We start from the raw sequence: 57371 nt of genomic DNA, 5'->3' as shown, positions 1-57371 counted from the left end.
GGCTGGCGTACGTGATCCCCGACTTCCACAACCCGACGGGCGCGCTGATGCCGCCGCAGCAGCGGCTGCGGTTGCTCGCGGCGACCCGTGCCACCGGGACCTGGCTGGTCGTCGACGAGACGATCGCCGACATCGCGCTGGACGTGCCCGCCCCCGCGCCGCTGGCCTCCCTCGCCCCGCGCGGGGGCGCCGACCACGTGATCACCATCGGCTCGCTGAGCAAGACGCACTGGGGCGGGCTGCGGGTGGGGTGGATCCGGGCCACCGCGAAGATGATCACGGAGCTGACGGCCGTACGGGTCTCCGTCGACATGACCGGCTCGGTGCTCGACCAGCTGGTCGCGCTCCCGCTGCTGCACGCCATGGAACGAGAACTGCCCGCACGCCTCGCGCAGCTGAGGAACCAGCGCGAGGCCCTGGTGGCCTCGCTCCAGCGCCACACCCCGGAATGGTCCTGGCAGGTCCCGCCGGGCGGCCTCTCCCTCTGGGTCGACCTGGGCGAGCCGGTCAGCTCCGCCCTGGCCGAGCGGGCCGCCGCGGCCGGCGTGCACATCGGCCGCGGCGCGCGCTTCGGGGTGGACCCGGGCACCTTCGAGCACCGGCTCCGGATCCCGTACACGCTGCCCGCGGACCGCCTGGACGAGGGCGTCCGCCGCCTCGCGAGCGCCTTCCACGACGGGGTGCCGCTCCCGCCGGCGGTGGAGCGGCCGCACTGGGTGGCGTAGGGGCGTCCCGCGCGGTCTTCACCGACCACGCACCCCCGCCCCCGCCAGGACCGGGCAGGCCCGGATGACCAGCCCTGATCCTGTCAAGGAGCGAGTTCGACCTGGCGAAGGCTGCGGAACACCGCCGGGGTCGCCCACCCGCGCAACGTGGCGTGAATCGCCGAGCGGAATGCGGCCTCGGCCGTGGCGGCGTCGAGAGCCCCGGCCAGTTCAAGAGTCACCAGCCCGTGCAGGGTGGCCCAGATCGACAAGGCGATCGACGTTGCCTCGCCGACGAGGACGGACGCCGCCAACGCGCGATCGATCGCCGCGAGGAGCGGACGGATCGGGTCCCTGGCACCGACCTCCCCCGACGGGTCGAAGGACTGCACGCCACCGAACAGCACCGTGTACAGGTGGCTGTGACCGCGCCCCCAACGACGGTAGGCGACGGCCAGCGCGTAGAGGTCGGCGAGGGGGTCCGCGGAGGTCTGCGCAGCCGACAGGTCCTGGAACAGGCCGGCTATGGCCCTGTCGCGCACCGCACTGATCAGCCCGTCCTTGCCACCGAACAACGAATACACCGCCGTCGTCGACGCCTCGGCAGCAGCAGCCACGGCGCGGACCGTGAGCGACTCCCGCGGACGGGTGGCGAGCATCTCGGTCGCGCACTCCACGAGCCGCTCTTTGACGGCCTCGTCGTTCGTTCTCGGTCTACCCACGGCCAGCAGCCTACCCCTCTTTGATAACGTCGTTTCAAAACAGCGTTCTGAAACTGTTGGAGGTCCGCCATGCCCACATCCGCCATACGTCTTGTCCGCTTCACCGGACGCTTACTGCTGGCCCTGGCCGCCGTCGCGATGCTGGTCGTCGTCCTTCTCGCGCTGATCTCCCTCACGGACGGGGCAGGCTCGGGGCTCGCCGCATGGTTGCCGACCCTTGCGGTCGGGGCCGTCCTCGCGATGTGGCGGGGCCGACGCCGCACTGCATCCCGACCGTGCCGACGGCCCGGCAGTACCCGCCCGCGCTCCCCTTCGTGACCACGCAGCACTGGAGCCTGACCACGGGCAGCCGGGTCGCGGTGTACCACTACCCGCCCGCGCACCCCGGCCCCCGGCATCCCATCCCGCTCGTGTACCTCAACGGCGGACCGGTCCGTGGCATCTCGGTACTCGACCACCGGTTCCTGCAACTCCTGGCCCGCCAGGGCTACGACGTCTACGCCTACGAACAGGCCGGTGGCGGACGCAGCGACCTGCTCCCCATGGGCCAGTACACGATCTCCAGGTCGGTCAGCGACCTCGCCGCCTTCATCGACCGCCTGAACAAGGGCAAGGTCGACGTCCTCGGCTTCTCCTCAGGCGGGGTCGTGCTCACCCGAGCCCTGGCCGATCCGAGCGTCGCCGCACGCCTGCACCGGGCGATCATCGCCGAGCCCGGCCCCATGGACGGCCCCACCGCACACATCACCGGGCACAAGGGCCGAAAATCCGCACGCGGCCTCGCGCCGGCCCCGACCGGACCGCGATCGACCTACGTCCCCCGGTACGCCGTGGCATTCGGCCTCATGCGACTCGGACTCCTCAGCCCCGATACCGGACTGATCGGACAGGCCGAAGGCGACAACGCCTTCACCGCCGCAGACCTCGGCAGCGACACCGCATCCGCGTACTGCGCGCGCGACGCGCACCGCATCCCCGCCGAAGACACCGCACAGAACTTCTCCTTCAGCCCCGCCGCCAGCCTCCGGATCCAGCAGACGGTCAAGGACTCACCCTCCATCGCCTCGCAACTGAGGCACTCCCGGACCCCCACGATGCTGATGATCGCCGAGTGCTCCTCCCAGATCCGTCAATGGGAGACCGCCGTCCTTGCCCATGACCCCGCCATCCAGCGCACGCAGTACATGCCCGGAGTCGGACACCACATGTGGAACGGCCTGGACGACAACAACGACCGGGCCGCCGCCGTCATCACCGCGTTCCTTCAGGACGAGCCAGCACCCCTGCCGAACCACCCGACCCGCGACGAGATCCCTACGTTCCTACGCGATCACGAATGACGACGACGCAGCCGGTTCGACACCCCTGATGCTCCCGTCGAAGTGCGCGCCGCACCTGCCGGCAGCCCCGCCCGTCCGCCCTGGGGCCAGCCCCCCTACGGGGTGCGGATCAGGCGGCGGGTGGCGGCCGCTGCCACCGCCGAGGTGCGGGAGTCGACGCCGAGCTTGGCGTAGACGTGCACCAGGTGGGACTTGACCGTGGCCTGGCTGAGGAAGAGCTTCTTGGAGATCTGCTGGTTCGACAGGCCGTCCGCGACCAGTTGCAGTACCTCCAGCTCCCGCTTCGTCAGCGCCTCCGCCGGGGTCCGCATCCGGTCCATCAGGCGCAGCGCCACCGCCGGGGCCAGCGCCGACTGGCCCGCCGCGGCCGTCCGCACGGCCGCCGCGAGCTCCTCCGGCGGGGCGTCCTTGAGCAGGTAGCCCGAGGCGCCCGCCTCCACCGCCGCCAGGATGTCCGCGTCCGTGTCGTACGTGGTCAGCACCAGCACCCGGGGCGCACCCGGGCGGGCCGTGATCAGGGCCGTCGCCTCGGATCCGTGCATACCGGGACCGGGACCGAACTGGAGGTCCATCAGCACCACGTCCACCGGTTCACGGGCGGCCAGCTCCACCGCCTGCTCGGCGGTCGCCGCCTCGGCCACCACTGCGAAGTCCGGTTCGGTGTCCAGCACCGCGCGCAGCCCGGCCCGGACCACCGGGTGGTCGTCGGCGAGCAGGAGACGGATGCTCACAGGGCCTCCACGGCGTCCGGACGTTCCGCGCGTGCGGTGTCTTCGAGGTGTTCGAGGGGCAGCGGCAGGGTGACGGCCACGGCGGTGCCCTGACCGGGGGCGGACTCCACGGTGAACAGCCCGCCCAGGGTCTCGGCCCGCGAGCGCATGGCGGGCAGCCCGAAGCCGCCGTCGCCCGAGCCGGAGGCGGCCGACGAGGGGTCGAAGCCGTGCCCGTCGTCGACGACGTCCAGGGTGACCGAGGCGTCCATGAACGTCAGGGTGATCTCGGCGCGCCCGGCCCGCGCGTGCCGCACCACATTGGCCAGCGCCGACTGGGCGATCCGCAACAGGGCCACCTCGTACGGGGTGGGCAGCACCCGTGGGCTGCCGGTCAGCGAGAACCGCACGCGCGGCCCCGGGACCCCCGCGCACAGCCGCTCCAGTGCGGCCGCGAGCGACCCGTGCTCCAGGTCCGGCGGGGTGAGGGCCCGTACGAAGCGACGCGCCTCTGCGAGGTTCTCCTGGGCCGCCTCTCGCGCCCGGGCGATGTGCGGCCGGGCCGGGGCCCCCTCGGGCAGCGCCCGCTCGGCGGCCCGCAGCAGCAGCTGGATGGAGGACAGCCCCTGGGCGAGGGTGTCGTGGATCTCCCGGGCGAGGCGCTCCCGCTCGGCCAGGATGCCCGCGCCCCGCTCGGCCGCGGCCAGCTCGGCCCGGGTGGTGATCAGCTCCTCGATCAGCTCCCGACGGCGCTCGCTCTCGCGGTACAGCGCCTGGTAGCCCAGTACGGTCGCCACCGCCACCGCCCCGCCCAGCAACGGCCCGAGGAAGGCCCCGGGGGTCACCGCGCTGCTGTGGGCGAGGAAACCGGCGATGGCAGCGCAGGCGGTCACCGCGACGGCCGTCACCCCCCAGCGCAGCCGCAGCAGGTGCAGCTCCAGGAAATACAGCGGGAAGGCGATCCACAGCCCGTCGGGGCAGACCACGAGCAGCGCCGCCCAGGCCGAGCCGAGCCCGGCCAGCCACAGCGCCCCGGCGCGCGGTGAGCTGTGCACCGCGGGGGCCCGTACGCCGCCCGCGTAGACGGCGGCGAGCACCGCACAGGCGGCGATCACCCACCCGGCCCGGGGCGCGGAATCGGTCACGGCCCGGCCGGCGGCGAGCGCGAGCAGGCCGAACAGCAGCGCGTGCAGGCACAGCCGCAGCACCTTGGACACGGGCGTCAGGGCGCGCGTGGCGGGGAGGGCCCGCGCGGCCGGGAGAACGGAGGAAACGGGAGCAGTCATGTCCGGACCAGCGTAAGTGGGGGCGGACCGGACCCGGTCAACCGAAAGTTTGATGTCCCGGCGCACCCTTCGATACGAGGATCACTACTGTGGCGCGATGCCTTGTGTCCACGCGGAAGACCAAGGTGGGGAACATGTTCGTCGCATGGAGAGATCTACGGTTCGCCAAGGGCCGGTTCGCCCTCATGGGCTCGGTCGTACTGCTCATCACCCTGCTGGTGGGCCTGCTGTCCGGGCTCACCTCCGGACTGGCCCGGGAGAACATCTCGGCCATCACCGGTCTGCCCGCCACGCACCTGGCCTTCGCCGCGCCCACCGGTGACCAGAAGGTGTCCTTCACCAACTCCCAGGTGCCCGAGTCCGCCTGGCTGGCCTGGCGGGGGCAGCCCGGGGTGGAGGCGGCGCAGCCGCTCGGCATCCGCACCACCAACGCCGTCTCGGGTGAGCGCACCGCCGCGGTCTCGGTCTTCGGAGTGGACCCCGTCGGGGGGCTCGCACCGCGGAACGCCGGCCTCACCCAGGGCCAGGTGGTCCTGACCGAGAAGGCCGCGAAGGAGCTCGGCGGCCTGACCGCCGGGGCCAAGCTCAAGATCGGCCCGCTGGAACTGACCGTGGCGGGCGTGTCCGGGACCGCCGCCTACAGCCACACCCCGGTCGTCTGGATGGACCTGGGCGACTGGCAGCGCATCGGCAATCCCGGCACCTCCATCGACACCCTCGCGACCGTCGTCGCCGTCTCCGCGGGTGGCGGGGTGGACCTCGGTGCGGCGGACGGGGCCGCCGGGACCAAGGCGCAGACCGTGGACGAGGCCCTGGGCGCCATAGGCTCCTACCAGGCGGAGAACGGCTCGCTCCAGCTGATGCGCGGCTTCCTGTTCGCGATCTCGGCCCTGGTGATAGGCGCCTTCTTCACGGTGTGGACGATCCAGCGCAGCGGGGACATCGCCGTCCTGAAGGCACTGGGTGCCTCCACCCCGTACCTCCTGAAGGACGCCCTCGGCCAGGCCGTCGTGATGCTCGCCATCGGTACCGGGCTGGGCACCGCGCTCGCCGCCGGTTTCGGCGCGCTGATCAGCGGCGGTCCCGTGCCCTTCGTCCTCGACGCCGCCACCGTGCTCGTCCCCGCCGTGATCATGATCCTGCTCGGCGCGCTGGGCGCCGCGCTGTCCATCCGGCGGATTACCGCCGTCGACCCGCTGACCGCCCTCGGGAGCGCCCGATGACCCTCCTCGTCCATGACGTCACGCTGACCTACCCCGACGGCGAGAGCCGCCTCACGGCCCTCGACGCGGTCGGCCTGGAGGTCCCCGCCGGCACCCTGACGGCGGTCATCGGTCCCTCCGGCTCCGGCAAGTCCAGCCTGCTCGCGGTGGCCGCCACCCTCGTCACACCGGATTCGGGCCGGGTCGTCGTCGCGGGCCAGGACACCACGGGGCTCGGTCCCGCCGAGAAGTCGGCCCTGCGCCGGGAGAAGATCGGCATCGTCTTCCAGCAACCGAACCTGCTGGCCTCGCTGACCGCCGCCGAACAGCTCCAGGTCATGACCCACCTCTCCGGCCGACCCGCGCGGGCGCTGCGCCGGCGGGCGCTGGAGCTGCTGGACGCGGTGGGCCTGGCCGACAAGGCCGACAAGCGCCCCCACCAGCTCTCCGGCGGTCAGCGGCAGCGGATCAACATCGCCCGCGCCCTGATGAACGAGCCCGCCGTACTGCTGGTCGACGAGCCGACTAGCGCGCTCGACCACGAGCGCGGCGCGGCCGTGCTCGACCTACTGGTCACCCTGACCCGGGAGCGCTCCACGGCCACGGTGCTGGTCACGCACGACCACGCCCACCTGGAGCGGATGGACCGTACGGCGACGATGACCGACGGCGGCCTGACGCTGAGCCCGGCCCCGGCCGCCGTGCCGGCGCCCTGAGCGGCGTACGCACGGCGCACCGGCATGCGCGAAGGCCCCGGCCGCCCCCGCTACGAAGCGGAGGCAGCCGGGGCCTTCGTACGACGGCGTGACCCTACGCGGGGCTCTGGTTGGCCAGGGCCACCGAGAGCTCGGCGGCCACGCCCTGGAGGATCGGCACGAAGGACTCGGCCACGGCCTCCGTGACCCGGCCCGCCGGACCGGAGATGGAGATCGCGGCGGCGGTCGGCGAGTTCGGCACCGACACGGCGAGGCAGCGGACTCCTATTTCCTGCTCGTTGTCGTCGACCGCGTAACCCACCTTGCGCACCTGCTCCAGCGCGTCGAGGAAGCCCTCGGGCGTGGTGATGGTCTTCTCGGTCGCCGCCGGCATCCCGGTGCGGGCCAGCAGGGCCCGTACCTCGTCGGCCGGGGTGTGGGCGAGGAGCGCCTTGCCCACGCCGGTGGAGTGCGGCAGCACCCGGCGGCCGACCTCGGTGAACATGCGCATGGAGTGCTTGGACGGCACCTGGGCGACGTAGACGATCTCGTCACCGTCGAGGAGGGCCATGTTCGCCGTCTCCCCGGTTTCCTCGACCAGGCGGGCGAGGTAGGGGCGGGCCCAGGTACCCAGCAGGCGCGACGCGGACTCGCCGAGGCGGATCAGGCGGGGGCCGAGGGAGTAACGTCGGTTGGGCTGCTGGCGCACGTAGCCGCACGCCACCAGCGTGCGCATCAGGCGGTGGATCGTGGGCAGGGGCAGACCGCTGGCGGCGGAGAGCTCACTGAGGCCGACCTCGCCCCCGGCATCGGCCATGCGTTCGAGCAGGTCGAAGGCGCGCTCGAGGGACTGGACGCCACCGCTGGCGGCGGGGGTCTTCGAGGAAGCGTCGGTGGTGCTGGCGCTGGACGTCGGCACGGCGCGGTCCTTTCGGTGCTGGCAGGCAAGGGAGCAGCCTACCCGGCGGTCGGCGTCAGCCCCAGTCTTGGGGTCGAGGTCGTCGCCGCCGGTCAGAGAGGGTTTGTCCGGGTGGTGGACGTCCTCGGGAAGTTATCCGCCCGGTTGCCGGTGGTGGTAGCTACATTCTGTATAGCGAAATCTTAATTCCATCTTGTGGAAACATCCAATTGCGGTCCTGGTGTGTCAGTGGTCCGTCCGGACGCTCTTGACGGGGTACGGATCGCCGGGAAGACTCCGTCAACAGAACGTTGAATTTCGCTCTGTGGAAGTAGATGGGGAGGTTCCGGTGGCTGACGTGGCCGACGTGGCTGTGGAACTGGTACTGCGCTCGACGCGCGTCATCACCCCCGAGGGGACGCGTGCCGCCTCGGTGGCCGTCGCCGGTGGGAAGATCACGGCCGTGCTGGCGTACGGGGCCGAGGTACCGGCCGGAGCCCGGCTGCAGGACTTCGGTGACGACGTCCTGCTCCCCGGCCTGGTCGACACCCACGTCCACGTGAACGACCCGGGCCGCACCGAGTGGGAAGGCTTCTGGACGGCCACCCGCGCCGCCGCGGCCGGCGGCATCACCACGATCCTCGACATGCCGCTGAACTCCCTGCCGCCCACCACGACCACCGACAACCTGCGCGTCAAGCAGGAGGTCGCCCGCGCCAAGGCGCACGTGGACGTCGGCTTCTGGGGCGGCGCCCTGCCGGACAACGTCAAGGACCTGGCCCCGCTGCACGACGCCGGCGTCTACGGCTTCAAGTGCTTCCTGTCGCCCTCGGGCGTGGACGAGTTCCCCGAACTCGACCAGGACCAGCTGGCCACCTCCCTCGCCGAGATCACCGGCTTCGGCGGCCTGCTCATCGTGCACGCCGAGGACCCGCACCACCTGGACGCGGCCCCCGTCGTCCCGGGCCCCAAGTACGCCGACTTCCTCGCCTCGCGGCCGCGCGACGCCGAGAACACCGCGATCGGCAACCTGATCGCCCAGGCCAAGCGGCTGAACGCGCGGGTGCACGTGCTGCACCTGTCGTCCTCCGACGCGCTGCCGCTGATCGCCGCCGCCAAGGCCGAGGGCGTCCGCATCACCGTCGAGTCCTGCCCGCACTACCTCACCCTCACGGCCGAGGAAGTGCCGGACGGCGCGAGCGAGTTCAAGTGCTGCCCGCCCATCCGCGAGGCCGCCAACCAGGACCTCCTGTGGGACGCGCTCGCCGACGGCACGATCGACTGCATCGTCTCCGACCACTCGCCCTCCACCGCGGACCTGAAGACCAGCGACTTCTCCACCGCGTGGGGCGGGATCTCCTCCCTCCAGCTGGGCCTGGCCGCCATCTGGACCGAGGCGCGCCGCCGCGGCCGGACCCTGGAGGACGTCGTCCGCTGGATGTCCGCCGCCCCGGCGAACCTCGCGGGCCTCACCCAGAAGGGGGCCATCGAGGTCGGCCGCGACGCCGACTTCGCCGTCCTGGCCCCTGAAGAAACGTTCACTGTGGACCCGGCCGAGCTCCACCACCGCAACCAGGTCACGGCGTACGCGGGCAAGACCCTGCACGGCGTCGTGAAGTCCACGTGGCTGCGCGGCACGCAGATCGCCGACCACGGCACCCCGACCGAGCCCACGGGCCTCCTCCTCGAAAGGCAGAACTGACCAGTGGCGATTGAATCCTTCACCGGTAACGCGAACCCGTACGGAGGCGGCGACCCGTACGCGGACTACCGCACCGCGGACTTCCCCTTCACCCAGTACGCGAACCTCGCCGCCCGTGAGCTGGGCGCCGGTGTCATCGCCGCCAACGACGAGTTCTTCGCCCAGCGCGAGAACCTGCTGATCTCCGAGGCCGCGCACTTCGACCCCGAGGACTTCGGCCACAAGGGCAAGGTCATGGACGGCTGGGAGACCCGCCGCCGCCGCGGTGTCTCGGCCACCCAGCCCTGGCCGACCCCCGAGGACCACGACTGGGCGCTCGTACGCCTCGGCGCCCCCGGCGTGATCCGCGGCATCGTCGTCGACACCGCCCACTTCCGCGGCAACATGCCGCAGGCCGTCTCCATCGAGGCGACCAACTGGGCGGGCGCCCTCGCGCCGACCCCGGAGGAGCTCCAGGGCGACGACGTGAAGTGGACGACGATCGTCGCCCGCACCCCGGTCGGCGGCCACGCGGCCAACGGCTTCGAGGTGGACGCCCCGCAGCGCTTCACCCACCTGCGCGTCAACCAGCACCCCGACGGCGGCATCGCCCGCCTGCGCGTCTACGGCGAGGTCCTGCCCGACCCGAAGTGGCTCGACGCGCTCGGCTCGTTCGACGTGGTGGCCCTGGAGAACGGCGGCTCCGTCCAGGACGCCTCCAACCGCTTCTACTCCCCGCCGACCAACACCATCAACCCGGGCCGCTCCCGCAAGATGGACGACGGCTGGGAGACCGCGCGCCGCCGCGACAACGGCAACGACTGGATCCGCTACCAGCTCGTCACCGAGTCCGAGATCCGCGCCGTCGAGATCGACACCGCGTACCTCAAGGGCAACTCGGCCGGCTGGGCCTCCCTGTCGGTCAAGACGGGCGAGGAGGGCGAGTGGACGGAGTTCCTGCCGCGCACCCGCCTGCAGCCCGACACCAACCACCGCTTCGTGCTGGACGCCCCGGCGGTCGGCACGCACGTCCGGATCGACATCTTCCCGGACGGAGGCTTCTCCCGCCTGCGCTTGTACGGCTCCCTGACGGAAGCCGGCGCGGCGGCTCTGACCGCCCGCCACCAGGAACTGGGCGGCTGACGCCACCCGTTCGACCGCCCCGGGAGCCGACACTCCCGGGGCCACGCCCCATCGGGCCGGGCGCGGCCCGGCCCGGCGACGGCGGGAGCCGTGTGCCTCCGGCGGACACCAATGCGGCTCCGGCGGCGACGCCGGTGAACTGCTCGAGTACGGTGCGACGCGAGCACTCGATGCTCATGGGTTCCCGACGGGCACGTGTCGTGCCCGTCGGTTCAGGAACACGGCGGCGCAGGCCAGGACGACGGCAAGACCGGCCGACACGTAGACGAACAGGTTGATCGACCTGGAGACGTGCTCCACCGTCGAGCCGTCGGAGTAGATGCAGGCGTTGCGAAGGGGCCAGTATTCCTGCTTCAGGCCCGCCAACTGGGCGCCGGGGCCGTTCCCGTCCTCGCACAGCTCCGGGAACGGCCCTCCCAGGGCGACGGAGAACCAGCCGTAGCAGTACACGGCCGCAGCCGAGAAGACGAAGATCAGGGCGAGAACGGCACAGATCCCGGGCAGCGAACGGGGTGGTTTCCTCAGCATGAGGACGACCACCAGGATGCACGCCGGAACGGCCGCCGCACTGACGAGCAGGAACAGGCCCATCAAAGGCAGCGTCATCGAGTCCGCTCCTTCTGATCTGCTGTCGCGGACGCGCGGAACCGCGCCGTGCTTCCCGTTCGCTGCGCCGAGCGTCTTCTCATGGCTCGGCAACATACCCGGCGTGCCGCTTCCGGTGGGCAGGGGCGTCCGGGGCTGCCGTCATCCCGGGTGTGAGGGAAGGCCCGGACCGAGGCCTACGCGGCGTGCCCGCCGTCCACCGCGAACTCCGCCCCCGTCACGTACGCGGCCTCCTCGCCCGCGAGGAAGGACACGACGGACGCCACCTCCCGCGGCATGCCGAACCGCCCGAGGGCCGTCAGCGCCGCCTGCGTCCCCGCGTACGGTCCGTCCGCCGGGTTCATGTCCGTGTCCACCGGCCCCGGGTGCACGACGTTCGCGGTGATCCCGAGCCCGCCCAACTCCCGGGCCAGGGCCTTGTTGAACCCGGTCAGAGCCGACTTGCTCATCGCGTAGAGCGTCCCGCCCGGCCCCGGCACCCGCTGGGTCATGCAACTGCCGATGGTGATGACCCGCCCGCCCGGTCCCAGGTGCCCGGCCGCAGCCTGCGTCGTGAGGAACACCCCGCGCACGTTGACCGCGAGCACGCGCTCCACGTCGGCCGGGGCCAGCTCCGCCAGCGGCCCGAGCACCCCCACCCCCGCGTTGTTCACCAGTACGTCCAGCCGCCCGAACTCCGTGACGACCCGCTCCACCGCGGCTGCGGCGGCCTCCGGATCCCCGATGTCGGCCCGTACGGCCAGGGCCCGCCGCCCGAGCGCCTCCACCTTCCCGACCACCTCGGCCGCGGCCTCGGCGTCGTGGACGTAGCTGATCGCGACGTCGGCCCCGTCCTCGGCGAGCCGCAGTGCGACGGCCGCCCCGATCCCCCGGCTCCCACCGGTCACCAGGGCCACGCTGTTGTTGCTGTCCATGCCGTTCCTCCCGCGTCGATTGGTTGCGGGTTCAATCAAATCTCCCTGGGGCTCGCCCCGCTGGCAGGAATCCGACCTCGCGTTCCGCGCGGGGGAGCAGGAACGACAGGGCGCCCTGCCAGGAGTGTTCTCCCGGCAGGGCGCTCGCGGCTACGGCTGCTCCGTCCTGACTACCCGATCGTCAGGAAGGTGTTCCAGCCGTCCTCGTCGCGACCGTTGGGTGCGCCGAGGGTGCTGGTTCCGCCGAGGAAGAGCCATTGGTATCCGTTGTCCCCGACGGCCCAGATGTCGGGGATGCCGTCACCGTTGGCATCGGGGGTGCCGAGGAGCTTGGGGTAGGCGGCCCGGCCCCAGCCGGTGGTGGCGTAGGTGTAGTCCTCGCCGCCTTCGGCGTTCGCCTTGGACTCCAGGGACCTGAGGTCGACTCCGCCGTTGACGCCGGGCTTGCCCTTGCGCAGGGCCAGGCCGCGGTTGGCGTTGGTGTTGTCCCGGAAGATCAGATCCGGGACCTTGTCCCCCGAGACGTCCCGAACGCCGACGATGTCACGGCCGGCCCAGCCGGTGGCCATCTTCTTGTACGAGGCGAAGCTGGATCCGGTATAGCCGGAGAACGCCCAGAAGCCGTCGGCGTCCAGGGCGAACATATCGCCCAGGCCGTCGCCGTCGATGTCCTCGGTGACGACGAGCTGCCGGAAGGTCGACGGGTCGGGGGCGCTGAGGGGCAGCTGCATCTGCATGCGGCGGCCGACGTCGAACTGGCCGGTGCCGGTGCCGGGGTAGACGTAGAGCTTGCCGTCGGGCATCCGCGCGATCAGGTCCGTGAGGCCGTCACCGGGGTACCAGTCGGTGGCGTGACCGATGAGCGCGGACTGGCCGGTGACCGGATCCTTCCAGTACCCGGGGGCCACGGGCTTGCCGTTCTCGACCGCGCCGGGGATGTAGGCGTCGGTGTCACCGGCGCTGTCTCCCGCGTAGGTGCGCAGGTTGCCGTCCTTGTCGATGGCCAGGAGGTCGGGGTGGCCGTCACCGGTGACATCACCGGGCGTGTCCTGGCCGGGCCTCGGCCTGACGAGGAAGCCGTAGGTGCTCTGGGCGGATATGTTGCCGGACTTGCTGACGGTGCGGACGTAGAGGACGTTCGGACCGGAGGTGTCCACCTGGAGCGGGACGGAGACCTCGTCGCCACCAGGGGCGGGCACGGCCTTCTGGTCGAACACGGGGCGGTTCAGGCTCCACTGGTACTCGCGGATGTCCTCCGCCTTGGCACCGTTGCCCTTGATGGTGAAGTTCTGGCCCGGCGTGCTGGCGGGCTCCGTGCTCCACTCGTTGAAGTCGTCGCCCTGCGGCGGGAAGGCGGCGGAGGAGACGGCCGGGTTGGGCGGGACGGTGTGGCTGACGGTGAACCTGCACCAGCCCCCGCTACCGGATTCGTGCGGCCCGCTGCCCGACCCCGCGCCGTCCTTGTCGATGGCGCGGGAGAGCCAGTAGTAGGTCTGGCCGTCGCTGAAGGCGTTCCAGGGCACCTCGGCGGTGACCACGCCATCGCTGTTGGGCCACAGCCACTGGTCGAAGACCGTCCCACTGTCGCCCCACACCTGGATCTCGACCCTGTCGAGGTTGCCGTCGCGGTCGGTGCCCTTCACCTGGAAGGTGACGTTGGTCTTGCCGATGCCGGTCCCGGGCCAACCGATCAGGCACGGGCCGCCGGGGAAGGTCTGCATGTTCGCCGCGGTCGGGGTGTCCGGGCGCGAGTTGTAGACGACCTCGATGTAGGGAGCGGCCTCGCCGTTGGCGATGAACTTCTTCCAGAAGTACGGGTCCGACTCGTTCGGGGCGGCGAACCCCAAGGACAGCGCCCCCCAGCCGCCGTTGGCGGCCTCGGCGACCAGGCCCTTGATGTCGGGGGCGATCCAGTTGTCGGGGCACGAGCTGTTGTAGCCGTACCCCGCGTACTCCGAGGCGACCACTCTGCCCCAGTAGTCCGCGTTGTTGGTGCTTCCCCAGGTACTCGACGATGTGATGTACGGGGTCGAGAAGATGAGCATCTGCTTGCTGTCACACGACCACGAATAGGTCTGCAACGCCCGGACGCTGGCCGAGACGATTTCGGAGCCCTGGAGCTGACTTCCGAAGTCGAAGTTGAAAATGGCCACATGTCGCCGATTTCGGCGAACAATTCCAGCCTGCCCGGAAACAGAAAGTCCCGCGCCTGGCGCGCGCGCCTCGCCGGGCGCATCGGCGTCACGCTGTCCGTGACGCTGGTCGCAACTCTTCTGCCCGCCGAGGCCTGGGCGGCGTCACCGGGAAACCGCAGCGGCGTCGACCTGCCCGGCCTCCAGCAGGACATCAAGGCCAAGCTCGACAAGGTCGCGGCCGCGAAACTGCAGGGCTGGGACGGTGCCGCCGCGGCGCCGCCCCCGGGGTACGAGCCCTCCAGGGTGACTCCCCCGGCGGCCGGCTCGGAACCCGTGGCGCTGAATCCGGAGAGCGGGACGCAGCTGGTCCAGGCGGGCGGGCTGCCCATCAGCATCGGCAAGGCCTCGCCGACCGAAAGGAATCCGACGCCGCCGGCCCCGTCCGGAACCTGGGTGGTGGCCGTCGAGGCGCGGACCGTCACCGAGTCGGCCGGCGTCGACGGCGCGATCATCAAGGTCACACCTCCGGCCGGCAGCTCGACCCCGGTCGACGTGCAGCTCGACTACAAGAAGTTCGAGGACCTCTACGGCACCGAATGGGCCACTCGCCTGGAGCTCAAGCAACTCCCCGAGTGCTTCCTGACCACGCCCGAGCTTCCCGAGTGCTCCGCCGCCGTGGACGTCCCGAGCACCAACGACCCCCACTCCGGGACCGTCCGGGCAACCGTCGACCCGGTCGCCGTGCCCGGGCAGGGCCTGCGCACCATGTCCGGTGGCGGCGGTGCGATGGTCCTGGCCGCTTCCGACGGGGGCTCGGGCGCGGGCGGCACCTACAAGGCCACCCCGCTCTCCCCCTCGGGCAGTTGGTCGGCGGGAGGAAGCGGCGGCGGGTTCTCCTGGACGTATCCGCTGACCGTGCCCCCGAACCCGGCCGGACCCGAGCCGAAGATTGCCTTCTCCTACTCCTCGCAGGCCGTGGACGGCAAGACGTCCGTGGCCAACGGGCAGGGTTCGTGGATCGGTGACGGCTGGAGCTACGAGCCCGGCTACATCGAACGCCGCTACCGGGCCTGCTCGGAGGACCGCGATGCGACAGGGGGTGCACCGAACAACGACAACAGCACGGACAAGAAGAAGGGCGACCTGTGCTGGGCCGGCGACAACCTGGTGATGTCGCTCGGTGGCTCCACCACCGAGCTGGTCCGCGACGCCGCATCGGGGCAGCTGGTTCCGGCCGCCGATGACGGTTCGAAGATCGAGCGGATGTCGGGCAGCGCCAACGGCGCGAAGGACGGCGAGTACTGGGTCGTCACCACCCGCGACGGCACGCGGTACCACTTCGGACGCCACAACGTCGGCACCCACGGCGACGGAGCTTCGCCGCTGACCGTCACCGACTCGGTCTTCACCGTCCCCGTCTTCGGCAACCACCCCGGCGAACCCTGCCACCAGGCGGCGTACGCCAACTCGTCCTGCCGCCAGGCCTGGCGCTGGAACCTCGACTACGTCGAGGACGTCCACGGCAACGCCATGGTCATCGACTGGCAGCCGGAGCAGAACCGCTACGCCAAGAACGCGAAGTTCAAGGAGAAGAACGCCGCCGAAGTCGGTTACACCCGAGGCGGCTACCCCACCCGGATCCTCTACGGGCTGCGCGCGGACAACCTCGCCGGAGCTCCGGCAGGCCGCGTCGAGTTCACGCTCGCGGAGCGGTGCATCGAGGAGGGCGGCGTCAAGTGCGGCAACGCCCAGTTCGATTCGAAGAACTACGGTGACAAGCAGCCCTGGTGGGACACCCCGTCCACCCTTCACTGCAAGATGGACGCGGAGAACTGCCACGTCGCCTCGCCGACGTTCTGGTCGCGAAAGCGCCTGACCGGTGTCACCACCTACGGCCAGCGCACCGAAGGTTCCACGGCCCTCTCCAAGGTCGACCACTGGTCGCTGACCCAGTCGTTCCCGAAGCAGCGCACCGACACGCACCCCCCGCTGTGGCTGGAGTCCATCACCCGCACCGGATACGGCACCGCGAAGGACGGCGGTGACAACCTGATCGGGATCCCGCTGCCGCCGGTGTCCTTCCTGGCCAACGTCCAGGACATGCCGAACCGCGTCGCGAAGAGCGCCAACGACGCGACGCCCGACTACGACCGCCTCCGCGTGGAGACGATCCGCAACGAGACCGGTGGCGAGACGTACGTCGACTACTCGGCTCCCTGTGCGGTGGGTACGACCCACCCCAAGCCGGAGGCCAACACCACCCGTTGCTTCCCCGTCCACTGGTCCCCGGACACCGAGCTGGAGAAGCCGCCGCTGGAGTGGTTCAACAAATACGTCGTCGAGAAGGTCGTCGAGAAGGACCGCGTCGCCCGCCAGCCCGACGTCACCACCAGTTACACGTACGAAGGTGACGCGGCCTGGGGCAAGGACACCGACGAGTTCACCAAGCCCGAACTGCGCACCTACAGCCAGTGGAGGGGGTACGCATCGGTCGTGACGACCAAGGGCGTCACCGCCAACGCGGGCAAGCCCGACGCCACGGAGCAGTCCCAGACGCGCACGCGCTATTTCCGCGGCATGTCCGGAGACGGTGGTCGCGCCAAGGTCAGGGTCAAGGACTCCACCAATGCCGAGGATCTGGGGGAGGACCTTCTCCAACTGCAAGGACAAGTAGCGGAAACGATCAGCTACACGAAGGCGGGCGGCAACGTCTCCTCGCGCGTGATCAATTGGCCCTGGAGCCAGCGAACGGCGAATCGTCCGCGGCGTGGCACCACTGACCTGGAGGCCTTCCGTACCGGCACGGCCCGTTCCGATGCGTTCCAGTCGATCGAGGGCGGGACCCGCATGGTCCGTACCCAGAACACGTTCGACGAGGGGGCCTACGGTCTGCCCAAGACGGCGCAGGCCGAAGTGCTGACGTCGAACGGCACGGGGTGGACGTCCTCGGAGCAGAACTGCATCACCACCACCTACGTGCACAACACGACGAAGCACATCATCGGACTCGCCCAGAGGGTACGCAGCACGGCCGGTGACTGCAGCAAGGCGGCCACCGGGCAGGTCCTCACGGACACCCGCACCTCCTACGACGCCCTGAACGCATTCGGTACCGCCCCCGTGAAGGGGCTGCCGGTTCAGGTCGACACCCTCGACGGCGCCGGCACCGGATGGGTCACCACGGCCCGTACCGAGTACGACGCCCTGGGGCGCCCCGTCAAGGCCTACGACGCGGCCGGCAATCCGACGTCCACGACCGTCAGCCCTCCCACGGGCCCCGTCTTCTCCACCACGATCACCAACGCCCTGGGCCACACCGTGACGGCGAAGTCCGATCCCGGCCGTGGCAGCGTGCTGGAATCCACCGACGCCAACGGCCGCAAGGCGAGCATGGCCTACGACGCACTGGGCCGCACCACCGGAGTGTGGACTCCCTCCCGGAAGCAGGGTACGGACAAGGCGGCCTTCGTCTTCTCGTACGACATATCCGTCGACATGCCGCCGACCGTGGTCAGTGGCGCCCTGCGGGACAACGGCACCTACGAGAACACGGTCACCGTCTACGACGGCCTCCTGCGCACGCGACAGACCCAACCGCGACCTCACGAATGCGGCACTGGACGACACCACGACCTACGCGTACGGCGTCCAGGTGACGGGCAACGGCGGGCTACCGCCGGTCAAGACCCATCCGCACGCACTCACCGAGGCCAAGCAGACCACCAAGTCCCAGAACTCGACGGTCACGTCGCTCTCCACGTACGGATACGACAGCGCCGGCAACACGACCCGGCGGACCATCGACGGCGACACCCAGATCCTCAACTGGGACCGGCGCAACAAGCTCGCTTCCGCCAGTAGCCCGGGCATCGGCGCCGTCACCGTCACCGGTCTGGGCGGCAAGTGCCTCGACGTCGACGGCGGCAACTCCGATGACGGCACGCCCGCCCAGGTGATGTCGTGCAACGAGTCCAAGGCGCAGAAGTGGACCCTCAGCGGCGACACCGTCAAGGCCCTCGGCAAGTGCCAAGGACAGCAGGGCCCGCCTCTACACCTGCGACGGCAGCAACGAACAGAAGTTCACCTCCAGGCCCGACAAGACCCTCTACAACCAGGCCACGGGCCAGTGCGTCACCGTCCCCAACGACGATGCCGCCGACGGCAACGACCTCCACATCTACACGTGCGTCGCCGGGTCCGCCGCGCAGCAGTGGGTCTTCGGCGGCAGCGGTAGTTCGTACATCTACGACGCCTCCGGCAACCGGCTCATCCAGGAGACCGGGAGCAGTCGCACGCTGTACCTCGGTGAGGCCGAGGTAACGGTCAACCTGGCCGGCCAAGCCGTCGACGCCGTCCGTTACTACACCGGCGTCGGAGCCACTACCACCGTCCGTCAGACCAAGGGCAAGACCACCGGCCACGCCCTGACCGTCCTGTTGAGCGACCGCCAGGGGACCGCCACCACCATGGTGGAACAGGCCGCGGGCCAGAAGGTCACCCACCGCAAGGCCGACCCCTACGGCAACCCCCGGGGCGCCCAGGTCGGGAACTGGGCGGGCCAGCGCGACTTCCTGGGGACGGGCACGGACGACAGCGCCACCCGTCTCACGCACATCGGCGCCCGCGAGTACGAACCCGCGAACGGCCGGTTCATCAGCGTCGACCCGGTCATCGACATCACCAACCCGATGCAGATGAACGGGTACGTGTACGCGAACGGCGACCCGGTCAACCAGATGGACCCCACCGGGCTCGAAAGCTGCTTCCCGAACTACTGCGCAGGTACCAACGGCACCTACGGGGACTACAAGGAGGAGAACGACCCCGAGGTGGAACGGCAGCGGGTCTCGGGCGGCGGGGGCTCCAAGGGCAACGCGAAGGGCGACGCCAAGAGCGGTACCAAGAGCACCGTCAAGCTGGTCCTCGCAGGAAAGCCCCTTCCCACCGAGGAGGAACTCCTCAGGCAGGGCTTCTGGCCCACCCGGACCTACCAGGAGAACCTGAGGCGCTGGGCGAACGGGCACTGCTCATCCACCGGCGCCAGAGACAGGCAAGACTTCTGCGACGCGGCGAACAGAATCGGCCTGACGAGTCCCAGTGGCGACTGGATGGAGGCGCTGGGGATCCGAAACACCTGGGAGTGCATCAAGGACCCGGGCTGGAACAAGAACTGCGGAATGGCCGCGGTGGACGTGACGATCACGATCGCCGGAAGTTTCATCGGCAGGGCCGCGAAAGCGGCAACGGCGGGCAGGGCGGTCACCGGAGCGGTGGTGCACGACGCCGTCGATGTGGCCATCGCCTGTCTGCGCCACAACAGCTTCACCGAAGACACGCTCGTCCTGATGGCTGACGGCACCACCAAGGAGATCGACGACGTCGAAGTCGGCGAAAAGGTTCTCGCCACGGACCCGGTGACGGGAGAGACCACGCCGAAAACGGTCACCGCCGAGATCCTGACGAAGGATGACAAGGAATACGTCGACCTGACGATCGGAGCCGGAGAAGCCGAACCTGTCATCACGACAACAGCGCACCACCCGTTCTGGTCGATATCTGCAGGTGCCTGGGTCGATGCGGGTGACCTTAAGGCCGGAATGACCCTGCGGGCGGACGACGGGCGCGCGGTCACGGTTTCGCGAACGCATTCCTACCGTGCGGACCAGGCGACGTACAACCTGACGGTTTCCGACCTCCACACGTACTATGTGCTGGCGGGGGATACTCCGCTGCTGGTCCATAATTCGAATGGACTTTGCGGAGTTGGCGATTTCCGAGGTGGTGACACCTTCTACCACACGATGCCGACCGCTAAGGGTGACGTCGAAATGCTGGCAGGCGTGAAAATCGATGGAACGAAGTTGCACTTGTCTGACGTGGCCGTCTACGGGACGGGTGACATGGCGCGTGGAGCTCTCGACTCATCCGCAGTTCTTAGAGAGTTGAGACCTACGATTGCCCCGGCGGCCGCACAGCAGGGGTTCACGCATCTCCGTATCACGGCTGTAAGATTGAGTGGGAATGTTGGGCATCAGGTGGATATGACGCTTGACCTGAGTAGATACGCGAAATAGGGGGTTGGGTATGGTCGCGCCGCGGAGCCTTGGCGAAGTACTGCACCGTGAAGTGCCGCTTGTTCGAAACGGGAAGACTTTAGAGTCTGTCCTGACCGATCTCCGTAGTGAGGGATTTAGTGTCATCGACTGCATTAGGGTCGTAATGGCAGTAGGTTCCTGCGAACTTCCTGAGGCGAAGAGGATCGTGCACGAGTCTGCGGCTTGGTCGGATCTGAGGCAAGCCCATGAGGCTGCACACGAAGATCTTGCGCACCGGGTATCTGAAGAAACCGACTGATCGTCAGAAGCCCCGCCAGATTCTATTTCTGGCGGGGCTTCTACGGTGTTTGATGGAACGTCAGGCCTACGACCTGCCCGAGCTGCCGGGCCAGCGTGCGGCCCGCCCACGGGCAGGCTGGAATTTACTGACCAGGGAAAACGTGCGTGGCGGCCGCTCGGCGCGCACGCCTACTATGATCTTGCCGAGTCGACGCTGGTCTTGGTGCACAATGAAAATGGCTGGCAGGTGCCGGATGACTTCGTCATCGTTCGCGGGGGTGAGAGGCCGATGCCCGGTGCTGGCGAAGGCTTCTCCGGCGCAATGGGTACCTCGGTTTCTGAGGCGGGTGCCGGCGTTCCGCATGGCAAACTTCGCGCAACAACGGCCGAGGAAATTCGCGCAGCTGGTGGCACCGTGGACTATGCACCCGAGCCAATTAGGGGCGAAGGGTCGCCGCTCAACTACAATCACGTGAATGTGACACTTGGTTGCCTGCAAACATCTCGTGGGGGCCGTCTGATGTTACTGGAGGTCCGTTGGATGAAGTGCTTGCTGCTCTGAGGGGGATTTTCTCTGACCTTCGAGTCGAGCGGCTGTCAGTTACTTGGCCAGCCGATGACGATAACGTGTGGTTCATTTCCCGTGAAGGTGGCGCGGAAATGCAACTGGATTCGCGCGAAAATGGCCAACTGCCATTTCTGCTAGAATCCGACATCTCGATGGTTGAGGTGGACGATGCTGGCCTCGCTGTCGAAACCCTGACCGCTTGGTTGCGTGGCTGAAACATTTCTGAAGGGCCCCACTGTGAGGTGTTGCAGTGGGGCCTTCGGAGTTTTGGAGGCTTGTCCATCGATGAGGTCGGCCGCCCCGCTCTGCCGCGCACGGTCGGCCAGGGTCTCCCGGCCGGGCGTTTCCTCCAGTCAGTCGGAACGGACCGAACGGTCGTGCGTGGCGGCGCGATGAGTTCTGACGGGGGCGGGAGTCTGAACCCGTAGGGGCCATCGAGCGAGGAGCGCAGAGCCATGGGGAAGCTGACACTGACCACCTTCGTGACGCTGGACGGCGTGATGCAGGCGCCCGGGGGGCCCGACGAGGACCGCAGTGGCGGGTTCGAGTACGGGGGATGGGTCGCGCCGTTCGCCGACGAGGGGATGGGGGAGTTCGTCACCGAGGTGTTCGGGCGGGCCGGGGCGTTCCTGCTCGGGCGCAAGACGTACGAGATCTTCGCCTCGTACTGGCCGGAGCACGACGACCCCGCCGACCCGATCCCGGGCAAGCTGAACCGGCTGCACAAGTACGTGGCGTCGACCACGCTGAAGGAGCCGGCCTGGGGGCCGGTCACCGTGCTCGACGGGGAGCACCTGCAGGGCGAGATCGTCCGGGTCAAGGACGCGCTGGACGGGGAGCTCCAGGTGCACGGCAGCGGGCAGCTCGCGCAGTGGCTGCTGGCCCGGGACCTCGTGGACGAGCTGAACCTGCTGGTCTTCCCCGTGGTGCTGGGGGCCGGTCGCCGACTGTTCCCCACCGGCGGGCTGCCGACCGCCTATGAGATGACGAAGTCCGCCACGACACCCGCCGGGACCGCCGTCCACACCTACCGGCCGACGGGGCGGGCTGCCTTCGGCACGATCGGCGATTGACCTCGAGCTGCGCCGCGCACCGGGCAGAGGCCCGCGCGCGGTCCGTCGTACTGTTCGTCCCGGCTGCCGGCCATGCCGCTACCGCGGGTCCAGGGCCAGCTGGACCACGCGGCCCTCGCGCAGGACCAGCAGGTCCGGGGACTCGTGTTCGTAGAAGCGCAGGCGACCGACCGGGCCCGGCGGGCGGACGTGGGGGGCCAGGAGGAGCAGGAGGTCCTCCAGCTCCGGGAGCTGCTCCTCGTGGACCTCCTGGCGGGCGGTCAGCGCCCAGCCGCCGCGGTCCGTCGGTGCGAACTCGCCGACGAGCATGCCGCCGACCCGCCACGCCGGGCCCCGGGTCGAGAGCAGTCCGTCCCCCGTCAGCTGGCGCCGCACCTCCGCGAGCACATCGTCGGGCGTGGTGTCGAGCAGGTCGAACGCCAGATCGAGGGCGTAGAGATCAGCCATGGGCCCGATGCTACGGGTCCCGGGGCGCAGGCCAGGAAAGGGGTCGCCCGGCATGATCGGCTCCGGTACGGTGTGCCCGCACCCGTGCGAGCCGCCGACGTCTCCACCCCCGATGAGCCGTGGAGACCTCCGTTGACCGTGATCTCGCCCGCCCTCGAAGCCGCCCCGCGCCGGGCCTGGTTCGCCGATCTGCCCGTACTGGCCGTCGCCGTCGTCTGGGGCGGCAGCTACCTCGCGGCCAAGGGCATCACCACCACCCACACCGTCGTCGCCGTGCTCGTGCTCCGGTTCGCGCTCGTGCTGCCCGTGCTCGTCGTCGCCGGGTGGGCGCGGCTGCGCGCCCTGAGCTCCGCCCAGCTGCGCGGCGCCGGACTGCTGGGCCTCGTACTCGGCGGGATCTTCCTCCTGGAGACCTACGGGGTCGTCCACACCTCCGCCACCAATGCCGGGCTGATCATCAGCCTGACGATGATCTTCACCCCGCTCGCCGAAGCGGCCGTCAGGAAGCGGGCGCCCTCCGCCGGTTTCCTCGGCGCGGCCGCCCTCTCCGTCGCCGGGGTCGTGCTCCTCACCCAGGGCGCCGGCTTCACCGCGCCCAGCCTCGGGGACCTGCTCATCCTCGGCGCCGCCCTCGCCCGGACCCTGCACGTCCTGCTCATGGCCCGCATCGAGGCCGTCCAGGACGCCGACTCGCTGTCCCTGACCACCGTGCAGCTCGGCGCCGCCGTGCTCGTCTTCGCACTGCTGGCCGCCGTGCCCGGCACCGGCGCGACTCCCTGGGCCGCCGCCGCGGACTTCGGGGCCGCCGAGTGGGCCGGGCTCGCGTTCCTCTCCGTCTTCTGCACCCTCTTCGCCTTCTTCGTGCAGATGTGGGCCGTGCGCCGCACCTCGCCCTCCCGGGTCAGCCTGCTGCTGGGCACCGAACCCCTGTGGGCCGCCGTCGCCGGCATCGCCATCGGCGGTGAGGAGCCGGGGCTCCTCGGCTACGCGGGAGCCCTCCTGGTCCTCGTCGGCACCGCCTGGGGGCGGCGCGCCGTGACCCCCGCGCCCGGAACCGCCCCCGCCACCCCCTGAGCGTGTCCGGAAAGCGCCGCAGCCGACGCTGATCATCGGCCGTACTGTGGCCCCGTGCCCCCCTTACAGAGCCGGCAGGTCCGGGAGCTCCTCCAGCCGTACCGGGCGTCGCTCCCGGCGCGAGATTTCGCAGGCCGCCGCGATCCGGAACGCCGCCAGCGCCTCCCGGCCGTCGCACGGGTTCGGCCCTTCGCCCCGCACCAGCTGGACGAAGGCAGCCAGCTCCGCCTCGTAGGCCGGGGCGAAACGTTCCAGGAAGCCCGTCCACGGCTTGCTCGCCGGGGGCGGGCCATGCGGTTCGGTGGAGGCGATCGGGGTCCTGTCGTCCAGCCCGACGGAGACCTGGTCCCGCTCCCCGGCCAGCTCCATCCGCACGTCGTACCCGGCGCCGTTGCACCGGGTCCCGGTCGCCGTGACCAGGGTCCCGTCGTCCAGCGTCAGCACGGCGGCCGCCGTGTCGATGTCGCCCGTCTCCCGGAACAGCGCCGGACCCGCGTCCGACCCGGTCGCGTACACCTCGACCACCTCGCGCCCGGTCACCCAGCGGACCATGTCGAAGTCGTGCACCAGGCAGTCCCGGTACAGCCCGCCGGAGGTCGCCAGGTACGCGGCGGCCGGCGGGGCAGGATCGGCCGTCATCGTCCGGACGGTGTGCAGCCGCCCCAGGGCGCCCGAACGGACCAGCCCCCGGGCCGTGCCGTAGCCCGCGTCGAAGCGGCGCATGAAGCCCACCTGGAGCAGTCCGCCCGAGGCCGAGACCTCCCGCAGCGCGGCGAGGGTCCGGTTCAGGTCCGGGGCCAGCGGTTTCTCGCAGAACACCGGCAGCCCGCCGCGGACCGCCCGTACGACGAGGTCCGCGTGCGCCTCGGTCGCCGACGCCACCACCACCGCGTCCACGCCCCAGGTGAAGACCTGTTCCACGGAGGGCGCGGCGGTGGCCCCGAGCCGGTCGGCGAGGCGCGCCGCCCGCCCGGGGTCGGCGTCCGCCAGCAGGAGCGAGCCGGCTTCCGGATGGCGGACCAGTGCCGCTGCGTGGAAGGACCCGATCCGGCCCGTTCCGATGAGCCCGATGCGCATGCACACAACCTGACCCCGTCGGCGGAACCTGTCAATCCGCCCGCGCATGTCAACCTGCCCGCGCGTGCCCCGATGACCCTTCATGGTCGACTGTGGCGGATACTGAACGGCTGGACCGGAATGGAGCCGGAATGACCGGATTGATGACCGGCTCGACGGCCGGCCGGCCGGACGGACGGCCGGACCGACGACCGGACCGACGACCGGCTCGACGACGGACCGAATTGGTGACGAGGGAAGGGCGCGGCGACGTGGCTAGGGTTCGGACAGGGGTACGCGTCGTGGGCGCCGTGCTCGCGGCGGTACTGGGGGCCTCGCTCGCGGGCTGCAGCAGTACGGGCGGCAAGCGCGCCGAGGAGCGGGCGAAGGCCGCCGCGGCGGGCCGGCCGGCCGTCTCCACCCCGCGCTGGACCTTCGCGATGATCACGCACGCGGGCGACGGCGACACCTTCTGGGACATCGTGCAGAAGGGCGCCAAGGAGGCCGCGGCGAAGGACAACATCAACTTCGTCTACGCCCATGACGACCAGGCGCAGCAGCAGGCGCAGTTCGTGCAGAACGCCATCGACCAGAAGGTCGACGGGATCGTCGTCAGCCTGGCCAAGCCCGAGGCCCTCAAGGACGTCCTCGGCAAGGCCGTCAAGGCCGGCATCCCGGTGATCACGGTCAACTCCGGCTCCGCACAGTCCGCCGCGTACGGGGCGCTGACCCACATCGGCCAGGACGAGGAGATCGCGGGCGAGGCCGTCGGCACCGAGCTGAACAAGCGGGGTCGGAAGAAGGCCGTCTGCGTCCTGCACGAGCAGGGCAACGTCGGCCACGAGCAGCGCTGCGCCGGCGCGAAGAAGACCTTCTCCGGGACGATGGAGAACCTGTACGTCGAGGGCACCAACATGCCCTCCGTCCAGGCGGCGATCCAGGCCCAGCTGCAGGCCGACCCCTCCGTCGACGCCATCGTCACCCTCGGCGCACCCTTCGCGCCCACCGCGGTCAAGGCGAAGGAGGCGGCCGGCAGCAAGGCCGAGGTGGACACCTTCGACCTCAACGAATCGGTCGCCCGCGACCTGAAGTCCGGAGCCCTCGGCTTCGCCGTCGACCAGCAGCCCTACCTACAGGGCTACGAGGCCATCGACCTGCTCTGGCTCTACCGCTACAACGCCAACGTGCTCGGCGGCGGCCGCCCCGTGCTCACCGGACCGCAGATCGTGACCGCCGACGAGGCGGGCAAGCTGGAGGAGTACATCAAGCGGGGCAGCCGATGAGCGCGGCCGCACCCGCCGACGGGCGCGACGAACGGCTCGCCCCCACCTCCACCCTGCGCAAGCTGCTCGCCCGCCCCGAGCTGGGCTCGGTGGTCGGCGCCGTCGCCGTCTTCGTCTTCTTCTCCATCGCCGCCCCCACCTTCCTACAGGCCTCCAGCCTCAGCACGATCCTCTACTCGGCCTCCACCATCGGGATCATGGCGGCCCCGGTGGCCCTGCTGATGATCGGCGGCGAGTTCGACCTCTCCGCCGGCGTCATGGTCACGACCTCGGCGCTGGTCAGCTCGATGTTCAGCTACCAGATGACCGCCAACGTCTGGGTCGGCGTCGGCGTGTCCCTGCTGGTCACCCTGGCCATCGGCTTCTTCAACGGGTTCATGCTGACCCGTACGAAGCTGCCCAGCTTCATCATCACGCTCGGCACCTTCCTGATGCTGACCGGCCTGAACCTCGGCTTCACCAAGCTGATCACGGGCACGGTCTCCACCAAGACCATCGCCGACATGGAGGGCTTCCCCTCCGCCCGCGCCCTCTTCGCCTCGCAGTGGACCATCGGCTCGGTCACCCTCAAGGTCACCATCCTGTGGTGGCTGGCCATCGTCGCCGTCGCCACCTGGATCCTGCTGCGCACCCGCGCAGGGAACTGGATCTTCGCCGTGGGCGGCGGGGCCGACGCGGCCCGCGCCACCGGCGTGCCCGTCGTGAAGACCCGCATCGGCCTCTACATGGGCGTCGCCCTGTGCGCCTGGATCTCCGGACAGCACATCCTCTTCTCGTTCGACGTGGTCCAGTCGGGCGAGGGCGTGGGCAACGAGTTCCTCTACATCATCGCGGCCGTCATCGGCGGCTGCCTGATGACCGGCGGCTACGGCTCCGCCATCGGCTCGGCGGTCGGCGCCTTCATCTTCGGCATGACCAGCAACGGCATCGTGTACGCCCAGTGGAACCCGGACTGGTTCAAGTTCTTCCTCGGCGCGATGCTCCTGCTGGCCACGCTGCTCAACGCATGGGTCCGCAAGCGGGCGGAGGCGAGCAAGTGAGTACGACCGACAGGACCGAGCAGCCCGCGGCCGCTCCCGGAGCGGGCACCGCCCTGGTGAAGCTGACCGACGTCAGCAAGTTCTACGGGAACATCCGCGCCCTCCAGGGGGTCTCCCTGGAGGTCTCGGCGGGCGAGATCACCTGTGTCCTCGGCGACAACGGCGCCGGCAAGTCCACCCTCATCAAGATCATCGCGGGGCTGCACCGGCACGACGCCGGCACCTTCGAGATCGAGGGGGAGGAGACCGTGCTCGCCAACCCGCGGGCGGCCCTGGACCACGGCATCGCCACCGTCTACCAGGACCTCGCCGTCGTCCCGCTCATGCCCGTCTGGCGGAACTTCTTCCTCGGCTCCGAGCCCACCAAGGGCCGCGGCCCCTTCCGCCGCCTCGACGTGGAGCTCATGCGCGAGACCACCCGTACCGAGCTGCTGCGCATGGGCATCGACCTGCGCGACGTGGACCAGCCCATCGGCACCCTGTCCGGTGGCGAGCGCCAGTGCGTGGCCATCGCCCGCGCCGTGTACTTCGGGGCGAAGGTCCTCGTACTCGACGAGCCCACCGCGGCCCTCGGCGTCAAGCAGTCCGGAGTGGTCCTCAAATACGTGGCCGCCGCCCGGGACGCGGGCCTCGGAGTGGTCCTGATCACCCACAACCCGCACCACGCGTACCTGGTCGGGGACCGTTTCGTCCTCCTCAAACGGGGCACCATGGCCGGCAGCCACACCCGCGACTCGATCACGCTCGACGAGCTCACCCAGCAGATGGCGGGCGGCTCCGAGCTGGAGGAACTGAGCCACGAACTGGAGCGAGTGGCAGAATCAGGGGAAGGCGCCCCACGCGCCACGGCCGAGACGGACGGCGCAGCCGGTCGGAGCGGCCGTGCCGACGAGGCCGCCCGGACGCCCCGAACCACCGCACCCAAGAGGGACGACACGACTCGATGAGCACGTACCGGGACTTCACGCTCACCCACCGGGGGTCGGCGCGAGGCACCGTCCTGCGGACCATCGGGACCCGCGAGCGCCGGTCGCACCTGACGGCCCCGCGCGTCCCCACGGTCGGCATCGACATCGGCGGCACCAAGGTGATGGCCGGCGTCGTCGACGCCGACGGGATCATCCTGGAGAAGATCCGCACGGAGACCCCGGACAAGTCCAAGAGCCCCAAGGTCGTCGAGGACACCATCGTCGAGCTGGTGCTGGACCTCTCCGACCGGCACGACGTGCACGCGGTCGGCATCGGGGCGGCCGGTTGGGTCGACGCCGACCGTTCCCGCGTGCTGTTCGCACCACACCTGGCCTGGCGCGACGAGCCCCTGCGCGACGCGCTCCAGTCCCGGCTCGCGGTCCCGGTCATGGTCGACAACGACGCCAACACCGCCGCCTGGGCCGAGTGGCGCTTCGGTGCCGGACGCGGCGAGGACCACCTCGTCATGATCACGCTCGGCACCGGCATCGGCGGGGCCATCCTCGAAGGCGGCCAGGTCAAGCGCGGCCGGTACGGGGTCGCGGGCGAATTCGGCCACATGCAGGTCGTCCCCGGCGGTCACCGCTGCCCCTGCGGCAACCGGGGCTGCTGGGAGCAGTACAGCTCCGGGAACGCCCTGGTCCGCGAGGCCCGCGAGCTGGCCGCCGCCGACTCCCCGGTCGCGTACAACATCATCGCCAAGGTCGGCGGCAACGTCCACGAGATCACCGGACCGCTGATCACCGAGCTGGCCCGCGAGGGCGACGCCATGTGCGTCGAGCTGCTCCAGGACATCGGCCAGTGGCTGGGCGTCGGCATCGCCAACCTCGCCGCCGCCCTCGACCCGTCCTGCTTCGTCATCGGCGGCGGCGTCAGCGCCGCCGACGACCTGCTGATCGGCCCGGCCCGGGACGCCTTCCGCCGCCACCTCACCGGTCGCGGCTACCGCCCCGAGGCCCGCATCGCCAAGGCCCAGCTCGGGCCCGAGGCGGGCATGGTGGGCGCCGCCGACCTCGCCCGGCTCGTCGCCCGCCGCTTCCGCCGCGCCACCCGCCGCCGGGTGGAGCGCTACGAGCGGTACGAGCGCTATGCCCAGCAGCTGGGCCGGCGCGACCCCGCAGTCCCCGAGGACCAGGAAAAACAGTGACCCCGCCCACCCTGCCCCACCAGGCCTCCGCCCCCGACGCCGAAGGCACCCCGACGCCCGCCGTCGAGGACCGCAGGCACGTCGTCAAGCGCCGCTGGATCACCGCGATCATCATCCTGCTCCTGGTCGGCGTACCCGCGGGCTACCTGGCGATCTCCACCCAGCAGAGCCGTGAGAGCGGCCGCGACAAGGCCGCCAAGGTCGGCGCGTCCACGGTGCGTCCCGGCTGGCCCTCCAAGGTGCAGCGCAGCATCTACGAGGTCCCCGTCCCGGACAAGGCCTGGCGCGTCGGGTTCCTGGAGACGAACAACTGGCGCACCAGCCGGCTGTACGTCCAGTTCGCGGTCACCCCGCCGGAACTGGACGGCTTCCTGTCCTCCCTCGGCATCAGCCGGGAAGACCTGACCCCCGGGGTCTCGGTCTCCGCGCACGACACGTCGATCGCCGGCTGGGACTGGAAGCCGCAGACCCCGTGGCTGGGTACCACCCTCGAACAGGACGACCCGCGACCCACCCGGGACATCACCGTCGACCTCACCGACCCCAAGGTCTCCAAGGTCTACGTCGTCTCCTCCACCACCCCGTGACCCGCCCCGGCGCCCGCTAGCCTGGGATCATGAAGCTCACCAAGCGGCTGCATTCCTGCGTCCAGTTGGAGAAGGACGGGCGCACGCTCGTCATCGACCCGGGCGCCTTCAGCGAACCGGACGCGGGACGGGGGGCGGACGCCCTGCTGGTCACGCACGAACACCCCGACCACTTCGAGGAGGGTCGGCTGCGGGCCGCCCTCGACGCCGATCCGGCCGTGGAACTGTGGACCCTGCGCAGTGTCGCCGAGAAGCTCGCCCCCGCCTATCCGGGCCGGGTGCACACCGTCGGTCACGGCGACGCCTTCACCGCGGCCGGGTTCGAGGTCCAGGTCCACGGGGAGCTGCACGCCGTGATCCACCCGGACATCCCGCGCGTCACGAACGTCGGCTACCTCGTCGAAGGTTCCCTCTTCCACCCCGGGGACGCGCTGACCGTGCCCGGCGTCCCCGTCGAGACCCTGATGGTCCCGGTGCACGCCCCCTGGAACAAGGTCTCCGAGGTGATCGACTACCTCCGCGAGGTCAAGCCGCGCCGGGCCCTGGACATCCACGACGCCTACCTCTCCGACATCGCCCGGCCGATCTACGACAACGCCCTGAACGCCCTCGGAGGCACCGACCACGGGCGACTCACCGCGGGGGACTCCGCCGAACTGTGACTGTCGGTGCCGGGCGGTAGGTTGGCACGTATGCGTATCGCCACCTTCAACGTCAACTCCATCACCGCCCGGCTGCCGCGCCTGCTGGCCTGGCTGGAGAGCTCCGGCACGGATGTCCTGTGCATCCAGGAGACCAAGTGCTCGGCGGAGCAGTTCCCCCACGACGCGCTGCGCGAGCTGGGCTACGAGTCGGCGGTCAATGCCACCGGCCGCTGGAACGGCGTGGCCCTGCTCTCCAAGGTCGGCCTGGAGGACGTGGTCCTCGGACTGCCCGGCGGGCCCGACTACGAGGGAGTCCAGGAGCCCCGCGCGATCTCCGCCACCTGCGGCGGGGTCCGGGTCTGGTCGGTGTACGTGCCCAACGGGCGCGAGGTCGAGCACGACCACTACGGATACAAGCTGGACTGGTTCCGCGCCCTGACCACGGCCGTGGCCGCCGATGCGGCCGGTCCGAGGCCGTTCGCGGTGCTCGGCGACTTCAACGTGGCCCCGACCGACGAGGACGTCTACGACCCGGCCGTCTTCGCGGGCCTCACCCATGTGACCCCCGCCGAGCGGGCCGCCCTGGAGGCGCTGCGCGCCGCAGGGCTCTCGGACGTGTTCCCGCGTGCGCTGAAGTACGACCGTCCCTACACCTTCTGGGACTACCGGATGCTCGCCTTCCCCAAGAACAAGGGCATGCGCATCGACCTGGTCTACGGGAACGAGTCCTTCACCAAGGCCGTCACCGACTCCTACGTCGACCGCGAGGAGCGCAAGGGCAAGGGCGCGTCCGACCATGCTCCCGTCGTCGTGGACCTGGACCTCTTCCGGTAGGCGGGTGCCGGTAGCCGGTAGCCGGTAGCCGGTGCCATCCGGGCCGACGGATCCAGGCGCGCCCTGTGGTCAGCGGCGGATCCTGGTGCGACGCTGGGCGGTATGAACATCCCTTTCCTGGGCAACTGGCTGAACCGAAGCGAAACGGAACAGGGCACGGGACTCGGCGACGCCCTCGCGGACGACCCCGAGGGCGTCGCCGAGTTGTTCTCGGAGTGCGAGATGCTGCGCGTCCAGGCGAGGGCGGCCGGACTGGAACTCGACGAGAGCCGGGACTCGTTGGAAGCCCTGGACCAGCTGATGCCGCGCTGGCGGCGGGACCCCGAGGCGGTGCCCTGGCTCGGCAACGACGCCGGCTTCTACCTCGGGACCGTGATCATCCGGACCGTTCCGGGGGCCGCGTGGCGGGTGTGGCCCAACGGCCAGCCGGTGATCCGGCTGGCCTCGGGTCGCGAGCTGAACGTGATCGAGTCGGGCCTGTCCTGGGCGATGACCGGATCCCCCGAGCTCAGCCAGGCATTCGCCGAGGCCTCCGAGGGCTGACGCCCCGGCGTGTCGCCGCCCCTCCCGTGCGAAGTGCCCTTCCGCAGCCGGATAGTTTGCGCTGACCCCGGCGCACGGCCACCGATACCGCGACCGATACCGGGGCCCGGACCGGGGCCGAAACCGATACCGACTCCGACACGTGGGCAGGGCAGCACATGACCGTAGAACCGTTGATCGAGCTGCGGGACGTCAACAAGCACTTCGGTGCGCTGCACGTACTGCGGGACATCAACCTCACCGTCGGCCGCGGGGAGGTGGTGGTGGTCATCGGCCCCTCTGGCTCCGGGAAGTCCACCCTGTGCCGGGCGATCAACCGACTGGAGACCGTCGAGTCGGGCACGATCCGGATCGACGGGGAGGCACTGCCCGCCGAGGGCAAGGAGCTGGCCCGGCTGCGCGCCGAGGTGGGGATGGTCTTCCAGTCCTTCAACCTGTTCGCGCACAAGACCGTCCTCGCCAACGTCTCGCTCGCGCAGGTCAAGGTCCGCGGCCGCAAACGGGGCGAGGCGGACCGACGCTCCCGGGAGATCCTGGAGCGGGTGGGCCTGGCCGACCAGGCCGAGAAGTTCCCGGCCCAGCTCTCCGGCGGTCAGCAGCAGCGGGTGGCGATCGCCCGCGCCCTCGCCATGGACCCCAAGGCCCTGCTCTTCGACGAGCCCACCTCCGCCCTCGACCCGGAGATGATCAACGAGGTGCTGGAGGTCATGCGGCAGCTCGCCCGCGAGGGCATGACCATGGTCGTGGTCACCCACGAGATGGGCTTCGCCCGCTCCGCCGCGAACCGCGTGGTCTTCATGGCCGACGGGCAGATCATCGAGGACCGCACCCCGGAGCAGTTCTTCACCGCCCCGGAGAGCGACCGGGCCAAGGACTTCCTCTCCAAGATCCTCAAGCACTGACGGTCACTGCTCGCGCAGCGGCACCGACACGTAGCTGGGATCGGTGCGCGGCGAGGAGAAGGTCAGTTGTGCGCCCACGGGGTTGTGCTCGATGTAGAGCGGGTCGACGGTGTCGATGACCAGGGCGAGCCGGTGGCCGGCCGGTACGTCGTAGGCGGTGGAGAACAGCTCCAGGTCCACGCCGAAGGCCCGGCCGGGAGCCTTCCCGTGAAAGGTGTACGGGGCGTTGCTGACGAGCTTGCCGATGCCGAGCGGGCCGACGTCGTAGAGGTACGCGACGAAGGTGCCGTCGCCCTTGGTGGGGGTGACGGTGGTGTGCAGCTTCGCGGTGCCGCGGATCCGGCGCGCCCCGTCGTAGCGCTGCGACTGCCAGACGGCCGCGAAGGCCCGGGGGAGGAGCGGGACGGAGGCGATCGGGGGCGCCTTCACGAACTGGTCGAGGGCGCTGGAGAGGAGGAGGACGCCACCGTTGGCTCCGGTGTCGACATTGGCGAAGAGGTGCTCGCTGTCGGAGAGCGCCAGCTCCTCGGTGCCCCCGGAGCCGACCGATTTCCAGTCGGCGTAGCCCTCGTACCCGTTGTCGCTACGGGACTTGATCTGCACCGGGGCCTCGGTGTCGATGCCGTTGTGCTCGCCCTTGAGGTAGCGGTCGAACCAGCGGTGCGCGTTGGTCCAGGTGTCGTTGGGCAGCCCCAGCAGGCCGGTGCCCTCGGCCGTGGCGTGGTCCCCGGGCCGGAACTCCAGGCGCTTGGGGCCGGTCAGCCGTTCGTAGAACTTCGCGTACTGGTTGGGCGGGAAGACGGTGTCGCCCCAGGCGTTGCCGAGCATGATCGCGGCGCCGTTGGCGTTGATCCGGTCCACCTGCTCGGAGGCCGAACGCTTCCTGCCCCACTCGATCATCTGCTGCTCCTGGTCCAGCCGGGAGCCGAGGAAGTTGCCGAGGAGCGTCTTGAGTTCGGGTCCGGGGCGGCCGGTGAGGTACCCGGCGGCGCCGAGCATCGCGGCGGCCTGGAGGTGCTGGGTGCGGCCGGAGTAGATGGATTCGATGAGGTCGGCCCAGCCGCTCATCGCGACCACGGCCTTGACGCGCGGGTCGTGCGCGGAGGCCAGCAGCGTGATGCCGGCGGCGTACGAGACCCCGCCCAGGCCGATGCGGTCCGCGTCGGCGGGGGAATGGGCGAGGGCCCAGTCGATGACGGCGCTGACGTCGGCGATGTCCGGCGGGCCGGCCACCTCGATGGTGCCGCCGGAGAGCCAGAAGCCGCGGGAGGTGTAACTGACCACGACGTAACCGGAGTCGGCGAGCTTCTTGGCCTGGGCGAGGTATTCGGTCTGCGGCAGGCCCCAGCTGGTGGGCAGCACGATCAGCGGGTAGGTCCGGCCGCTCGTGGCTCCGGCCGGGGTGAAGACGTTGCCCTTGAGGGTGATTCCGCCGGAGCCCGGGATGTCGTGGAAGCGGATCTGCGAGGAGGCGTCGGTGGCGGCCGCCACGGTGGTGGCGGGAGCCGCCTGGGCCTGGTGCGGGGCCAGGCCCAGGGCGGTTGCTGCCAGCAGGGTCGTCACGGCTGCGGCGGTGCCGGTGCGTCGCATCTCTCGCTCCTCGCGCGTACGCCGGGTCATCAAAGTGACCCGACGGTAACGGGAGCGCCTTACCGAAAGTAACCCGTGGGTAAGTTACGTGCCGGTAACGATTGGGTGATCGGGGTGGACCAGCGGCGGAGGGCCAACTGCGGTCCGGCCGTCAGCCGTTCTGCGGGGTGCCGGACAGGGCGCTCTTGGCCTTCCACTGGTCCCACGTCAGGTTCCACTCGCCGTAGCCGTTGCCGATGTCCGCGTTGCCCTTCGAGCCCTCGCCGATCACCTCGAAGGCGTCGCCGATCTGGGACTCCCCGAAGAACTCCTTGGCGTTGGCGTCGCTCATGCCCACGCAGCCGGAGCTGCTGTTGGCGCGGCCGAAGTTGCCCTCGTTCCACGGGGCGGCGTGCGCGTACATGCCGGACCAGGTGAGCCGCATCGAGTAATCGACCATCTTGTTGTAGGCGTTGTCCAGGCCCACCGTCTGGGAGTCCATCCGGATGGTGCCCTCCTTCGACATGATCACCATCTTCCCGGACCAGGAGGCCTTCTTGCCGCCGGGAGTGCCGGCCGAGATGGGGATGGTCCTGAGCGGCTGGCCGTCCTGGGTGATCGACATCTTCTTCGTGTCGAGGCTGACCTGGACCCGGCGGTCCTTGCCGATCTTGAACTCGGTGTTGTAGTCCCGGGCGAACAGTCCGCCGCCCTTGCCCGAGTCCACCCCGTTCAGCTTCATGTCGACCTTCACGTCCGTGCCGGACTTCCAGTAGCCCTTGGGCCGCCAGTCGATGCGGTCCTTGCCGTCGTAGTCCTTGATCCAGCCCCAGGAGCCCTCGGTGTTGTCCGAGGTGGTGACCTTGAGCTGCTTCTCCACCTCGGCCTTGTTCGTCACCGGGTTGTCGAAGACGAGCGACACGGGCATCGCCACGCCCACCGTGCTGCCCTTGGAGACGTTGATCGTGACCTTGTTCACCTTGTCGGCGGCGCTGGTCTTGAACTGGGCACTGGCGCTCTGGCTGTCGGTGTTCTGCGCCTCGACCTTGTACTCCGCGCCGGGCGGGGCGTTGCGCTCCGAGGTCCAGGTCTTCCCGTCGTCGGATATCTTCCCCGGCAGCTCCGCGCCCTTGGCGTCGGTCACCTTCACCTGGGCCAACTTGCCCTCGGCGACGGTCACCGTCACCGGCTGGCCCGCCTTGACCTGATCGCCCGTGAGGTTCACCGAGACGGCCATGGCCGCCTTCGGCTTCGGCTCGGTCTTGCCCTTGTCGTCGCCGCCACCGTCGCTCCCGCCCGAACAGGCGGTGAGCGAGGCGGCCAGAAGTGCGGTGCCCGCCATGGCGGTGCGGCGTATACGGCTCAACGAAGGGCCCCTTCGAGTAGTGATGGCGATGACGTCCGCAAAAGGAGATGCGAACGAGGCGACTTTAGGTTCCGCATTCGGTGGAAAAGCTCGTCCTCTCTCTTGTGACGCCGACCGCAGCGAAACGGTCATCATCCGGTCACAAACGCCGCGCAGTTCGGTCACGGTCGGCTGTGAGAGTCCTGTGAGAGACCGTCAGGACGAACAGGAAGGCTGTCGGCCGTGTGCGCACTGCTCGTGAACCCCGCCCAGCAGGACCATGACCAGGACGGGCAGCTCCGGGTACGCGCCCTGTCCGTCACCGAATACCAGACCTTCCTCCACTGGCACGGGGGTGCGAGCTTTCTCCAGTACCCGTCCTGGGCGCGGGTAAAGGACCTCTGGCGATCGGAAAGGGTCGGATGGCACTATCCGGACGGTGAGATTCAGGGAGCCGGACTCGTTCTCTACCGGCAATTCCCCGGCACGCGGAAATACTTCGCCTATCTCCCCGAAGGGCCCGTCGTCGACTGGTCCGATCCGCACGTCGACCGCTGGCTGAACCCGCTCCTGCGCCACCTGCGCGCCTCGGGCGCCTTCGCCGTCCGCATCGGACCCACCCCCGTCTACCGCCGCTGGGACGCGGCCGCGGTCAAGGCCGCGACCGGGCCCGGACGGCAGATCTCCGACGTCCTCGCGACCGAGGTCGACCCGGTGGGCGCCGCCCTCGCCGACCGGCTGCGCACCCGCGGCTGGAAGCGGTGCGGCGGCGAGGACGACGGCGACGCCCAGCCCCGCCACGTCTTCCGCGTGCCGCTGGCCGGCCGCACCCTCGACGAGGTGTGGTCGGGTCTCAACCAGGAATGGCGGCGCAACGTGCGCAAGGCCACGAAGGCCGGCGTGGAGACGGTCGTCGGCACCTTCGCCGACCTGCCCGAGTTCTACCGGCTGCTGCGCATCACCGAGGAGCGCGACGGCTTCCGCCTCGGCCGCTCCCTCGCGTACTACGAGCAGCAGTACCGGGTCCTGAACGAGGAACAGCCCGGCCGCATGCGGCTCTACCTGGGCGTCCACCGGGGCGAGATCCTCGCCGCCCACACGATGATCGCCGCCGGCAGCCGGGTCTGGTACCAGACGGGCGCCTCGGCCGACCACCGCCGCGAGGTACGGCCCAGCAACGCCTTGCAGTGGCGCATGATGTGCGACGCGCACGCCCTCGGAGCGGAGGAATACGACATGCGCGGGGTACCCTCCACCCTCGACCCCGACGAACGTTCTTTCGGACTGCTGCGCTGGAAGCTCGGTACCGGCGGGCAGGTCGTCGAAACGCTCGGAGAGTGGGAGATACCGATGGACGGAGTCGCCAACGCGGCGCTCTACAAGGCGTTCCAGGCCTACCTGGCCCGCCGGTGACGGCCACCGACACCGACACCGCCACCGGGGCGGCCGCCGCCCCGGGAGCCGCAGACACGCCGTCCGGGAAGACCTCGGTGCTGCGCAGCGGCGCGCTCATGGCCGCCGGTTCGATCGTCTCCCGCGCCACCGGTTTCATCCGCTCCGCCGTCGTCGTCGCGGCGCTGGGCACCGGACTCCTCGGCGACGGCTACGCCGTCGCCAACACGGTCCCGAACATCATCTACATCCTGCTCATCGGAGGGGCGCTCAACGCCGTCTTCGTACCCGAGCTCGTCCGGGCCGCCAAGGAGCACGCGGACGGCGGAACCGCCTACACCGACCGGCTGCTCACCGCCTGCACCGTCGCACTCGTGGCGCTCACCACCGTCGCGGTCCTCGCCGCCCCGCTGATCGTCTCGCTGTACACGGACTACGACGGCGCCCAGGCGAGCACCACCGTCGCCCTGGCCCGGTACTGCCTGCCGCAGATCCTCTGCTACGGACTCTTCACCCTGCTCGGGCAGGTGCTGAACGCCCGCGGCCGGTTCGGCGCGATGATGTGGACCCCCGTCCTCAACAACCTCGTCATCATCGGCGTCTTCGGGCTCTTCCTCGTGGTCTCCCAGAGCAGTCAAGGAGGTGCGGCCGGCCTCACCGCCGCCGAGACCCGGCTCCTGGGCCTCGGCACCACCCTCGGCATCGTCATCCAGGCCCTCGCCCTCGTCCCCTCGCTGCGCGCCGCCCGCTTCCGCTGGCGCCCCCGCTTCGACTGGCGCGGCAGCGGCCTCGGCCGCCCGCTGCGCAACGCGGGCTGGCTGGTCATGCTCGTCCTCACCAACCAGATCGCCTACTGGGTCATCACCCGGCTCTCCACCACCACCGGACAGCGCGCCGTGGAAGCCGGACTCGCGGGCGGCGCCGGCTACACCGCCTATAGCAACGCCTACCAGCTGTGGATCGTCCCGCAGGGCATCATCACCGTCTCCCTCGTGACCGCCCTGATGCCACGGATGAGCGCGGCCGCCACCGAGGGCGACCTCGCCGCCGTGCGCCGCGACGTCTCCTACGCCCTGCGCTCCAGCGCCGCCCTCGTCGTACCCGCCGCCGCGCTCTTCGTCGCCCTCGCCCCCTGGGTGATGGGCAGCGTCTTCGAGTACGGCCGCACCGGCGCCGCCGACATCGAGGTCATGGCGGGCATCCTCATCGCCTTCGCGCCCGGCCTGATCGCCTACTCCGCGCAGTACGTCCTCTCACGCGGCTTCTACGCCCTCTCCGACACCCGGACCCCCTTCTTCCTCAACCTGGTCATCGCCGCGCTCACCGCCGGACTGTCCGCCGCCGCCTACTTCCTGCTGTCCCCGCGCTGGGCCGCCACCGGCATGGCCGCGGCCTCCTCCGTCGCCTTCCTCGCGGGCGCCGCCGTCACCGCGTACGCCCTCGCCCGCCGACTCGGCCCGCGCGCGGGCACCCGTAGCGAACGGCGCACGACCGCCGTACGGACCCACCTGCGCCTGCTGGTCGCCTGCGCACCGGCGGCCGTCGTCGGGTACGCGGCAGCCCTCGCCGTCGACCGGTTCGGCAACTTCGCCGCGCTCGGGGCGGGAACCGTCGCACTGGCCCTCGTCGTCGTCCTCCTCGCCGGGCCGCTGCGCCTGACGGAGATCACCGACATGCTGAACTCCCTCTGGCGCAGGATCGGCCGATAGGGGGGAAGTAAGCCCCGCAACACCTTTGGGATACTGACCGGATGCCACGCGTACTGCTGATCGAGGACGACCCTTCCATCCGCGAGGGGGTCGGCCTCGGCCTGCGCCGCCGGGGCCACGACGTGCGTTCCGCCGAGACCGGCGAGGAAGGGTTGGCACTGATGGGCGGCTTCCGCCCCGAGCTCGTCCTGCTCGACCTGATGCTGCCGGGGATCAACGGGGTCCAGGTCTGCCGCCGCATCCGCGAAACCAGCCAGGTGCCGATCATCATGCTCACCGCCCGCGGCGACGACTTCGACGTCGTCGTCGGCCTCGAGGCCGGCGCCGACGACTACATCGTCAAACCCGCCCGCACCGAGGTCATCGAGGCCCGCATCAAAGCCGTACTGCGCCGCCTCAGCGACCCCGTCGGCACCCGCTCCGGGGTCGAGCACCACGGTGAACTGACCATCGACCGCGCCGGGCTGAGCGTCGCCAAGAACGGCGAGCGCGTGCCGCTGGCCCCCAGCGAGATCAAGCTCCTGCTGCACCTGTCGGCCTCGCCCGAGCAGGTCTTCTCCCGCCAGCAACTCCTCGAGTACGTCTGGGACCACAGCTACCACGCCGACGCCCGGCTCGTGGACGCCTGCGTGCGCCGGCTGCGCACCAAGGTCGAGGACCCCGACGCGAGCCCCCGCTACATACAGACCGTGCGCGGCTTCGGCTACCGCTTCGGTCCCCTGTAGGCGACCGTGAGACGCATCGCGCCGCTGGGCCTGCGCACCCGACTGATCGCGGCCTTCCTGCTGGTCGCCGCGATCAGCGCGGTGACCACCGCCGCCCTCACCTACCAGCAGGCGCGCAACGCGATCCTCAAGCAGACCCAGGACACCGCCATCAGCACCCTGCGGGACCAGGTCGAGCAGCAGGAGTTCCGTCTTCCGCTGGACCAGCAGGAGCTCCAGCGCATCGTCATCGAACTCGGCAAGCGCGGCAAACCCCACCCGTGGATCATCTTCGGCGAGTACGGCAGCGTGCGGGTCTCCACCAACCCCGGCACGCCGACCTCCAGCGTGATCACCGACAACCTGCGCGAGAAGGTCCGCCGCCACGACTACACCGCCTTCCAGCGGGTCGAGGACGCGCGCGGCAACCCTTGGCTCACCATCGGCGTCCCCGCCCTCTTCGAACACAACGGATCCACCGAATCCACTGGAGCCGTCTTCTACGCCAGCGTCCCGCTCTCCACCGAGAAGCAGACCGTGGAGGCCATGGTCGACGCCGCCAAGCAGGGTGCCGTCCCGGGCCTGGCCATCGCCATCGTGCCCGCGCTGCTGGCCGCCCGCAGCGTGCTGCGGCCCGTCCGCGACATGCGCCGGGCCGCCCAGCACCTCGGCCGCGGCCGCCTCGACACCCGGATCGAGGTCCGGGGCGCCGACGAGCTCGCCGGACTCGCCCGCACCTTCAACGAGACCGCACGCGCCCTGGAACAGTCCGTGCGCGAGCTTCAGGACGCGGAGATCCGCGCCCGCCGGTTCGCCTCCGACGTCTCCCACGAACTGCGCACCCCCCTCGCCGGGATGCTCGCCGTCACCGAGGTCCTCGACGAGGACGCCGAACGCCTCGACGCCGACACGGCCAAGGCCCTGCACCTGGTCAGCACCGAGACGGGCAAGCTCGCCGTCCTCGTCGAGGACCTGATGGAGATCTCCCGCTTCGACGCCCGGGCCGCCGAACTCAACCTCGACGACGTGGACATCGCCGAAGCCGTGCGCAAGACCCTGGAGCGCCGCCACTGGGTCGACGACCGCATCGTCGCCGAGCTGCCGGACCAGGTGCGCGCCCGGCTCGACCCGCGCCGCTTCGACGTCGTCCTCGCCAACCTCGTCGGCAACGCCCTGCGGCACGGCGGCGCCCCCGTGCGCATCACCGTACGGACCGCACCGGGCGAGGACGGCGAACGGCTGCTGATCGACGTCGCCGACAGCGGACCCGGCATCGCCCCCGAGGTGCTGCCGCACATCTTCGACCGCTTCTTCAAGGCCGACGCGGCCCGGACCCGTTCCGCAGGCAGCGGCCTCGGCCTCGCCATCACCCTGGAGAACGTCCGCCTGCACGGCGGAACCCTCCTCGCGGCCAACGGGCCCACCGGGGGAGCGGTCTTCACCCTCGACATGCCGCTGGAGGCCCACGCGTGACCGGGCACGGAACGAGATCCCGGGCAGCGGTGGCCACGGCCACGTTGGTCGGCTGCGCCCTGCTGCTCACCGGATGCGGGATCAAACGCAGCGGGGTGATCGACAGTGGCCACTCCGCCACCGTCAAGGTCTCCGGGGGCAAGGGCAACTTCCTCTACTTCGTGGCCAAGGACGGCGACCGACTCGCCCCGAGCCCCTTCAGCCTGGCGGAGGGCTACCGGCTCAACCCCGTGGTGCTGTTGGGGCTGCTGTTCGACGGCCCCCGCGGCCGGGCCGCCGAGGTCGGGCTCACCACGGCCCTGCCCCGGCTGTCCGCCGGACAGGAGGACCAGATGGCGGTGAGCCCGACCTCGCAGGCAGGAACGACGGTCCGGGTGCCGTTCGCCGTGGGCGACCTCTCGGACCTGGCCCGCATGCAGATCGTGTGCACCATCGGCACCGCCGTCCTGACGGACGGCCTCAGCCCCGTCATCCTGATGGGCCCCGACACCACCCTCCCGGCCGCCGACTGCGACCGCAAACGCTGACCGGCCCGGCGCACCCCCGGCCCACGGTGCCGCACCCTTGCGGTCGGGGCCGGGCACCCGTCACGGTGGCCCCATGGACCACGCCGCGGACGTCCCCGACGTCTTCGACCCCCGCATCTACGCCGCCGGCGTCCCGCACGAGCGCTACCGGCTGCTGCGCGAGCGGCACCCCGTGGCCCGGCAGGCGGAGCCGGAGATCGGGGGCTGGCCCGCCGGCCCCGGCTTCTGGGCCGTCACCCGGCACGCCGACGTCGTACGGGTCCTGCGCGACCACCGCACGTACTCCTCCTGGCTGGGCGCCACCCAGATCCGCGACCCCGACCCGGCCGACCTGCCCTTCCTGCGCCGAACCATGCTCAACCAGGACCCGCCCGAGCACGGCCGGCTGCGCCGGCTGGTGTCCCGAGCCTTCACCCCCGCCCGCGTCGACGCCTTCGCCGAACGGGTACGGGAGCGCGCCCGCACCCTGCTCGCCGCCGCCCGCCGGGACGCCGTGGACGGCGCCGCCGACCTCGTACGCGCCGTCACCGACGAGTACGCGCTGCTGAACCTCACCGACCTGCTGGGCGTCCCGGCCGCCGACCGGGCCCTGCTGCTGGAGTGGACCGTACGGATCATCGGGTACCAGGACCCCGACGACGCCCCGGCGCCGCTGCTCGGCCCGGACGGCACCCCGCTCAACCCGCGCTCCCCGGCCCTGCTCGGCGAGATGTTCGCGTACGCCCGCGAACTGGCCGACCACAAGCGCGCCCACCCCGGCGACGACGTGCTGACCGCCCTCGCCGGGGCCGGACTCGACCCGGCCGAACTGGAGATGTTCTTCTTCCTGCTCACCGTCGCGGGCAACGACACCGTACGCAGCGCCGCCCCCGGCGGCCTGCTCGCACTCGCCGGGGCCCCGGACGCCTACCGCCGGCTCGCGGAGGGATCCGTCCCGTTCGACCGGGCCGTCGAGGAACTCCTGCGCGTCCACCCGCCGGTGCTCAGCTTCCGCCGCACGGCCGCCGTCGACACCGATCTGGCCGGGCAGCGGATCCGCGCCGGGGACAAGGTGGTGGTCTTCCACGCCTCCGCCAACCACGACGAGCGCGTCTTCGCCGACCCGGGCCGCCTGGACCTGGCGCGCACCCCCAACCCGCACGTCTCCTTCGGAGACGGCCCGCACGTCTGCCTCGGCGCCCACTTCGCCCGGCTCCAGCTGCGGATCCTCTACGAGGAGTGGTGCGCGGCCATGCCCGCGCCGGAACTGGCGGGACCGCCGCGCCGGCTGGTCTCCAACTTCATCAACGGGATCACACGGCTGCCGGTTCGGGTGTCAGGGCGGCCCGGGTGACATCGGCCGCGAGCTCGGTCACATCGGGGCCGTAGGCATCGGAGTTGACCACCTTCAGCATCAGGCAGAAGGGATCCTTCCCGTACGTGCGGGCCAGCCGCTCGTGGTTGCGGGCGAGATAGCGGGCGGCGGCCTGGTTGCTGACCGCCGTCTGCCCGGAGAGCAGGAAGACGGGACGGCCGCCCTGCGCGCCCGTCAGCCTGGCCAACAGCACGTGCTCGACCCGCCCGGGGGCCCACCGGTAGCTCTCGCCGCCCACCTGGATGGCGCCCCGGTCCTCGTGCTCCTCGGCGTCCATGTTCACCCGTACTCCCGGCAGCATCGAGGCCAGGTGCGCGACCGTACGGGTGTTGGACGTCGGGCCGCCGACGCAGAACTCGGCGCGGTCACCGAAGCCCTGGCGCGCCTCGGCGTGCGTGACGATCTGGACGTTCGCCCCGCAGTCCTTGATCAGCGCGGAGATCTCCAGGAGCGCGAACGCGTCGTTGCGGTGCACCGACGATTCCTTGCCACCCATCTGCCGGTTGACCACGAACAGGCACTCGGCGCCGGCCGGCAGTCCGAAGAACGCCTGCTTGCGGCGCAGCGTACGGCGCCACAGATAGGTCCGGGCGAACCAGCCGAAGCCGCCGCTGACGGCGGTGGCTATCACCCCGAGCACGATGTTGCGCACGTCGTCGTTCATGCGGCGGATGGTAGCGGCCGGGCCGCCTTCCTGACGCGGGGGGTGCGGTGAAGTTACGCTGCGCCAACCAGACCTGACCGGCCGTCGACCGGAGGAACCGCATGCGTGCTCCCGCCGCACGTCAGTTAGCACTCGTCGCCCTCGCCGGGGCGCTCGTCTCCACCGGGGCCGCGGCCCCGCCCACCACGACCGCCGCACCGGCCAAGGTGCCGGTCGCCGCCGGCTACGGCGGGGCGGTCGCCAGCGTGGACGCCGACGCCTCCGCCGCGGGCATCGCCGTCCTGCGCTCCGGCGGCAACGCCGTGGACGCGGCGGTCGCCACCGCCGCCGCGCTCGGGGTGACCGAGCCCTACTCGGCGGGCATCGGCGGAGGCGGCTACTTCGTCTACTACGACGCCCGCTCGCGCCGGGTGCACACGATCGACGGCCGCGAGACCGCCCCCGCCACGGCCACCGAGACCCTCTTCCAGGAGAACGGCCTCCCCATCCCCTTCGCCGAGGGCCAGACCAGCGGCCGCGGCGTCGGCGTGCCCGGCACCCCCGCCACCTGGAAGAGCGCCCTCGACGCCTGGGGCACCCGCCCGCTCGACAAGCTGCTGAAACCCGCCGAGAAACTGGCCCGCGAGGGCTTCGTGGTGGACAGCACCTTCCGGGCCCAGACCGAGCTCAACCAGGACCGCTTCAAGGACTTCCCGGCGACCAAGGAGCTGTTCCTGCCCGGCGGCGCACTGCCGGTGGTCGGCTCCACCTTCAAGAACCCGGACCTGGCCGCCACCTACGCCGAACTCGGCCGCAAGGGGACCGGCGCCCTCTACCGCGGCCCCCTCGCCGAGGACATCGTCCGGGCCGTGCGGACGCCCCCGGTGGACCCGGCGGCCACCCGCAAGGTCCGCCCCGGCGACCTGACCACCGCCGACCTGCGCGCGTACGCGACCAAACGGCAGGACCCGACCCGGGTGAACTACCGCGGCCTGGACGTGTACAGCATGGCTCCGTCCTCCTCCGGCGGCACCACGGTCGGCGAGGCGCTGAACATCCTGGAGCGGACCGACCTCTCGAAGCTGTCCGAGACGCAGTACCTGCACCGCTTCATCGAGGCTTCGCGGATCTCCTTCGCCGACCGGGGCCGTTGGGTCGGCGACCCGGCAGCCGTCGACGTGCCCACCCGCCAACTGCTCTCGCAGCGGTTCGCCGACTCGCGCGGCTGCCTGATCGCACCGGACCGTACGCTGACCAGCCCGCTGGCCCCCGGTGACCCGCGCCACCCGGCGGCCTGCGGCGGCTCCGGTCAGGCCGCCCCGACCACGTACGAAGGGGAGAACACCACGCACCTGACGGCGGCCGACCGCTGGGGCAACGTGGTCGCGTACACCCTGACCATCGAGTCCACCGGCGGGAGCGCCATCACCGTTCCCGGACGCGGCTTCCTGCTGAACAACGAGCTGACCGACTTCTCCTTCGCCCCGGCCGCGCCCGGGGTCCCGGACCCGAACCTGCCCGGCCCCGGCAAGCGGCCGCGCTCCTCCATGTCCCCGACGATCGTGCTGGAGGACGGCCGCCCGGTGCTCGCGGTGGGCTCCCCGGGCGGCGCCACCATCATCACCACCGTGCTGCAGACCCTGATCGGCCACCTGGACCGGGGTCTGCCGCTGGTCGACGCGATCGCCGCGCCGCGGGCCAGTCAGCGCAACCAAACCACCACCGAGCTGGAGCCGGGCCTGTGGAATAGCCCGCTGCGCGCGGAGCTGGAGGCGATCGGCCAGGGCTTCCGGCAGAACCCGGAGATCGGCGCGGCCACCGGCGTCCAGCGGCTGCCGGACGGGCGCTGGCTGGCGGCGGCCGAGACCAGTCGCCGGGGCGGCGGCTCGGCGATGGTGGTCCACCCGCACGGGAAGCCGTAGCGGCCGCAGTCGGTTCGGGAGCCGGCTCAGAGGGTGGTGAGGATCCGCGGGCCGTCGGCGGTGATCGCGACCGTGTGCTCCGAGTGCGCGGCGCGGCTGCCGTCGACGGTCCGCAGGGTCCAGCCGTCCGCGTCGCACGCGTAGTCGTCCGTACCGCCCGAGATCAGCATCGGCTCGATGGCCAGGACCAGGCCGGGGCGCAGCTTCATGCCGCGTCCCGGCGGGCCCTCGTTGGGCACGCCCGGGTCCTCGTGCATGGTGCGGCCGATGCCGTGACCGCCGAAGCCGTCCGGCACTCCGTACCCGGCGGCGCGGCAGGTGGTGCCGATCGCGTGGGCGATGTCGCCGATCCGGTTCCCGGGCACGGCGGCGGCGATCCCGGCGGCGAGGGCCGCCTCGGAGGTTTCGATCAGCCGGAGGTCGGCGGGCCGGGCGGGACCGACGGTGAAGCTGACCGCCGCGTCCCCGGTCCAGCCGCCGAGCTCCGCCCCGCAATCGACGCTGACCAGGTCGCCGCCCCGCAGCCGGTAGTCGTCGGGGATGCCGTGCACGATCGCGTCGTTCACCGAGACGCACACCACGGCGGGGAAGGGCACGGGCGCGAACGGCGGCCGGTAGCCCAGGAAGGGCGATGTGGCACCGGCCCCGCGGAGCACCTCGCGGGCCACCCGGTCCAGGTCCCGCAGGGACACCCCCACGTCGGCGGCCTCCCGTACGGCGGCCAGGGCGCGGGCCACCACCCGGCCCGCGGCCCGCATCTCGTCGATCTCTCGGTCCGTCTTCAGTTTCACCATGCCAATAACTATACCGGTATAAAAATAACGGGATAGTTATTGGTGTGCGGGGTAGGATGGGCGCATGGTCCGAACCCCCCTCACCCCCGAAGAGCGCGAGCGCGGCGAGCGGCTCGGCGTCCTGCTGCGCGAGGCCCGCGGCGACCGGAGCATGGTCGAGGTCGCGGCCGGCGCCGGGCTCTCCGCCGAGACGCTGCGGAAGATCGAGACCGGCCGGGCACCCACCCCCGCCTTCTTCACGGTCGCCGCCCTCGCCGCGGCGCTCGGCCTCTCGCTGGACGATCTGCTGCGACGCTGCGCCGCCGTCCCGGCCTGAGGCACGTTTCGGCCTGAGGCACGTCCCGGCCTGCCGTTCGGGCGGGCCCGGCGGCCAGACGGCCCAATGGGCGGTGGGAGGTGCGGAGCGCGGGGCAAGCGTGAAGGCGTGTCAGCCATGAACGCTTCCAAGCGAGTCGGTTTCGCAGTCGTCGGTGCCCTCCTCGCGGGCGGCCTGCTGCTCGCGGCGTGCACCGCCCCCGAAGACCGCCACCGTGCCGGCGACGTGGTCTTCCACCACCCCGGCGTCGTCGTCAGCCACGGCCAGTTGCGGCAGGCGAAGCAGATGGTCGCGGCCGGCAAGGAACCCTGGCTCTCCGCCTACCGGGCGCTCCTCGGCAGCCGCTACGCCTCGCTCGACTACACCCCGCACCCGGCCGACGTGGTCCCCTGCCCCTTCAACAGCGGGCCGCAGTCCTGTCTCGACGAACGACAGGACGCGATCGCCGCCTACAGCCACGCCCTGCTGTGGTCGGTGAACGGCAGGGCCGCCCATGCGCGCAAGGCCGTGCAGATCATGGACGCCTGGTCGGCCGTGATGAAGAAGCACCGCGAGGACAACGCCGGACTCCAGGCCGCCTGGTCCGGATCCAGCTGGGCGCGGGCCGCCGAGATCATGCACGCCGACTACCCGGACTGGGCGGAGCCCCGGGTCACCCGGTTCAAGCAGATGCTGCGCACGGCCTACCTGCCGGCCGTCCGCGCCCAGGTGCCCGCCTACAACGGCAACTGGGAACTGGCCATGACCGACGCCGCCGTCTCCATCGCCGTCTTCCTGGAGGACCAGGCGATCTTCCGGGAGTCCCTGGAGCGGTTCCGGGCGCGCGTGCCGGCGTACTTCTACCTCCGGATGGACGGCCCCCGCCCGATGTCCCCGCGGTCCGCCGCCATCCAGACGGCCGCCCAGGTCAAGGCGTACTGGTTCGACCAGGGCACCTACGTCGACGGCATCGCCCAGGAGACCTGCCGCAACCTGATGCACGTCGGCTACGCGCTCGCCGCGTCCGCGCACATCGCCGAGACCGCCTGGCACCAGGGCGTCGACCTGTACGGCGAGCAGTCCGCCCGGCTGCGCACCGCGCTGGAGTTCCACGCGAAGTACCAGCTCGGGGCGAAGGCCCCGCCGTGGCTGTGCGGGGGCAAGGTGGAGCGGACCATGGGGCCCGACCTGGAGGTGGCCCTGCACCACTACGAGACCCGGACCGGCGCGAAGCTCCCGTACACCCGCGCCCTGGTCGAGAAGACCCGGCCGGCCGGGACGGACGAACTGTTCGTGGCGTGGGAAACGGTCAGCCACGGAGAGACCCCGCCCGCCTGACGGCCTAAGGGCTGTCCCGCAATCCCCGGCGGGCGCGCGGCGCCAGCTACGGCACCTCGCCGCGTTGTCGGTATCGCCCTAATACGCCCAGTATGAGGACGACCCTCCGCCCGGGGGCCCCTCCCAGCGGTAGCTGGGGGAGATGCACCGCATCTGACGCCGCGCGCTGACCCACCGCGGATTACGGGACAGCCCTTAGGGTGCGGACATGGATCTCGAAGAGCTCGGCAGGGCGCGGTACGTCAGCCTCACCACCTTCCGCAAGGACGGCACGCCCGTGGCGACACCGGTGTGGGCGGTCGCCGACGGGGGTGAGCTGTACGTGTGGACGCGCAGCGATTCGTGGAAGGTCAAGCGGATCCGCAACAACGGGCGGGTCACCGTCACCGCCTGCGACATGCGCGGGCGCGTCGAGGAAGGGGCACGGGTGCGGGAGGGCGAGGCCCGGCTGCTCGGCGAGGCGGGGCTGCGGCGGGTGCGGAAGCTGATGTCCCGCAAGTACACCTGGCAGTTCTGGGTGGTGGACGTGCCCGCTGCCCTGGCGCGCCGGGGCAAGCGTCCGCACACCGCGATCGCCGTCAAGCTTTGAGATTCCCGTAGCCCGCCCGTAACACAGGTGGGATCCAATGCGGTCATGGAGACCGCGACTTCGCTGGCGATCAGTCAACTCTCGGGGTACTTGCTGGGGCTGACGCAGAGACTGGACCCCGGGGCGGGCTGGTACGGGGAGTTCCTGCGCCGGGATCCGGAGGGGATGAAGGCCTGTCTCGACGGGGCGGCGATGCCCCCGTGGGACATGGTCGAATCGCTGCTGCGGGACCTGGCCGGGGCGCGGGGCGCGGAGTTCGCTGCGCGGGAGACCGTATACGCGGCCCAGCTGCGGGCGGCGGCCGTCGCCGTGTGGGACCGGCTGCCGGGCGGCGAGGGGGAGCTGCGGACCCTGCTCGCGGCGGCGGTGGCCCAGCGGGCCACATCGCAGACGGCCCTGCGGAACCTGACGGTACGGCTCGGCCGGGCCGCCGACCGGGCCGAGACGGACGCCCTCACCCGGGAACTCGCTTGGGTCCAGGACGACGTGGCCCGCGCCGTGGCTCGCCACGAAGACCTGGCCGCCCGCCTGCGGGCCCTGCACGTGGGCCCCGACGGGCTGTGGCCGGCGCGGCCGGAGGCCGCACCGTGGTTACCGGGGGTACCCCGGCAGCGGGAGGCGAATGCCGGGCCGAGCGCCGCACCGAACGCCGGGCCGGACACCGCACCGAGTGCCGGGCCGAGCGCCGGGCCGGACACCGCACCGAGTACCGGGCCGGGCCACCGGGCGGACACGGCCGCAGCCGAAGAACCCCCCGTACGGGCCGAGCCGCCGGTCGGCCGGGCCGAGGGGCGGTGGCTGCGCGGTGCGCGGCGTGCCGGGGGCGCCCGGTACGCGGGCTCGGCGGCCCCCGTGGCCCCTGCCTTCACCCCGCCGCCGGGACACCCCGGTGGGGACGGCACGCCGGGTTCCGGTCCCGGCGCCGCGCTCCCCGCGCCGCGCGGAGCCCGCTTCGCCCTCCCGGACGACCCCGACCCCGCCCCCACCCCTGCCCCCGACCGTGACGCGCCCGCCGCTGGCGAAGCCGCGCCGAACCCCGCGCACTCGGCGGGGCCTTCGGCGGGCTTCCCCGGAGTCATCGCCGCCGCCCTGCTCGCCCTGCGCGCCCAGGGTCGTAGCGGCGAGGCGCACGCCCTGCTGTGCGAGGCCGCGGCCCGGCCCGCCGAGCAGCTGCCCGCAGTCGCCGCCGAGCTGACCCGGGCCGGGCTCGCGGCCGACTGGGCCACCCTGCTGTGGGAGGCGGCCTCGCTCCCGCCCGAGCGACTTGCGGCGGCCGCGGCCGCCCTCGGCGCCGCCGGTCGGGAGGCCGACTGCGAGGCCCTGCTGCGCCAGGCCGCGGCCCGCCCGGCCGGTGAGGTCGCGGAGGCGGCGCTCGCCCTCGGCGGGGCCGGCCGGATCCGCGAGGCCGACGCCCTGCTCGGCGCCTTCGTCCGGGTGCGCACCGCCGAGGAGGCGGCGGGCCTGGCCCGGCACGACCCGCAGTGGTTCGCCCCGCGCCTGCTCGGGGCGGCCCGGGCACTCCCCGGACCCCGGCACCGCGATCTGGTCCACGCCCTGCGGGTGGCGGGCATCGCCGCCCCCTAGGGGCACCTAACCCGCCCGCCTGGTGACCGCATTCGACCGCGCGGCGACGTAACGTGATCGACTACTCCAACCGTGCACGGCGGTCTTGCCCCACGGTGTGACGAGGCCTACGTTCTACTCCCTACGCACACCGTCTACGTGCGTAGAACTCGGCGTTCCCGTCGCGAGGAGCAGCTCATGGCCCAAGTCGTCCGCGCCGCGCTGGTCCAGGCCACCTGGACCGGAGACACCGAATCGATGATCGCCAAACACGAGGAGCACGCGCGGCGGGCAGCCGCCCAGGGCGCGCAGATCATCGGCTTCCAAGAAGTCTTCAACGCCCCCTACTTCTGTCAGGTCCAGGAGCCCGAGCACTACGGCTGGGCCGAGGCCGTCCCCGACGGCCCGACCGTACGCCGCATGCAGGACCTCGCCCGCGAGACCGGCATGGTGATCGTCGTACCGGTCTTCGAGTTGGAGAGCGAGGGCTTCTACTACAACACCGCTGCCGTCATCGATGCCGACGGCAGCTACCTGGGCAAGTACCGCAAGCACCACATCCCCCAGGTCAAAGGGTTCTGGGAGAAGTACTACTTCCGTCCGGGCAACCTCGGCTGGCCCGTCTTCGACACCGCCGTCGGCCGGATCGGCGTCTACATCTGCTACGACCGCCACTTCCCCGAGGGATGGCGCCAACTGGGCCTGGCCGGAGCCCAGCTGGTCTACAACCCCTCCGCCACCTCCCGAGGCCTGTCCGCGTACCTGTGGCAGCTGGAGCAGCCCGCCTCCGCCGTCGCCAACGAGTACTTCGTCGCGGCCATCAACCGCGTCGGCCAGGAGGAGTACGGCGACAACGACTTCTACGGCACCAGCTACTTCGTCGACCCCCGCGGTCAGTTCGTCGGGGAGGTCGCCAGCGACAAGGACGAGGAACTCGTCGTCCGCGACCTCGACTTCGACCTGATCAAGGAGGTCCGCGACCAGTGGGCCTTCTACCGCGACCGCCGCCCCGACGCCTACGGAGGGCTCGTACAACCGTGACCAACCCGACCCCGCTCCACAGCCGCCACCGCACCGTCCTGCCCGACTGGCTCGCGCTCTACTACAAGCACCCCATCGAGCTCACCCACGGCGAGGGCCGCCACGTCTGGGACGCCGACGGCAACCGCTACCTCGACTTCTTCGGCGGCATCCTCACCACGATGACCGCCCACGCCCTGCCCGAGGTCACCAAGGCCGTGTCCGAGCAGGCCGGGCGGATCATCCACTCCTCCACCCTGTACCTCAACCGGCCGATGATCGAGCTGGCCGAGCGGGTCGCCGCCCTCTCCGGAATCCCCGACGCCCGGGTCTTCTTCACCACGTCCGGCACCGAGGCCAACGACACCGCCCTGCTGCTCGCGACGACGTACCGCCGCTCCAACCAGATCCTGGCGATGCGCAACAGCTACCACGGCCGGTCCTTCTCCACCGTCTCGATCACCGGCAACCGCGGCTGGTCCCCGACCAGCCTCTCGCCGCTGCAGACCTACTACGTCCAGGGCGCCGTCCGCACCCGCGGCCCCCTCGCCCACCTCGACGACGCCGCCTTCACCGCCGCCGCCGTAGAGGACCTCCAGGACGTGCTCGGCCAGGCCCGCGGGGGAGTGGCCGCCCTCATCGCCGAACCGATCCAGGGCGTCGGCGGCTTCACCTCCCCGCCCGACGGCCTCTACGGCGCCTTCCGCGAGGTCCTGAACCGCCACGGCATCCTGTGGATCAGCGACGAGGTGCAGACCGGCTGGGGCCGCACCGGCGACAACTTCTGGGGCTGGCAGGCACACGCCCAGAACGGCCCGCCGGACATCCTCACCTTCGCCAAGGGCATCGGCAACGGCATGTCCATCGGCGGGGTCGTGGCCCGCGCCGAGGTGATGAACTGCCTGGACTCCAACTCCATCTCCACCTTCGGCGGCTCCCCGGTCACCATGGCGGCCGGCGTCGCCAACCTCGCGTACCTGCTGGAGCACGACCTCCAGGGCAACGCCCGCCGCGTCGGCGGCATGCTCCTGGAGCGGCTGCGCGCGATCGCCGCCACCGTGCCCGCCGTACGGGAGGTCCGCGGCCGGGGCTTGATGGCCGGCCTCGAACTCACGAAGCCGGGCACCGACGAGGCCGACCCGGACGCGGCCGCGGCCGTCCTGGAGGCGGCCCGCGAGGGCGGCCTGCTGCTCGGCAAGGGCGGCGGGTACAACACCAGCGTGCTGCGCATCGCGCCGCCGCTCTCCCTCACCGTCGCCGAGGCGGAAGAGGGCGCCGAGGTCCTCGAACAGGCATTGCGCAGCATCCAGTAGGGGGATCACATGAGCATCCGCACCCTGATCAGCGGCGGCCTCCTCGTCACCGCCTCCGACGAACTGCACGCCGACGTCCTGATCGAGGACGGCCGCGTGGCGGCGCTGGCCGCACACGGCTCGGCCGCCGCCGGAGCCTGGACGGCCGACCGCACGATCGACGCGACCGGGAAGTACGTGATCCCCGGCGGGGTCGACGCGCACACCCACATGGAGCTTCCCTTCGGAGGCACCTCGGCCTCCGACACCTTCGAGACCGGAACCAGAGCCGCCGCCTGGGGCGGCACCACCACCATCGTCGACTTCGCCGTGCAGAGCGTGGGCCACTCCCTGCGCGAGGGGCTCGACACCTGGTACGCCAAGGCCGACGGCAACTGCGCCGTCGACTACGCGTTCCACATGATCCTCTCGGACGTCAACGAGAGGACGCTCAAGGAGATGGACCACCTCGTCGGCGAGGGGGTCACCTCCTTCAAGCTGTTCATGGCCTACCCCGGCGTCTTCTACAGCGACGACGGGCAGATCCTGCGCGCCATGCAGCGCGGCGCCGCCAACGGCGGGCTGATCATGATGCACGCCGAGAACGGCATCGCGATCGACGTGCTCGTCGAACAGGCCCTCGCGCGCGGGGAGACCGACCCCCGCCACCACGGAGAGGTCCGCAAGGTCCTGCTGGAGGCCGAGGCCACCCACCGCGCCATCCAGCTGGCGCGGGTCGCGGGCGCCCCGCTGTACGTGGTCCACGTCTCGGCGGAGGAAGCCGTCGCCGAGCTCGCCGCCGCACGCGACAAGGGCCTGCCCGTCTTCGGGGAGACCTGTCCGCAGTACCTCTTCCTGTCCACCGACAACCTGGAAGAGCCCGACTTCCAGGGCGCCAAGTACGTCTGCTCCACACCGCTGCGGCCGAAGGAACACCAGGCGGCGCTGTGGCGGGGCCTGCGGACCAACGACCTCCAGGTGGTCTCCACCGACCACTGCCCCTTCTGCTTCCGGGGCCAGAAGGAGCTGGGCCGCGGGGACTTCTCGAAGATCCCCAACGGGCTGCCGGGGGTGGAGAACCGCATGGACCTCCTCCACCAGGCGGTCCTGGACGGGCACATCAGCCGCCGCCGCTGGATCGAGATCGCGTGCGCGACCCCGGCCCGGATGTTCGGCCTCTACCCGCAGAAGGGCACCATCGCACCGGGCTCCGACGCCGACATCGTGCTCTACGATCCGCACGCCGAGCAGGTCATCTCCGCCGAGACCCACCACATGAACGTGGACTACTCGGCGTACGAGGGCAGGCGGATCACCGGACGCGTCGACACCGTGCTCTCGCGCGGCGAACTCGTCATCGACCGGCGCGAATTCACCGGCCGGGCCGGCCACGGGGCCTTCGTCCCCCGCTCCACCTGCCAGTACCTGTAAAGCGTCAAGGAGCCGCCCCATGGACTTCGGCCTCGTCCTGCAGACCGACCCGCCCGCATCCCAGGTCATCAGCCTCATGAAGCGAGCCGAGCGCAACGGCTTCCGCTACGGCTGGACCTTCGACTCGGCGGTGCTCTGGCAGGAGCCGTTCGTCATCTACAGCCAGATCCTCGCCAACACGCAGAAACTGCACGTCGGCCCCATGGTGACCAACCCGGGCACGCGCACCTGGGAGGTCACCGCCTCCACCTTCGCGACCCTCAACGACATGTACGGCAACCGCACCGTCTGCGGCATCGGCCGCGGCGACTCCGCCATGCGCGTCGCCGGCCGGGCCCCCAACACCCTGGCACGCCTCGGCGAGGCCATCGAGGTGATCCGCGACCTCGCCGAGGGCCGCGAGGCCGAGGTCGACGGCAAGCCGTTGCGCATCCCCTGGATCAAGGACGGGAAACTTCCGGTCTGGATGGCCGCGTACGGGCCGAAGGCGCTGGCCCTGACCGGCCAGAAGGCCGACGGGTTCATCCTCCAGCTCGCCGACCCCTACCTGACCGAGTGGATGGTCAAGGCCGTGCGGCAGGCCGCGACCGAGGCGGGCCGCGACCCGGCGTCCCTCACCATCTGCGTAGCGGCCCCCGCCTACGTCACGGCCGACGACTCGACAGCCTCCCTGGCTCACGCCCGTGACCAGTGCCGCTGGTTCGGCGGAATGGTCGGCAACCACGTGGCCGACCTCGTCTCCCGCTACGGCGAGCACTCCACCATGGTCCCCGAGGAGCTCACCGAGTACATCAAGGCCCGCCAGGGCTACGACTACAGCCACCACGGTCGGGCCGGGAACCCGTCCACCGACTTCGTCCCCGACGAGATCGTCGACCGCTTCTGCCTGCTGGGCCCGGTAGAGGCGCACGTCGAGAAGCTACGGGCCCTGCGCGATCTGGGCGTCGACCAGTTCGCCGTCTACGACATGCACGATGCGCGGGAGGCCACGATCGACGCGTACGGCTCCCACATCATCCCGTCGTTCAGCTGACGCTCGCCGGCGGGGGGGGGGCGACCGAAGGGTCGGCCCCGCCCGGCGTTCAGGGCCCTGGGGCCTCTCGGCGGGACAGACCGTCCAGGAGTTGGCGTTCCGCAGGGTTGAACTGAGGGCTGTCGAGCTGAGGGCGCAAGGGGCCGATCAGGGCGGCCAGCAGCACACCGGGTCTGACGAGGGACGTGGGCGGGGCCTGGAGGGCCAGGACGTCCGTCAGGGCCGTGGCGGCACGGAACGATCCGGTTGCCGTGCGGGACAGGCGGCTGACGTAGCGGCGCAGGAGGCGGTCGGCGAGCTTCGGGTGCCGGCCCTTGGTCGTGGCGAAATGGACGTCCTGACCGGTGGCGAGGGTCCAAGCGATGTGCACGGGCCGGGCGATGGCGCGCTGGGCCCGGTGGGCCAGGTGGGCCAGGTCGCGGGGCGAGCCGGTCGCGAGCAGGTCACGCAGGGCGAGCGCGCCCAGCGCAGCCACCGACATGCCCTGCGCATATACGGGGTTGAAGGTGGCAACGGAATCCCCCAGTGCCACCAGGCCGTCGGGCCGGGCGCTGAGCCGTTCGTAGTAGTGGCGCCGATTCGCGGTGCTGTGGGAGACGCTGACTTCGCCGAGCGGTTCAGCGTGCTTCAGCAGGTCGGCCATGACGGGATGGCGCAGGGTACGGGCGAAGGGCTCGAAGTCCTCCGCCGCACGAGTGGGCTCTCCACCGGGGGCTCCCATCAGGCTGACGTGCCAGCGGTCACCGTCGATCGGCAGGATGCCGCCGGCCTTGGCAGGTCGGCGCAGACGCGGGTCGGCCTGTACTCCGACGACCGGCCAGCCGCGCGTGGGGACGGGGGCCCGGTAGAGGCGGCTCGCGTAGACCATGCCGGAGTCGAGACGCTCCTCGGCGAGACCGGTGAGACCGAGCTCGGCGAGCCACCGGGGCAGGCGGGAGGCCCGTCCAGAGGCGTCGATGACCAGGTCGGCGCGCAGGTCCGACGTGGTGCCGTCGGCATCGCGAAGGCGTACGCCCCGGACGGTACGGCGGTCGCCGAGCAGTCCGACGGCCTTGGTGCGCGTACGCACGGTGACCCGCGGGTCTTTGAGGACCTCGCTGCGGACGACGAGGTCCGTCAGGTCCCGGCTCGCGGTGATCACGTAGTGGGTGGCGCGCTGCCAGCGGCGGTACCACCCCTCGGGAGAGAAGATCACCATGTTGGTGGTCACCGGTATGCGGTGGGCGCCCGCGGCCATCAACAGGTCGATGCTGCCCGGTAGCAGGGCGTCGATCGCCTCTGCGCCGCCGGCTTGCAGCCAGTGGATATGGGCGGCTTGGGGTACTCCGGTGCGCGGTTCGGGTCCTGCGGGCAGATCGTGGGCCTCGAGGATCTCCACGGAACCGACGTGGTCTTTGACCGCTGCTGCCGCGAGCATGCCCGCAAGGCTCCCCCCGACGATGACGACGCGTTCGGGGCCACGGCTCGTGGCTTCGCTCATGACGGGCTGCCTTCTACGGGGGCACGGTCGTACTCACGGTACAGATGCGGTTTTGCCCCTGTCCCCGCTACTGCGTCGGCGTCCCGCGTCCTGATCACCTGCCGCTCCCCACGTGTCCGGGGCGACGCCGAGTCCCTCGTCGGCGCCGCCCCGGCCTGTTACCGAGTACCACAGGTGTCTTCACGGTCACCGCTGACCGGGGCGGTCGCCGCCCCGGTCAGCCGGCCCGCCCCGGCCCGTGGCGGCCGGAGCGGTGACCGGTGTTCGGTCAGGGAAGGAGAGGGGAGAGGACGAGTGTCAGCGGCGCCGTCACGGTGGAAGCGGCGTAGCAGCTCGTCCCCGCGAAGGACGCGGTGTAGCTCGTCGCCGTGATCACCGTGCTGGGAACCGTCAGCGTCGGCGGGGCCAGTGTCGCCACCCCGCCGGCGTTGGTGAGCGCGGTCCCCAGGACGATGGGCCCGAGCGACGTGTTCGCCCTGAAGGTGACCAGTTGTCCGGGAAGCGGAGCGGCGGTGGAGGTGACCTTGAGCGTGGCGCTCATCGACTGGATGACGAACGTGCCGTTCGTCCGCAGGCGGATCTGCGCCGGGGCCGCCGTCAGCGTCGTGGGAGCCGGGTTCACGGTCAGGTTGGCCGCCGCTGCGGACGGACTGTGGCAGGTGCCACCGTTGTAGACGGCGGTCACCGTGCCGCTGGCGCCCGCGGTGGTGGTGACGCAGGCTGTGCCGCCGGCGTTGAGCGTCACGGTCTGGACGAAGCCGCCGGGGCCGGTGAAGGTGACCGTCCCGGTGGGCGTACCGCTGCCCGGCGCGACGGTCGTCACGGTCGCGCAGAACGTCACCGGGCGGCCGCAGACCACGGGGTTGGGGGTGATGGTGAGCGCGGTCGTGGTCTGGGCGTTGTTCACGGTCACGCCCGTCGTCCCCGTCGACGGCTTGAAGCATCCGTCGCCGTTGTAGGCGGCGGTGACCGTGCCGCTGGTGAGGCTGCTGGTGGTGACGCAGGCCTTGCCGCCCGCGTTCAGAGGTACGGTCTGGTTGAGTCCGCCGGGGCCGGTGAAGGTGACGGTTCCGGTGGGGGTGCCGCTGCCGGGTGCGACTGCGGTGACGGTGGCGCAGACCGTCACGGTCTGGCCGCACACCGAGGGGTTGGGGGTCACCGACACGGTGGTGGTGCTGGCCGCTTGGTTGACGGTCACCGGGGCGGTGCCGGTCGATGCGGAGAAGCATCCGCTGCCGTTGTAGACGGCGGTGACCGTGCCGCTGGTGAGGCTGCTGGTGGTGACGCATGCGGTGCCGCTCGCGTCCAGGGTCACGGTCTGGTTGAGCCCGGCTCCGGTGAAGGTGACGGTTCCGGTGGG

General features: G+C 70.9%; 50 protein-coding genes and 2 pseudogenes (1 of these 52 cut by a window edge). 37 read left to right on the top strand and 15 right to left on the bottom strand.

The window, feature by feature from the left end; translation table 11 throughout:
* Positions 1–725, top strand: the 3' end of a protein-coding gene (locus tag ACIQK6_RS08555; RefSeq protein ID WP_402694561.1) for a PLP-dependent aminotransferase family protein. 763 nt of this gene lie to the left of the window's left edge; only the last 725 of its 1488 coding nucleotides appear in the window; its start codon lies off the left edge, out of view; the stop codon is at positions 723–725.
* A gap of 83 nt (positions 726–808) precedes the next feature.
* On the opposite strand, the gene ACIQK6_RS08550 is transcribed toward ACIQK6_RS08555, so the two are convergent.
* Positions 809–1426 carry a TetR/AcrR family transcriptional regulator gene (locus ACIQK6_RS08550; RefSeq protein WP_402694560.1) on the bottom strand — a complete coding sequence of 206 codons (618 nt, stop codon included), beginning with the start codon at positions 1424–1426 and terminating at the stop codon, positions 809–811.
* 275 nt (positions 1427–1701) lie between these two features.
* Between ACIQK6_RS08550 and ACIQK6_RS08545 the strand changes: the two genes are divergently transcribed.
* Complete coding sequence (locus ACIQK6_RS08545) at positions 1702–2766, top strand: alpha/beta hydrolase (RefSeq protein WP_402694559.1); 1065 nt, start codon at positions 1702–1704, stop codon at positions 2764–2766.
* 95 nt (positions 2767–2861) lie between these two features.
* Here the strand turns inward: ACIQK6_RS08545 and ACIQK6_RS08540 are convergent, their stop codons facing one another.
* On the bottom strand, positions 2862–3497 hold the full coding sequence (locus ACIQK6_RS08540; protein WP_329097795.1) for a response regulator transcription factor: 636 nt from the start codon (positions 3495–3497) through the stop codon (positions 2862–2864).
* On the bottom strand, positions 3494–4762 hold the full coding sequence (locus ACIQK6_RS08535; protein ID WP_402694558.1) for a sensor histidine kinase: 1269 nt from the start codon (positions 4760–4762) through the stop codon (positions 3494–3496). The genes ACIQK6_RS08540 and ACIQK6_RS08535 overlap by 4 nt, the downstream gene beginning before the upstream one ends.
* A 134-nt stretch (positions 4763–4896) precedes the next feature.
* On the opposite strand from ACIQK6_RS08535, the gene ACIQK6_RS08530 reads away from it, so the two are divergent.
* Together ACIQK6_RS08530 and ACIQK6_RS08525 are read left to right on the top strand one after the other, a co-directional pair.
* Positions 4897–5985, top strand: a complete 1089-nt coding sequence (locus tag ACIQK6_RS08530; RefSeq protein WP_329097792.1) for an ABC transporter permease — start codon at positions 4897–4899, stop codon at positions 5983–5985.
* Complete coding sequence (locus ACIQK6_RS08525) at positions 5982–6680, top strand: ABC transporter ATP-binding protein (protein WP_329097789.1); 699 nt, start codon at positions 5982–5984, stop codon at positions 6678–6680. The genes ACIQK6_RS08530 and ACIQK6_RS08525 overlap by 4 nt, the downstream gene beginning before the upstream one ends.
* A gap of 94 nt (positions 6681–6774) precedes the next feature.
* Here ACIQK6_RS08525 and ACIQK6_RS08520 read toward each other — a convergent pair whose 3' ends face one another.
* Complete coding sequence (locus ACIQK6_RS08520; RefSeq protein WP_202198919.1) at positions 6775–7578, bottom strand: IclR family transcriptional regulator; 804 nt, start codon at positions 7576–7578, stop codon at positions 6775–6777.
* A 337-nt stretch (positions 7579–7915) separates the two neighbouring features.
* On the opposite strand from ACIQK6_RS08520, the gene allB reads away from it, so the two are divergent.
* Both allB and alc read left to right on the top strand, forming a co-directional pair.
* Positions 7916–9259, top strand: coding sequence for an allantoinase AllB (gene allB, locus ACIQK6_RS08515; RefSeq protein WP_402694670.1), 1344 nt, complete (start codon positions 7916–7918; stop codon positions 9257–9259).
* 3 nt (positions 9260–9262) lie between these two features.
* Positions 9263–10381, top strand: coding sequence for an allantoicase (gene alc, locus ACIQK6_RS08510; RefSeq protein ID WP_329097787.1), 1119 nt, complete (start codon positions 9263–9265; stop codon positions 10379–10381).
* 174 nt (positions 10382–10555) lie between these two features.
* Here the strand turns inward: alc and ACIQK6_RS08505 are convergent, their stop codons facing one another.
* From ACIQK6_RS08505 to ACIQK6_RS08495, 3 genes are all read right to left on the bottom strand, one after another.
* Positions 10556–10987 (bottom strand): hypothetical protein, encoded by a 432-nt coding sequence (locus tag ACIQK6_RS08505; protein ID WP_329097785.1) that lies wholly within the window; start codon positions 10985–10987, stop codon positions 10556–10558.
* A gap of 176 nt (positions 10988–11163) precedes the next feature.
* Positions 11164–11901: a 3-oxoacyl-ACP reductase family protein gene (locus ACIQK6_RS08500; RefSeq protein WP_402694557.1), complete on the bottom strand. Its 738-nt coding sequence runs from the start codon at positions 11899–11901 to the stop codon at positions 11164–11166.
* A gap of 170 nt (positions 11902–12071) precedes the next feature.
* On the bottom strand, positions 12072–14054 hold the full coding sequence (locus tag ACIQK6_RS08495) for a hypothetical protein (RefSeq protein ID WP_402694556.1): 1983 nt from the start codon (positions 14052–14054) through the stop codon (positions 12072–12074).
* Here ACIQK6_RS08495 and ACIQK6_RS08490 point away from each other — a divergent pair, their 5' ends adjacent.
* From ACIQK6_RS08490 to ACIQK6_RS08465, 6 genes and pseudogenes are all read left to right on the top strand, one after another.
* Entirely contained in the window at positions 14055–17897 is a 3843-nt protein-coding gene (locus ACIQK6_RS08490) for a hypothetical protein (RefSeq protein ID WP_402694555.1), read from the top strand.
* Positions 17836–17988: pseudogene (locus ACIQK6_RS08485) on the top strand (hypothetical protein); the annotation flags it as partial. The gene ACIQK6_RS08490 and the pseudogene ACIQK6_RS08485, both read left to right, overlap by 62 nt.
* Before the next feature lie 166 nt (positions 17989–18154).
* A pseudogene (locus tag ACIQK6_RS08480) lies at positions 18155–18271 on the top strand (hypothetical protein); the annotation flags it as partial.
* A gap of 201 nt (positions 18272–18472) precedes the next feature.
* Positions 18473–20110, top strand: a complete 1638-nt coding sequence (locus ACIQK6_RS08475) for a polymorphic toxin-type HINT domain-containing protein (RefSeq protein WP_402694554.1) — start codon at positions 18473–18475, stop codon at positions 20108–20110.
* Between the two features lie 798 nt (positions 20111–20908).
* On the top strand, positions 20909–21154 hold the full coding sequence (locus ACIQK6_RS08470) for a hypothetical protein (protein WP_329097759.1): 246 nt from the start codon (positions 20909–20911) through the stop codon (positions 21152–21154).
* Positions 21155–21394: 240 nt separating this feature from the next.
* Positions 21395–22012 carry a dihydrofolate reductase family protein gene (locus tag ACIQK6_RS08465; protein ID WP_329097757.1) on the top strand — a complete coding sequence of 206 codons (618 nt, stop codon included), beginning with the start codon at positions 21395–21397 and terminating at the stop codon, positions 22010–22012.
* Between the two features lie 78 nt (positions 22013–22090).
* Here ACIQK6_RS08465 and ACIQK6_RS08460 read toward each other — a convergent pair whose 3' ends face one another.
* The gene (locus ACIQK6_RS08460) at positions 22091–22459 is read right to left on the bottom strand and encodes a hypothetical protein (RefSeq protein ID WP_329097754.1); all 369 of its coding nucleotides are present in this window, start codon (positions 22457–22459) and stop codon (positions 22091–22093) included.
* A 132-nt stretch (positions 22460–22591) separates the two neighbouring features.
* Between ACIQK6_RS08460 and ACIQK6_RS08455 the strand changes: the two genes are divergently transcribed.
* Complete coding sequence (locus tag ACIQK6_RS08455; protein ID WP_329097752.1) at positions 22592–23533, top strand: DMT family transporter; 942 nt, start codon at positions 22592–22594, stop codon at positions 23531–23533.
* A 63-nt stretch (positions 23534–23596) separates the two neighbouring features.
* Here ACIQK6_RS08455 and ACIQK6_RS08450 read toward each other — a convergent pair whose 3' ends face one another.
* Entirely contained in the window at positions 23597–24610 is a 1014-nt protein-coding gene (locus ACIQK6_RS08450; RefSeq protein WP_329097750.1) for a Gfo/Idh/MocA family oxidoreductase, read from the bottom strand.
* 281 nt (positions 24611–24891) lie between these two features.
* Between ACIQK6_RS08450 and ACIQK6_RS08445 the strand changes: the two genes are divergently transcribed.
* The 9 genes from ACIQK6_RS08445 to ACIQK6_RS08405 all read left to right on the top strand — a co-directional run bounded on the left by ACIQK6_RS08445 (position 24892) and on the right by ACIQK6_RS08405 (position 32538).
* On the top strand, positions 24892–25872 hold the full coding sequence (locus tag ACIQK6_RS08445) for a substrate-binding domain-containing protein (protein WP_329097748.1): 981 nt from the start codon (positions 24892–24894) through the stop codon (positions 25870–25872).
* A complete protein-coding gene (locus tag ACIQK6_RS08440; protein WP_402694553.1) occupies positions 25869–26912 on the top strand; it encodes an ABC transporter permease in 1044 nt (347 codons plus the stop codon). Before ACIQK6_RS08445 ends, ACIQK6_RS08440 begins: the two co-directional genes overlap by 4 nt.
* Complete coding sequence (locus ACIQK6_RS08435) at positions 26879–27859, top strand: ATP-binding cassette domain-containing protein (RefSeq protein ID WP_402694552.1); 981 nt, start codon at positions 26879–26881, stop codon at positions 27857–27859. Before ACIQK6_RS08440 ends, ACIQK6_RS08435 begins: the two co-directional genes overlap by 34 nt.
* Entirely contained in the window at positions 27856–29028 is a 1173-nt protein-coding gene (locus tag ACIQK6_RS08430) for an ROK family glucokinase (RefSeq protein WP_329097742.1), read from the top strand. Before ACIQK6_RS08435 ends, ACIQK6_RS08430 begins: the two co-directional genes overlap by 4 nt.
* The gene (locus ACIQK6_RS08425; RefSeq protein WP_329097741.1) at positions 29025–29615 is read left to right on the top strand and encodes a hypothetical protein; all 591 of its coding nucleotides are present in this window, start codon (positions 29025–29027) and stop codon (positions 29613–29615) included. Before ACIQK6_RS08430 ends, ACIQK6_RS08425 begins: the two co-directional genes overlap by 4 nt.
* A 29-nt stretch (positions 29616–29644) precedes the next feature.
* A complete protein-coding gene (locus ACIQK6_RS08420) occupies positions 29645–30277 on the top strand; it encodes an MBL fold metallo-hydrolase (protein ID WP_329097740.1) in 633 nt (210 codons plus the stop codon).
* A 30-nt stretch (positions 30278–30307) separates the two neighbouring features.
* A complete protein-coding gene (locus ACIQK6_RS08415; RefSeq protein WP_402694551.1) occupies positions 30308–31093 on the top strand; it encodes an exodeoxyribonuclease III in 786 nt (261 codons plus the stop codon).
* 102 nt (positions 31094–31195) lie between these two features.
* Positions 31196–31636 (top strand): DUF6278 family protein, encoded by a 441-nt coding sequence (locus ACIQK6_RS08410; RefSeq protein ID WP_329097737.1) that lies wholly within the window; start codon positions 31196–31198, stop codon positions 31634–31636.
* 158 nt (positions 31637–31794) lie between these two features.
* Entirely contained in the window at positions 31795–32538 is a 744-nt protein-coding gene (locus ACIQK6_RS08405) for an amino acid ABC transporter ATP-binding protein (RefSeq protein ID WP_329097735.1), read from the top strand.
* A gap of 3 nt (positions 32539–32541) precedes the next feature.
* On the opposite strand, the gene ACIQK6_RS08400 is transcribed toward ACIQK6_RS08405, so the two are convergent.
* Positions 32542–34128, bottom strand: coding sequence for a CocE/NonD family hydrolase (locus ACIQK6_RS08400; protein ID WP_329097733.1), 1587 nt, complete (start codon positions 34126–34128; stop codon positions 32542–32544).
* A gap of 151 nt (positions 34129–34279) precedes the next feature.
* The gene (locus ACIQK6_RS08395) at positions 34280–35449 is read right to left on the bottom strand and encodes an Ig-like domain-containing protein (protein WP_402694669.1); all 1170 of its coding nucleotides are present in this window, start codon (positions 35447–35449) and stop codon (positions 34280–34282) included.
* Positions 35450–35764: 315 nt separating this feature from the next.
* Here ACIQK6_RS08395 and ACIQK6_RS08390 point away from each other — a divergent pair, with 315 nt between their 5' ends.
* From ACIQK6_RS08390 to ACIQK6_RS08365, 6 genes are all read left to right on the top strand, one after another.
* Positions 35765–36865 carry a peptidoglycan bridge formation glycyltransferase FemA/FemB family protein gene (locus ACIQK6_RS08390; RefSeq protein ID WP_329107516.1) on the top strand — a complete coding sequence of 367 codons (1101 nt, stop codon included), beginning with the start codon at positions 35765–35767 and terminating at the stop codon, positions 36863–36865.
* Positions 36862–38553 carry a murein biosynthesis integral membrane protein MurJ gene (murJ, locus tag ACIQK6_RS08385; RefSeq protein WP_402694550.1) on the top strand — a complete coding sequence of 564 codons (1692 nt, stop codon included), beginning with the start codon at positions 36862–36864 and terminating at the stop codon, positions 38551–38553. Before ACIQK6_RS08390 ends, murJ begins: the two co-directional genes overlap by 4 nt.
* Positions 38554–38594: 41 nt before the next feature.
* A complete protein-coding gene (locus ACIQK6_RS08380) occupies positions 38595–39278 on the top strand; it encodes a response regulator transcription factor (RefSeq protein ID WP_329097730.1) in 684 nt (227 codons plus the stop codon).
* A gap of 6 nt (positions 39279–39284) precedes the next feature.
* On the top strand, positions 39285–40730 hold the full coding sequence (locus tag ACIQK6_RS08375; RefSeq protein WP_329097729.1) for a HAMP domain-containing sensor histidine kinase: 1446 nt from the start codon (positions 39285–39287) through the stop codon (positions 40728–40730).
* A 29-nt stretch (positions 40731–40759) separates the two neighbouring features.
* Positions 40760–41257 carry a hypothetical protein gene (locus ACIQK6_RS08370; protein WP_402694549.1) on the top strand — a complete coding sequence of 166 codons (498 nt, stop codon included), beginning with the start codon at positions 40760–40762 and terminating at the stop codon, positions 41255–41257.
* A 73-nt stretch (positions 41258–41330) separates the two neighbouring features.
* Positions 41331–42590, top strand: a complete 1260-nt coding sequence (locus ACIQK6_RS08365) for a cytochrome P450 (RefSeq protein ID WP_329097726.1) — start codon at positions 41331–41333, stop codon at positions 42588–42590.
* Here ACIQK6_RS08365 and ACIQK6_RS08360 read toward each other — a convergent pair.
* Positions 42550–43275 carry a hypothetical protein gene (locus ACIQK6_RS08360; protein ID WP_329097724.1) on the bottom strand — a complete coding sequence of 242 codons (726 nt, stop codon included), beginning with the start codon at positions 43273–43275 and terminating at the stop codon, positions 42550–42552. The genes ACIQK6_RS08365 and ACIQK6_RS08360 overlap by 41 nt on opposite strands.
* Positions 43276–43376: 101 nt before the next feature.
* On the opposite strand from ACIQK6_RS08360, the gene ggt reads away from it, so the two are divergent.
* The gene (ggt, locus tag ACIQK6_RS08355; RefSeq protein WP_329097722.1) at positions 43377–45176 is read left to right on the top strand and encodes a gamma-glutamyltransferase; all 1800 of its coding nucleotides are present in this window, start codon (positions 43377–43379) and stop codon (positions 45174–45176) included.
* Positions 45177–45202: 26 nt separating this feature from the next.
* Here ggt and map read toward each other — a convergent pair whose 3' ends face one another.
* On the bottom strand, positions 45203–45970 hold the full coding sequence (gene map / locus ACIQK6_RS08350) for a type I methionyl aminopeptidase (protein WP_329097720.1): 768 nt from the start codon (positions 45968–45970) through the stop codon (positions 45203–45205).
* 64 nt (positions 45971–46034) lie between these two features.
* On the opposite strand from map, the gene ACIQK6_RS08345 reads away from it, so the two are divergent.
* The 8 genes from ACIQK6_RS08345 (at position 46035) to ACIQK6_RS08310 (ending at position 54531) form a co-directional block, all read left to right on the top strand.
* The gene (locus ACIQK6_RS08345) at positions 46035–46286 is read left to right on the top strand and encodes a helix-turn-helix domain-containing protein (protein WP_266606319.1); all 252 of its coding nucleotides are present in this window, start codon (positions 46035–46037) and stop codon (positions 46284–46286) included.
* Between the two features lie 117 nt (positions 46287–46403).
* Positions 46404–47603 carry an alginate lyase family protein gene (locus tag ACIQK6_RS08340; RefSeq protein ID WP_329097718.1) on the top strand — a complete coding sequence of 400 codons (1200 nt, stop codon included), beginning with the start codon at positions 46404–46406 and terminating at the stop codon, positions 47601–47603.
* A gap of 208 nt (positions 47604–47811) precedes the next feature.
* Positions 47812–48192 carry a PPOX class F420-dependent oxidoreductase gene (locus ACIQK6_RS08335; RefSeq protein ID WP_402694548.1) on the top strand — a complete coding sequence of 127 codons (381 nt, stop codon included), beginning with the start codon at positions 47812–47814 and terminating at the stop codon, positions 48190–48192.
* A gap of 45 nt (positions 48193–48237) precedes the next feature.
* Positions 48238–49776, top strand: a complete 1539-nt coding sequence (locus ACIQK6_RS08330) for a hypothetical protein (protein WP_402694547.1) — start codon at positions 48238–48240, stop codon at positions 49774–49776.
* A 177-nt stretch (positions 49777–49953) separates the two neighbouring features.
* Positions 49954–50796, top strand: a complete 843-nt coding sequence (locus ACIQK6_RS08325; RefSeq protein WP_189740752.1) for a nitrilase-related carbon-nitrogen hydrolase — start codon at positions 49954–49956, stop codon at positions 50794–50796.
* Complete coding sequence (locus tag ACIQK6_RS08320) at positions 50793–52088, top strand: aspartate aminotransferase family protein (RefSeq protein ID WP_329097712.1); 1296 nt, start codon at positions 50793–50795, stop codon at positions 52086–52088. The genes ACIQK6_RS08325 and ACIQK6_RS08320 overlap by 4 nt, the downstream gene beginning before the upstream one ends.
* Before the next feature lie 9 nt (positions 52089–52097).
* Positions 52098–53498 carry a dihydropyrimidinase gene (gene hydA, locus ACIQK6_RS08315; RefSeq protein WP_329097710.1) on the top strand — a complete coding sequence of 467 codons (1401 nt, stop codon included), beginning with the start codon at positions 52098–52100 and terminating at the stop codon, positions 53496–53498.
* Between the two features lie 19 nt (positions 53499–53517).
* Positions 53518–54531 (top strand): TIGR03842 family LLM class F420-dependent oxidoreductase, encoded by a 1014-nt coding sequence (locus tag ACIQK6_RS08310; protein WP_329097708.1) that lies wholly within the window; start codon positions 53518–53520, stop codon positions 54529–54531.
* Positions 54532–54580: 49 nt separating this feature from the next.
* On the opposite strand, the gene ACIQK6_RS08305 is transcribed toward ACIQK6_RS08310, so the two are convergent.
* Complete coding sequence (locus tag ACIQK6_RS08305) at positions 54581–56011, bottom strand: NAD(P)/FAD-dependent oxidoreductase (RefSeq protein WP_402694546.1); 1431 nt, start codon at positions 56009–56011, stop codon at positions 54581–54583.
* 268 nt (positions 56012–56279) lie between these two features.
* Positions 56280–57371: Ig-like domain repeat protein (locus ACIQK6_RS08300; RefSeq protein ID WP_402694545.1), on the bottom strand; the 1092-nt coding region annotated here is incomplete at its 5' end.

The sequence above is a fragment of the Streptomyces sp. NPDC091682 genome, from assembly GCF_044756625.1.
Lineage (GTDB): Bacteria > Actinomycetota > Actinomycetes > Streptomycetales > Streptomycetaceae > Streptomyces.
This window is presented reverse-complemented; position numbering and strand designations above follow the sequence as displayed.

Bases quoted from the DNA above. Each gene is read 5' to 3' on its own strand.
- ACIQK6_RS08535 (WP_402694558.1), bottom strand. From the start codon at position 4,762: ATGACTGCTCCCGTTTCCTCCGTTCTCCCGGCCGCGCGGGCCCTCCCC.
- ACIQK6_RS08530 (WP_329097792.1), top strand. From the start codon at position 4,897: ATGTTCGTCGCATGGAGAGATCTACGGTTCGCCAAGGGCCGGTTCGCC.
- ACIQK6_RS08525 (WP_329097789.1), top strand. From the start codon at position 5,982: ATGACCCTCCTCGTCCATGACGTCACGCTGACCTACCCCGACGGCGAG.
- ACIQK6_RS08505 (WP_329097785.1), bottom strand. From the start codon at position 10,987: ATGACGCTGCCTTTGATGGGCCTGTTCCTGCTCGTCAGTGCGGCGGCC.
- ACIQK6_RS08500 (WP_402694557.1), bottom strand. From the start codon at position 11,901: ATGGACAGCAACAACAGCGTGGCCCTGGTGACCGGTGGGAGCCGGGGG.
- ACIQK6_RS08490 (WP_402694555.1), top strand. From the start codon at position 14,055: ATGTCGCCGATTTCGGCGAACAATTCCAGCCTGCCCGGAAACAGAAAG.
- ACIQK6_RS08465 (WP_329097757.1), top strand. From the start codon at position 21,395: ATGGGGAAGCTGACACTGACCACCTTCGTGACGCTGGACGGCGTGATG.
- ACIQK6_RS08460 (WP_329097754.1), bottom strand. From the start codon at position 22,459: ATGGCTGATCTCTACGCCCTCGATCTGGCGTTCGACCTGCTCGACACC.
- ACIQK6_RS08450 (WP_329097750.1), bottom strand. From the start codon at position 24,610: ATGCGCATCGGGCTCATCGGAACGGGCCGGATCGGGTCCTTCCACGCA.
- ACIQK6_RS08440 (WP_402694553.1), top strand. From the start codon at position 25,869: ATGAGCGCGGCCGCACCCGCCGACGGGCGCGACGAACGGCTCGCCCCC.
- ACIQK6_RS08435 (WP_402694552.1), top strand. From the start codon at position 26,879: ATGGGTCCGCAAGCGGGCGGAGGCGAGCAAGTGAGTACGACCGACAGG.
- ACIQK6_RS08430 (WP_329097742.1), top strand. From the start codon at position 27,856: ATGAGCACGTACCGGGACTTCACGCTCACCCACCGGGGGTCGGCGCGA.
- ACIQK6_RS08420 (WP_329097740.1), top strand. From the start codon at position 29,645: ATGAAGCTCACCAAGCGGCTGCATTCCTGCGTCCAGTTGGAGAAGGAC.
- ACIQK6_RS08415 (WP_402694551.1), top strand. From the start codon at position 30,308: ATGCGTATCGCCACCTTCAACGTCAACTCCATCACCGCCCGGCTGCCG.
- ACIQK6_RS08410 (WP_329097737.1), top strand. From the start codon at position 31,196: ATGAACATCCCTTTCCTGGGCAACTGGCTGAACCGAAGCGAAACGGAA.
- ACIQK6_RS08405 (WP_329097735.1), top strand. From the start codon at position 31,795: ATGACCGTAGAACCGTTGATCGAGCTGCGGGACGTCAACAAGCACTTC.
- ACIQK6_RS08400 (WP_329097733.1), bottom strand. From the start codon at position 34,128: ATGCGACGCACCGGCACCGCCGCAGCCGTGACGACCCTGCTGGCAGCA.
- ACIQK6_RS08395 (WP_402694669.1), bottom strand. From the start codon at position 35,449: ATGGCGGGCACCGCACTTCTGGCCGCCTCGCTCACCGCCTGTTCGGGC.
- ACIQK6_RS08380 (WP_329097730.1), top strand. From the start codon at position 38,595: ATGCCACGCGTACTGCTGATCGAGGACGACCCTTCCATCCGCGAGGGG.
- ACIQK6_RS08365 (WP_329097726.1), top strand. From the start codon at position 41,331: ATGGACCACGCCGCGGACGTCCCCGACGTCTTCGACCCCCGCATCTAC.
- ACIQK6_RS08360 (WP_329097724.1), bottom strand. From the start codon at position 43,275: ATGAACGACGACGTGCGCAACATCGTGCTCGGGGTGATAGCCACCGCC.
- ggt (WP_329097722.1), top strand. From the start codon at position 43,377: ATGCGTGCTCCCGCCGCACGTCAGTTAGCACTCGTCGCCCTCGCCGGG.
- map (WP_329097720.1), bottom strand. From the start codon at position 45,970: ATGGTGAAACTGAAGACGGACCGAGAGATCGACGAGATGCGGGCCGCG.
- ACIQK6_RS08345 (WP_266606319.1), top strand. From the start codon at position 46,035: ATGGTCCGAACCCCCCTCACCCCCGAAGAGCGCGAGCGCGGCGAGCGG.
- ACIQK6_RS08340 (WP_329097718.1), top strand. From the start codon at position 46,404: ATGAACGCTTCCAAGCGAGTCGGTTTCGCAGTCGTCGGTGCCCTCCTC.
- ACIQK6_RS08335 (WP_402694548.1), top strand. From the start codon at position 47,812: ATGGATCTCGAAGAGCTCGGCAGGGCGCGGTACGTCAGCCTCACCACC.
- ACIQK6_RS08330 (WP_402694547.1), top strand. From the start codon at position 48,238: ATGGAGACCGCGACTTCGCTGGCGATCAGTCAACTCTCGGGGTACTTG.
- ACIQK6_RS08325 (WP_189740752.1), top strand. From the start codon at position 49,954: ATGGCCCAAGTCGTCCGCGCCGCGCTGGTCCAGGCCACCTGGACCGGA.
- hydA (WP_329097710.1), top strand. From the start codon at position 52,098: ATGAGCATCCGCACCCTGATCAGCGGCGGCCTCCTCGTCACCGCCTCC.
- ACIQK6_RS08310 (WP_329097708.1), top strand. From the start codon at position 53,518: ATGGACTTCGGCCTCGTCCTGCAGACCGACCCGCCCGCATCCCAGGTC.
- ACIQK6_RS08305 (WP_402694546.1), bottom strand. From the start codon at position 56,011: ATGAGCGAAGCCACGAGCCGTGGCCCCGAACGCGTCGTCATCGTCGGG.